We start from the raw sequence: 57,671 nt of genomic DNA on the forward strand, positions 1-57,671 counted from the left end.
TTGCAAGTATGGAACACGAGGGGCAAAGCCACTTGGAATCTCGATTCCTAATTCTTCGATCAATGAAAGCGGCAAGGATTTTCTTCCTTGTGTCTGTTGTTCGTGCCAATAGTGGATTAAATGTGTACTATCTAAATAAAAACAACGCTGTAAGGTAGAAAACCATAAAAGGACAAAACAGATTCCTCCTTGTTTTTGACAAGCTTCCATATGTGAGATTTGATGGGGATGAAAATTTTTAAATGGAAATGAAGTTTTGTTTTTTGTCTCTTTTGCTTCAAAATCCAAATAGAAACCTCGATAGACACCGTTATAATCAGTTGTGGAAGCTTGTGTAAAATAAGCTTCTTTAATGACAGCGGCACTACGTCGAGGGTAGTCAACTTTTACGATTTGAACCGGTGTTGGCTTTTTATGGATAACGGCCATTTGATGTGCCAGGTAATACTCGTTGCTTTCATTGATGGCTTCTTCAAATCGCATCCCGCGATTGCCAAACTCCGTATTTGGGTTCCTTTTTACTTGTTTTTTTTCTTTGGACGAGGCATCCTTGATATAAGGACGGCCATTTGGATAGCGTAAAACCATGATCGAATCACTCTCCTAGGCCACATTATAGCAAAAAAGCACAGAGAAAGAAAAGGAAACTGGAATGGATACAATAAAAGTAATGTATATCTCTGGTTATCGCAGTTTTGAATTAGGCATATTCAAAGATAATGACCCTAAAATGACAGTTATTAAAAAAGTTTTAAAAAATGAATTGACTCAATTAGTGGAAGAAGGATTGGAATGGGTGATCATCAGCGGTAACTTAGGTGTCGAATTATGGGCAGGTGAAGTCGTCGCTGAAATGAAGACGGATTATCCAGAATTGAAGCTTGGGATCATTTATCCGTTTGCAGAGTTTGGCAATGGTTGGAATGAGAACAATCAGGAAAAGAAAAGACTGGTAGAACAGCTTTCTGACTATCGTGAGTCGGTGAGTCATCAACCCTATCAATCACCAAGTCAACTAAGGAATCATACCCAATTTATTCTACAACACACAGACGGGACCCTATTGATTTATGATCCAGAATATCCTGGAAAAACAGACTATTTTTTTAAGGATGCACAAAAATATCAAGGGAGTCATCCTTATGAGATTCGAACCGTCAGCATGGATGATTTGCAAAATTTTAGTGAATAAAATAATATAGTGTTTGATTTATCAAGTCTTTTCCGATACAATAAAAAAGTAGAAACGTTAATACGTAAATGAGAACTAGAGGTGTAAATATGGCGAATTTGATTTATAGTCCTAAAGACATTTTACAACAAGAATTCAAAACAAAAATGCGCGGATATGATCCGATCGAAGTGGACGAATTCTTAGACAATATTATCAAAGATTATGAGAATTACAGCAAACAACTCCTTGCTTTACAAGAAGAAAACGATAAATTAAGTGCAAAAGTCGCTCAATTATCGAAAAACCAAGGAGCAGCTCCAAGTCGTGCACAACAAACAGAAACTCCGAAAAGTGCGGCAGTAACAAATTTTGATATTTTAAAACGTCTATCAAATCTTGAACGTGAAGTATTTGGTAAAAAATTAGATGCACAAGCAGGAAATGTTCCACCAGTAACACCTAATCCAAACAACTATACAACAACAAACGAAGATGACAACGAAGCAACACGTCAGTTTTAAGCAATGAATCGATTTGTGGTTTTCGGGTAATCGCGGTCTGGCTTTGACCAGACTGAGGAAAGTCCATGCTCGCACAGGCTGTGATGCCTGTAGTGTTCGTGCTTAGCGAAAAAATAAGCTAAGGTACTCTTTTTAGAGTAACGGCAGGAAAACAAGCTAAGGTTTCGGCTATGCTTCAGTATCCTTGAAAGTGCCACAGTGACGAAGCGAACGAGGAAACTTGTTCGGTGGAACGCGGTAAACCCCTCGAGCGAGCAACCCAAACAACGGTAGGGGCGCTTTTTGTCGGGGAATCAGAACGAGACAAAAGGGCAGTTGATCTGCAGATAGATGGTTACCGCTTTGTTTTTTCTCCCTGGAAAAACAAAGTACAGAACATGGCTTATAGAAAACCACATCTTCAGGGAATAAATCGTTAGGCGAATAACAGCCTACAAAATCAGTACTAACAATAGCTTTTTCCTACGTCAAGCCTTTTCACATAGAAAAGATCGGATGTAGGGGATTTAGAAGAGGGTGTGACGGAAGCGCACAGCTCCAAGAATTAAGCAGCAACATACGAAAATAGCTTATCGTATTTTTGGGTGTTGTTGCTTATTTTCTAAGGGCTGCTTCTGCCACACCATTTGTTTGATTATAGAGGACGAAGATCATCATGCCTCTTTTTTGATTGATAAGGAGAATACAATGGATAAAAATAGAGAATTCAATTTAATAGCGACAGCGGCAAGTGGGCTAGAAGCATTAGTAGGAAAAGAACTTAGAGATCTTGGCATCGAGTGCCAAGTCGATAATGGTCGTGCGCGTTTCAAAGGGACGATGGAAACGATTGCTACAACCAATCTATGGTTACGTACAGCAGATCGTATCAAGATCGTCGTGGGTGAATTTGATGCCCGTACGTTTGATGAATTGTTCGAGCAAGTCAAAGCGTTACCATGGGAAGATTACCTTCCATTAGACGCCTCTTTCCCGGTTGCAGGAAAATCGATCAAATCGACGCTTTATAGTACACCAGACTGTCAAGCCATCACTAAGAAAGCAATTGTTGAAAGACTACGTACGTATTATCATCGTCCGTCTACTGTGCCATTGACAGAAACCGGTGCACATTTCCAACTAGAAGTTGCTTTACTGAAAGATCATGTGTTAGTGACCCTTGATACAACTGGTCCAAGTTTGTTCAAACGCGGTTATCGCTTAGAAAAAGGTGGTGCCCCATTAAAAGAAAATATGGCAGCAGCTTTAGTGATGTTGACGAACTGGCGAAAAGATCGTCCGTTTTATGATCCCGTTTGTGGTTCAGGAACACTGTGTATCGAAGCTGCACTGATCGGTCATAATATCGCCCCTGGTTTCAATCGTGAATTTGTGTGTGAGACGTGGGATTGGTTCGATCCGGCTATCATGGAAAAAGTTCGTGCAGCAGCAGAAGAACAGGCAGATTATGATATCGAATTAGATATCACTGGGTCTGATATCAATGGTCAATTGATCGGTATCGCCAGAGCCAATGCGGAAGAGATCGGTTTAGGAGATTCCATCACTTTCCAACAACGGGCAGTGAAGGACTTCAAAACGGAAAAAGAATACGGCGTGATCGTTGCTAATCCCCCTTATGGTGAACGCTTAGGTGAAGAAGAGTCTGTTCGTCGTCTCTACAAAGAAATGGGTGAGGTCTTCCGACCATTGAAAACGTGGAGTAAGTACATCTTGACAAGTGATTTAGCATTTGAAGAATTTTACGGACAAAAAGCAACAAAAAAACGTAAATTATACAATGGTGCATTGCGCACAGATCTGTTCCAATATTGGGGAACTCGGCCACCAAGAAAAGAACGGACTGAAAACGAATAACTAGGATATAAGTATGGACACCTAAAAACCATGGTTGGGACTTTAAGACCTTTGACCCTATGATTTTTGGAGGAATTCAAAATGAATGAACAAGCAAAAAAGTATTGGAAAGAATTTTGGCAAGGTGAATTCCCTCCAACAAATGTTACGGCAGAGCAGTGGGGGTGGGAAGGGACACCGATGGCAGATGAATTGGCGGACTTGATTTTAAAGGGGATCAAAACGGCGTCATGTTCATCATACGATGAATGCCTGTATTACGATGAAGCCCCGTTGTCTAAAATCGGCAGTTATACCATTGTTTTAAATAGTAAAGACGAACCTGTAGGCATCATAAAATATACAGATATGACGGTAATGCCAATGAATGAAGTAACAGAAGAAATTGCCCGTGCTGAGGGTGAGGGTGATTTGAGCTATGATTACTGGTATAAAGTTCATAAAAAATTTTTTAGGGAGTTACTGCCCCAAATTGGAAAAGAATTTTATGAAGAGATCCCCCTTGCTGTTGAACGGTTTGAATTAATCAACGCAAAGGAAATGTCGTAAAAGTAAGTGAGCGATAACTATTGGATAAATGATAACTAGGATAAGTTGGAGGATTTTTGGATGAATGAAAAGGAATTTTTGAAAGAAGTCAAAGAAATCGATTTAATGAGTCAAGCGTTAACAGTATTGGACTGGGATATCCAAACAGGCATGCCAGAAAAATCAAGTGAAGAACGCAGTGAAGTCAACAGTTATTTATATGGGCTATATTTCTCAAAAAAAGTCGGACCGAAAATCGCAGAAGCAATCGAATACTTCTCTGCGCACCCTGACGAATTGTCTGAACTTGGAAAAACGGTTTTTGAGAAAGTCAAAGAAGACTATGAATTAGAGCATAAAGTACCGGAAGAATTGATGATTGCTTTAACTTCTGCGACTTCTAAAGCCCACACAAAATGGCAAGAATCGCGTGAATCAAAACAATTTGGTGATTTTGAATCCGCGTTATCTGAAAACATCAAGATCACAAAACAATTGATTCCATATTGGCGTAAAGAGGAGAAAACAGACTATGATGTGCTGTTGAATCAATATGAACCAGGCATGACCGTAGAGATCTTAGATCAAGTATTTGATCAAGTCAAAGAAGGTATTATGTCCATCCGTCAAGCCTTAGTCGAAAAAGGAACAGCACCGGAGACAGATTTTCTTTCACGTAAAATGACGAAGGAACAACAAAAACGTTTTGTAGTCGGTGTGATCAAACAGTTAGGATATGATTTTTCTAGAGGTCGCTTAGATGACACGATCCATCCATTTATGATCGGGATCAATCGTAATGATGTCCGCATCACGACACGTTGGAATGAAGAGGACTTCAAAATGGCAACGTTTGGAGTGATCCATGAAGCCGGACACGGGATGTATGAACAAAATATTGATGAAAAATATATGTATACACCAGTTGGTGAAGGTACTTCGATGGGCATCCATGAGTCGCAATCACTTTTCAATGAAATCATTGTCGGCAGCAACCGCAGTTTCTGGGAAAAGCAGTACCCATTCTTCCAAGAGTGTGCTGAAGGAACCTTTGATGATATTTCTTTTGATGATTTCTATCGTTCATTACAGTATACAAAAGCAAGCTTGATTCGGATCGAAGCAGACAGTTTGACGTATCCATTACACATCATTATACGTTATGAGATCGAAAAAATGATGTTCAATGAAGGGTTAGAAGTTGAGAAATTACCAGAAGTATGGAACCAAAAATATGAAGAGTATTTAGGTATCCGTCCAACAAACGATTTAGAAGGAATCTTACAAGATGTCCATTGGTCAGGTGCAAGTTTTGGTTACTTCCCATCTTATGCGTTAGGATTCATGTATGCTGCACAATTATTACATGCAATGAAAAAAGATATCGCTGTTGATGAGATTTTGGCTTCTGATGATTACTCACCGATCAAAGAGTGGATGACAGAAAAAATCCATCAGTACGGCGCATCAAGAAAACCAAATCAATTGATTCAAGAGGCGACAGGAGAAGCATTGAATCCGCAGTACTTGATCGATTTTATGCGAAAACTTTACTTTAGCGTTTATGGTGTTGAAGAAGTCTAAAAAATTCTCAAATAGAAGGTGAAAGCGGCAGTGGATAAATTAAATGAAATTGCTAACTACAGCATGGCACAATTGGCTTTGGATCGTTCAGGACATGGTGTGGACCATACGAATCGAGTAGTCGAACTTTCCCGACAAGTCCTTGAGACACTACCGCAAGCCAATCCTTTTATCACGCTGGCAGCGGCATATCTACACGATACGATTGATGATAAAGTGGTTGAAGATGAAGAGCAAGCGAAAGAAGGACTCAGAGTCTTTTTGGCAAACATCGGAGTTGCAGAATCAGAGATTCATCAAATCTTTCATATCATCGAAAATATGTCTTTTTCAAAAAGTTTGTCTGATAACGTCGAATTGTCCTTAGAAGGCAAGATCGTACAGGATGCAGATCGCTTAGAGGCGTTAGGTGCGATGGGTATCTTACGTACGGCATATTATGGAGGACATAAGGGGCATCCGATTTTTGACCCAGCCATCCAGACAATCAATTATACGAACAAACAAGATTATCGTAAAGGCTCGACAGTCATCAATCATTTTTATGAAAAATTGTTGTTATTGCCAGATCAAATGAATACGGGGTACGCGAAACAAGAAGCAAAACGACGTGAAGTGTTCATGCGTGAATTTCTAGAGGAGTTCTACAAAGAATGGTTTGTCGGCGATGATTCACTAGATGCACAAATCTGGCGTAACCGATAATTAAATAGATACGTCTGAGCCATTCGTCCTCTCGCGTCATCTAAAATCAAATAAACGGCGGGAACAGAAGGAAGTTCTTCGTAAAATAAGGCGTCATCCACAAAAAGTTGAAAAACAATTTTCGTGGATGACGCCTTATTTTTTGAGGTTAAACACTTCTGTTTCGATCTCGTCTTTCTATTTGTTTTTTCGAATTTGCTTGATCCTTAACAATGCTCGGAAGATATTCAACAAAAATAATAAAGTAGCAATTCCAATCGGTACCCAGATCAAATAGACAGAATAGCCAAGTTCTGCAGAAAGTTCTGCACTTGAAGAATGTGAAAGCTCAGAGACTGCTTGTTGCCATGTCTGTAAGTTGAAAACAAGCATAAAGCCTGCGATGATCAATAGAATAAAGCCTAAGTAATGGATCGATGTCCGCTTACGAATCAATGCAAAGACTAAATAGAGAATAAGTAAAAATGCTGGAACACCAAATACAAAATAAATATTAAGCAAAATGAATCGCCTCCTCATAATAATCATACTTCAATTGATAGGAATTTAAAAATAATTTAGTCATTACTTGCATTCTTTTCACCAATATTGCTAAGATAACTGTATTCAAAGGAGGTCTTTTTGTTTTATGGCAAGTTATATCGAGCCGATTCGTTTTGCGTTGATTGTCTTTCCTTTTCTTGCATTGGCGATTTCTGCTATCTTTTTTATTTATGAATACCGAAAGTATGGAACGTTTCTCCTAACTAGAGCGGTCATTTTATATTCATTTGTCTTTTATCTATTATGTGCTTACTTTTTAGTGATTTTACCTTTACCTACTAAGGAAGCTGTTGCGAAAATGACAGGTCCAAAAATGGAATTACACCTATTTGCGTCTTGGGAGAACTTCAGAGCGAATACAGTCCTCGTGTTGTCCGATCCGAGTACCTATTTATCTGCGATGCGACAAAGTGTTTTTTTAGAGCCATTATTCAATGTCTTTTTACTCTTACCTTTTGGCATCTATTTAAGGTATTATTTCCGACTATCCTTCGTCAAAACGGTCATTGCAAGTTTCTGTCTCTCCCTATTTTTTGAGTTGACACAATTAACCGGTCTTTACTTTATCTATCCACGTCCGTATCGATTATTCGATGTCAATGATTTACTGACCAATACATTTGGCGGAATGCTTGGCTATCTTGTGACGCCAATCTTTACGTTTATGTTGCCAACAAGAGCGAGAATGGATGAAGTATCTTATGAAAAAGGCAAGACAGTCTCTTTGACACGCCGTCTGGTTGCCTATTTGATCGATTGGTTTTTCTTATCTATTTGTACGTCGATCATCGGAGTGGTTGCCGGATTGTCGATTGGAAGTAGCGAGTTCACCTCCTATAGTTGGTGGTTGTTCGTGCAAGTCTTTCTCTATTTCATGCTTCTTCCTGTCTTTACAAATGGTCGAACACTTGGGAAAAAAATCGTCCGGATCAAGCTTGTTGAAGATGGGAGGGAACGAATCAGATTTCGTGCATTGTTCATTCGATATGCGTATCTCTATTTCTTATTTTATGGGCTAGGCTGGTTGAGCCAATTAGTTGGTCCAGTCATCAATCAAGCGACTGGTGTCACACAGATGAGTGCAGTATTCATTTTCTTATGTACCTTGGTTGCACAGTTCATCTTCGGCCTGAATCTATTCTTATATTTTATTCGCAAAAAGAGAGTTTTATTCTATGAGAAAGCGAGTCATACTTATACGATCAGTACGATCAAAGATAGAAAAGCCTGACCTTTTCAAGCAAAATAAGCAAATTTATGGTATAATTCCAAAGTCGTGAAAAATACAAAGAGAAGAGGTGTCGAAATGAGTCATTTTAAACAATTCAATTTTCATCCGTTTATCAACGAAGCGTTAGCAGAAAAAGGGTTCCAACAACCAACAGAAGTGCAAGAACGATTGATTCCTTTGATTTTAAAAGGGAAAAATATCATCGGACAATCACAAACTGGTTCAGGAAAAACGCATACGTTTCTTTTGCCTCTATTTCAAAAAATCAATGCCAATAAAGAAGAAGTCCAAGTGGTGATCACAGCACCAAGTCGTGAACTGGCGACGCAGATCTATGAAGCTGCTGTTCAAATCGCTAAGTTTTCCGATCCGGAGATTCGCGTATCGAATTTTGTCGGCGGAACAGACAAACAACGTCAATTAAATCGCTTGAATCACCAACAACCGCAAATCGTTGTCGGTACACCAGGGCGTATCCTTGACATGATGAATGAGCAAGCTTTAAAGATCCATACAGCCTTTGCGTTCATCGTGGATGAAGCAGATATGACCTTAGATATGGGATTCTTGAATGAAGTTGATCAAATCGCTAGCCGCTTGCCAGAAAAATTACAATTTTTAGTTTTCTCAGCAACGATTCCAGAAAAACTACGCCCATTCTTGCGTAAATATATGGAAAATCCAATCATCGAAGAAATCAAACCAAAAGCAGTGATCTCAGAAGATATCGAGAATTGGTTAGTTTCAACAAAAGGAAAGGATAAGAATCAAACGATCTATCAATTATTGACGATCGGGCATCCTTATTTAGCAATTGTCTTTGCAAATACGAAACAACATGTAGACGAAATCGCTGATTACTTGAAAAACCAAGGCTTGAAAGTAGCGAAGATCCATGGAGATATCACTCCTCGTGAGCGTAAGCGTGTGATGCGTCAAGTGCAAAACTTAGAGTATCAATATGTAGTTGCGACAGACTTAGCTGCTCGTGGTATCGATATCGAAGGCGTTTCTCATGTCATCAATGCGGAGGTTCCAGAAGATCTAGATTTCTTTATCCACCGTGTCGGTCGTACTGGTAGAAATGGCTTAAAAGGAACCGCGATCACTTTATATGCACCAAGTGATGAGCCATTGATCGAAGGCATCGAAAAAATCGGTGTTGTTTTTGAGCCAATGGAAATCAAAAATGGTGAAATCGTTAAAACCTATGACCGTAACCGTCGGACGAAACGTGAAAAATCAAAAGATAGTCTTGACCCAACGCTGATTGGTTTAGTCAAAAAGAAAAAGAAAAAAATCAAACCTGGTTACAAGAAAAAAATCGACTGGGCGATTGCGGAGAAAAATAAAAAAGACCGCAAGATCGAAAGACGTCAACAAACGCGTACAGCCAGAAAAAATAAAAAGAATTCCAACCAATAAGAGCAGTCATGAGCGAATCACGCTGCCCTTGACTTTTAGCCCCAAAAACCTAAATAGGAAATCTATTTTGGGTTTTGGGGCTGATTTTTTTGATTAAACAGTTGATATTAGGAGAGCTGTTTTCGCATCTGTTGACAAAGAATGCCGTCTTCGATCAGTGGGTCTGAAAAACTCTGATAGCCCTGCTTTTCGTAGAAAGGAACGGCGGGAATTTCTGCAATCAAATAAATTTCTTTGAATGCTTCATTTAGTGCTCGCTTTTCTGCCAATTGAAGCATTTCTCTGCCAATCCCACGTTTGCGCCAATCTTTTGCGACACAAAAACGATCAAATTGGATTTGTTCGTCACTTTGTTTTTGGTAACGTAAGGTAGCAATTGGCTGTTCGTTATGGATCATGACAAGGTTTGGGTAATAGGCATCCTTACCGTCAAATTCTAAATGAGCAGGTATTTCTTGCTCTAACACGAATACGTCATAACGTAAAACGTAACTGCTGGCTTTTATCCATTCTTCGGTTCCAAAATACGTTTCCATTGTTTTGCCTCCCTAGGGTTCTTTCCTGATTATAGCAAGGAAAACGTAGACCGCAAACAATGAAAAATCAAAAAGTAGGATTGACAGCATCGCTAAGAATACGTATACTGATAAAGTACAAAAAGGACATAGTTTGTTTTAGACTGACTCACAGAAAATTCTTTCTCGGCTGAAAAAAGAATAGTCACTGTTCAAACTGCTCCCTTTTTCAATTTGATAGAAATATCAACGCGACTCAGCGTTAACGAGTTTAAGAGGTAATGAGTAAACATCATTGCAATCAAGGTGGTACCGCGAGTTTTCGTCCTTGGCTGTAATGGTGTTTTTTGTCGTTTATTATGTAGAAAGAAGGTAAAACAATGAAAAAATTAAGCAGTGCAGAAGTACGTCAAATGTTTTTAGACTTTTTCCAAGAAAAAGGACATACGATCGAACCTAGTGCTTCACTAGTACCGGTCAATGATCCAACCTTATTATGGATCAACTCAGGAGTGGCGACACTAAAGAAATATTTTGATGGATCTGTTGTACCAGACAATCCAAGAATCACGAATGCTCAAAAATCGATTCGTACGAACGACATCGAAAATGTAGGGAAAACTGCACGTCATCATACGATGTTTGAAATGTTAGGGAACTTCTCGATCGGCGATTATTTCAAAGAAGAGGCAATCCACTGGGCATGGGAATTTTTAACAAGTCCAAAATGGATGGCGTTTGATCCTGAGAAATTATATGTCACTGTTTATCCAAAAGATACAGAAGCAAAACGTATCTGGCACGAAGAAGTAGGATTATCTCTTGACCATATCGTGGATGTAGAAGATAACTTTTGGGATATCGGTGCTGGACCATGTGGGCCAGATACAGAGATTTTTTATGATCGTGGCGAAGCCTATAATGACTTGGAAGAAGATGATCCTGAAAACTACCCTGGTGGCGAAAATGAACGTTATCTTGAAATCTGGAACTTAGTATTTTCAGAGTTCAACCACAAACCAGATAATACGTTTGAACCTCTTCCACATAAAAACATTGATACGGGCATGGGCTTGGAACGAATGGTTTCAATCGTTCAAGATGCACCAACCAACTTTGAAACAGATTTATTTATGCCGATCATCCATGCAGTTGAGCAATTGAGCAACAAAGTAAAATACGGTGAGGATGCCTTAACTGATATTTCATATAAAGTAATCGCTGACCATATCCGAGCATTATCCTTTGCAATCGGTGACGGGGCATTGCCTTCAAATGAAGGTCGTGGATATGTCTTGCGTCGTTTGTTACGTCGAGCAGTCATGCACGGGAAAAAATTAGGGATCGAGCAAGCTTTCTTATACCGTTTAGTGCCTGTTGTTGGCGAAATCATGGAGAGCTACTACCCTGAAGTTTTGGAACAAAAAGAATTCATCGAAAAAGTCGTTCGTATGGAAGAAGAACGTTTCAATGAAACGATCAACGAAGGGCTTGAGATCTTGAACCAAGTGATCAAAGAGGTAAAACAAGCAAACGGAACAACGCTTGCCGGAAAAGATATCTTTAAACTTTACGATACGTATGGATTCCCAGTTGAATTGACAGAAGAAGTGGCGGAAGATGAAGGATTGAATGTCGATCACGCAGGCTTTGAAACAGAAATGCAGGCGCAACGTGATCGCGCGCGTGCGGCTCGTAATACAGAAACATCTATGGGTGTTCAATCTGCTTTATTGACAGATATCAAAGTAGATAGCACATTCATCGGTTATGACCATATTGAATCTGACAGTGAATTACTAGTGATCGTCCAAGACGAAACAATCGTCAGTGAACTATCAGATGGGGAAGCGCAATTGATCTTTGATCAAACACCATTTTATGCTGAAATGGGTGGACAAGTAGCCGATCAAGGTTGGATCATTGATGCCTCTGGTGAAACAGTAGCAAATGTGACTGATGTTCGTAAAGCACCAAATGGACAATTCTTGCATAAAGTAGAAGTCCTTTCTGAGATCAAAGAAGGAAACACCTATCATTTATTGATTGATGAACCAAGACGTAACCGAATCATCAAAAACCATACGGCTACTCACTTATTGCACAAAGCATTAAAAGAAGTATTAGGCGATCATGCCAACCAAGCAGGTTCATTGGTTGCACCAGGTCATTTGCGTTTTGACTTCACACATTTTGGTCAAATCACAAGTGAAGAATTAGCGAAAATGGAACAAATCGTAAACGAAAAAATCTGGGAAGCCATTCCTGTTGAAACGATCGAAACAGACATCGATACAGCGAAAAATATGGGCGCAATGGCATTGTTTGGCGAAAAATATGGCAACGAAGTCCGCGTGGTCAATATCGGCGGTTGGTCGATCGAGTTATGTGGTGGTACGCATGTTGGTAATACCGAAAACATCGGAATCTTTAAAATCGTTTCTGAATCTGGGATCGGTGCAGGGGTTCGTCGGATCGAAGCGGTGACAAGTAAAGAAGCTTATGAATTGTTGGAAAGCGAAGAACAACAACTAAAAGAAGTTGCGGCAATCGTGAAATCACCACAATTGAAAGAAGTCGTAGCTAAAGCAGAACAATTGCAACAACAATTAAGAGAACTACAAAAAGAAAATGAACAATTGGCAAGTAAGTTAGCCAACCAACAAGCAGGAGATATTTTCAAAAATGCAGAGACGATCAATGGTAAAACGATCATCACTGCACAAGTTAAAGTAAAAGACATAAATCAATTACGTCAATTAGCCGATCAATGGAAACAAAAAGCAGTTTCAGATATTCTTGTCTTGGCAAACGAACAAGAAGGCAAAGTCAGCTTGTTAGCAGCAATGACGCCTGAAGCAAATGAAGCAGGTTTAAAAGCTGGCGATTTGATCAAAGCAATCGCACCGAAAGTTGGCGGTGGTGGCGGTGGTCGTCCAGATATGGCGCAAGCAGGTGGAAAAAACCCAGCTGGTATCTCAGACGCATTGACAGAAGCAAAAACATGGTTAGAAAATAAATAGAAGCAAGCGTAGTTTTTTACTACAAATAAATGGCAAGCGAGTTTGGGATGATTTCCCAAGCTCGTTGCTTTATTTTCATTGGCTCAACGGTTGTTGCTATGTACAAATTTATTGACAAATCAACAAAACGCTATAGGATTAGAGTAAAGCAAACAGGGGGAGATTCAATGAATAGCAAAAATAAAACATTTCGGTTAGTACTTCGTGCCATTTTGTTAGCCATCATTATCGTTCAATCAATGATTCCATGGTTAGGTTTTATCCCATTAGGTTTTATTAGCTTGACGATCATCCATATCACAGTAATCGTAGCGGCCGTAGTATTAGGACCGAAAGATGGCATGTTGATCGGCTTGTTCTGGGGAATTGCGACGATCATCCGAGCCTACGCGATGCCAACTACACCGTTCGATACATTGGTTTTTACCAATCCAATCATCTCAGTTGTACCCAGAGTTTTAGTGGGACTAGTGGCTGGCTTAGTATTCCATTGGTTGTATAAGCGTTCCTCTACGATCGTCGTACCGGCTGTTGTAGCTGGGATTCTAGGCTCTCTAGTCAATACGATCCTTGTTTTAGGATTTATGGGCTTATTTTATACGAATGCCACAGCTCAAGCTTATGGTGTCGATGCTTCGGTCTTGTTCAAGACACTTGCTGGGATTGCTGCAATCAATGGGATTCCAGAAGCTATCGGCGCGGGGCTCATCACACCATTACTCGCCAAAGCATTATTTGCAGCAACACCTTTAAAACCTGAATGATATAAGACCAGCAATCACAGATAAAAGGAGTCACAAATTTGGCAAAGAAACAAGAAACACTAACAGCAAAAGAACGAACAAAAAAAGCATTGATGGCAGGAGTATGGGGACTGTTAACTAATGTGATCCTATTCGTTGCGAAATTGATGATCGGACTACTCTCTGGAAGTGTGTCGATCATGGCGGATGCCATCAACAGTTTGTCGGATACCGCTTCTTCTGTTTTGACTTTGGTTGGCTTCAAAATCGCGGCAAAACCAGCAGATCCGGAACATCCTTATGGACACGAACGTTTTGAATATATTAGTGGACTATTCGTATCTCTCATCATCACGTATGTCGGATTCCAGTTCTTACACTCCTCAATTGAAAAAATCATCGATCCGGAAAATATTGCCTTATCACCGATCATCTTTTTAGTTTTAGTCTTTTCTATTGCTTTAAAAGTTATTCAGGGACGTATGTACAAGAAAACCGCAAAAATGATCGATTCGGAAACGTTACATGCCACTGCCAAAGACAGTTATAATGATGTATATACGACCTTTGCTGTTTTACTCTCAGCTTCTGTCGAATGGTTGACAGAGTGGCGCGTGGATGGCTATATTGGCTTCTTGTTAGCACTTTACATTTTGTACAGCGGCGTAATGATGTTAAGAGAATTCGTATATGAATTATTAGGGAGCCGTCCTACTGTTGAACAGATCCAGGCGATGGAGGAGCAGCTAAATGGCTATACAAAAATACTCGGTTATCATGACTTGTTAGTGCATAATTACGGACCAAATCAACGTTTTGCTTCAGTTCACGTGGAAGTCGATGATCGGCTAGATTTGAATGAAGCACACAAGATCATGGACATTATCGAAAAGGATTTTAAACGATCATTAGGTGTAGAATTAGTCTGTCATCTAGATCCTGTACCAGTCAACAATGAGAATTATCAAGAGATTCTTAATGAGTTGAAAAAAATCATCAATGAGACAGCAGAAGGTCTGAAAATCCATGATTTCCGCATGATCCATAAAGGACAGATCCTACAATTTGATGTCGTTGTCCCTGAAGGTACGCGTTTGTCTGACGAGGAATTAGAACGAATGATGCGTATCCAAATAGAAAAGAGAGTCGGGCAGTATCAATTAGATATCACCTTTGATCATAATTATTTACTTTTCTAAATTGTTGACAAAAAATAATACGCGATGTTTAAATATCTATACGACCTATCTGTCGCGATGAGATTTTGACTAAACTTAAAATAAGCAAAAAACCTGAAATCTTAAATAATCGGGTTTTTTGCTTATTTTAAAACAAATCTTTTAGCCTTTCATTTTGGTTATTAGAAATACTATAATGGATGACAGTAGACTTTTACGTTATATTGTTCTGAAAGACGTATGTGTTTTCTAGGACAAAATAGGATAACCAAAACAGACAATGGCTGCTTCTTCGTTGTACCTACAAATGTTTGACTGAACCTAGATGAAAGTTTTCGCGGATTTGTTCGTCACGCTAAATCGAATTTTGATGGTGAAAGAATCAGAAGAGGCAACTTCTCGTCGGATTTAGACATGGACAAATAGTACATCCGAGGGATAATAAAAGGAAGTGAAAAATTTGGCAGAAAACTAAAAACGAATCCTCTTTTGGAACAGACTTCAATGATAGCTTTTATATCTTATCATGACCCATAAAGACAGCGTTGATAAAATAAACAGAATGATCGATACATATATGGATAGTCAGACTTTTTCAGAAAATACCTTGGAGATTATGAGGTCATGTTAGCTGAATTCGGCGTATGTTAATAGTTGACCAAAATAAAGCATTCAAAAATTTTGTCGGAATCTAGCTATCAGGACTTATTTATTCTAATCGATAACTGGAAACAATAAACATTTATTTTGCCCTTACAATCTTTGAGTTAGTCCAAATAACAGCGACATAAAATGCTGAATATTTAGCAAATGTTTGAAAGAATCGTGTCTCAACATTTGTTGATCTATTATTATGAATATGTTCTTTTATAGACCGAGACAAAAGAAGAAGTTGACCGTATAAAGTGCTTGCAAATCAAGGTACGATTACTAATTGCTTTGTTCCAATATTTTATAAAAATTTTTGTAAAGCTTGTCTAGCTAGATTATCAGCGCCTTTATTTTTACTTTCAGGTACCCACTGAAGGATCAACATTGAAAAATCTTTTAATAGACTTTGTATTTTTTCTAAATAAGGTAAAAAATCTTTGTTGTTCGTATGATTTTTATCGATAGTTGATACAAGTACTTTACTATCGGAATAGCAGAGAATGATTTCTTCGGTCATCTGTCTATTCTTTAGAATTTCTAAAGTTTTTAAAAAGACTTCAAACTCGGCTTGATGGTTTGAACCAAAGGACAAAGGGATAGACAACTGTTCTTGTTGTTGATCAGCGATTATTAATATTCCTCCACCACTAGGTCCAGGGTTGCATTTTGTTGATGCGTCAATGTATACTTTTAACATAAGGAAAAACACGCCCTTCAAAAATTGTCGGTTTGACTTATTATACCACTACAGATAAAGACACGAGGTTGAAGAATGAAAAAAAATATTCGCTGGCAGCCCGAAACGGCACAGTCGATCATTTATTGGTCATCAACATTTATTCTATTATTTTTGAGTTTGATTTTATCGTTAGAAAATACAAGGCCTTATTGGAAAAGTAATATTTTAATGGGAATTTTCTTTATTTTTCTTTTGCTAGGATTTCGACGCTCACTAGTTTTAAAGAAAGAGGCAATAAAAATAAAATATGCTGCTTTTTGGAGAGATCGCGACATACCTATCAATGAAATCAAGGAAGTCCACGTACAAAAACGTAAAGTATCTTTATCTCTTGTAAAAGGCAAAGAGCCATTCGTGATTTTCGTCAATCAGAAGGCACAAGGAAAATTGCTTGATCACTTGAAACATCCACATAAACAAACGATCAACACTTCTTCACTGTTAAAGAATACGAATGATTTAGTTGAGTAAAAAATAACAATAGAGACTTTAGTTATTTTTAACTGCACAGAGAGTCGTCTATAATAATAAAAAAGCTATTCCGAAAAACACCGGAATAGCTTATTTTGTTTGATTGGACTAAGCTTGATCATTGATCTTTTTGACATGGGCCGCCTGAATGCCTCGATTACCTTCAATGACGGTAAATTCTACCACTTGGTTTTCTTCAAGTGTTTTGAATCCTTCTTCTTCGATTGCAGTAAAATGTACGAAGATCTCTTCTGTTTTATCATAACTAATAAAGCCATATCCTTTTTTGTTATCGAACCATTTCACCATTCCTGTGGTCAAAACACTCACGACCTTTCTATGTCTGATCATAGCCTATATTATAAAGAGAATTAATAGGTACGTCAAATAAATTAAAAGTCAGTTTTTTTTGTTTTTTTTTACAAGGAAAACAGGTATAATGGATTTAACTTAACAAAATATAAATATTTTTATATATAGTTCGTGAAAAGGGGCGTTTTAATGAAGAATGATTTAGAAATTTCACAAGAAACACAGCTAAAACCGATAGTTAGAGTTGCGGATAGCATTGGAATCAATGAAGATGATTTGGAATTATATGGAAAATACAAAGCAAAAATAAACTTTACCGCAATAAATGATTTTTCGGAAAAAGAGGATGGTCGCCTCATATTGGTAACTTCTATCAATCCAACACCAGCGGGAGAAGGAAAATCAACAGTTACAGTCGGATTAGGTGACGCGTTGAACCAAATAGACAAAAAAGCAGTGATTGCATTGCGTGAGCCCTCATTAGGTCCGGTTATGGGAATCAAGGGCGGAGCGACAGGAGGTGGCTACGCACAAGTATTACCAATGGAAGATATCAATTTGCATTTTACTGGCGATATGCATGCCATCACTTCTGCAAACAATGCATTGTCAGCTCTATTAGATAATCATATCCATCAAGGAAATGAGCTGGGGATCGATCCTCGACGTGTCATTTGGAAACGTGTGGTGGATTTAAACGACCGAGCATTGCGAAATGTGATCGTTGGGCTGGGCGGACCGATGCAAGGGGTACCAAGAGAAGATGGATTCGACATTACTGTGGCTAGTGAAATCATGGCAATTTTGTGTTTAGCTGCTGATTTAGATGATTTAAAAGCTCGGTTAGCACGAATCGTGATTGGCTACACCTATGATCGTCGCCCTGTAACAGCAGGGGATCTAAAAGCAGAGGGTTCCCTTGCTTTGTTATTAAAAGATGCAATTAAACCGAATCTCGTACAAACGATCTATGGTACACCAGCATTTATCCATGGTGGACCATTTGCAAATATTGCTCATGGCTGTAATAGTGTACTAGCAACTAAAACTGCTTTGAAAATTGCGGATTATGTAGTGACTGAAGCTGGTTTTGGTGCTGATTTAGGAGGAGAAAAATTCCTAGATATCAAAGTTCCTAATTTGCAGAAAGCACCAGATGCGATTGTGATCGTAGCAACTGTCCGTGCGTTAAAAATGCACGGGGGATTGGATAAGGCAGAATTACAAAATGAAAATCTCAAGGCGTTGCAAACTGGATATGCGAACTTAAAACGGCATATTCGTAATATGAAAAGTTACCAGATTCCAGTGATCGTCGCAATCAATGAGTTTGTGACTGATACAGACGCTGAATTAGAATTACTGAAAGAATTGTGTGAAAAAGAAGGAGTCGTAGCAAAACGCGCAAGTGTTTGGGAAAATGGTGCGGAAGGTGGCGTGGACTTAGCAAAGGCAGTCGTAGAATTGATCGATACAGAAAGCGCGGATTACGTTCCATTGTACCAATCCAGTGATCCGATCAAAACAAAAGTCCAAGCGGTTGTTCAAAAAATCTACGGTGGCAAAGAAGTCTCTTTTAGTAAAAAAGCAGAAAATCAAATCATTGAATTTGAGAAAAATGGTTGGTCTGACTTACCGGTTTGTATGGCAAAAACCCAGTACTCTTTTTCTGATGATCCAACATTATTAGGTGCACCAGAGGATTTCACAATCACGATCCGTGAATTTGTACCTAAGTTAGGTGCCGGATTTTTAGTCGCTTTGACAGGCGAAGTGATGACGATGCCTGGATTACCAAAAAAACCAGCCGCCTTGAATATGAACGTAACGAATCAAGGAGAAGTAATCGGTTTATTCTAATCGAAAAACGTAAGATTTTAAGTAGTCTTCACTGACTCTTTTTAATATTTAGGCGTATAAGTAAAAAATAGTTGATCTATTTTTACTTATACGTTTTTTTATATTGATTAATTTATACCTAAATGACAAAAAAAGTTCAAGTTTTTATTATTAAAAAAAAACTAGTCACGAGTTCAAATGGACGGATATATATAATTGGGGCATAAAATTGTACTGTTAAATTAGTATCTCATCAAAAAAACAAGGAGAGGAAGCTATGCCAATCGATAATCAAAGTAATCGAAAACGAAATGGACAATTCAACAATGAAAAGAATAATAAAGAAGATAAGCAGGCTTTTGAAGATGCAGTAAAAGCAATTTCTTCTGGCGTCGGCCATGCCCCAACGCCAGCGATTTTTCACTCGCCATTATTATTGTCACTATATGTCTCGAGCATCTTAGGAAATGTGGTCGTTAGAGGAGAGGGCCCCAAACAACAACGAGTTAAGCGGAATAGTGGCACTGTTTTTGAAGCAGATACTTTTGTTGAAGTCACACAACATGCAAATCAATCAGAAGTATTGAATTCGCTCACCTCTCATTCGACGGTGAACACGACGTTGCTCACACCAGCTTTGACAGAGAACTCGACGGCTATTGATACTGTGAATGCACCATTTTTTCGAACTTTTTATGATAATACTACTTACAATTTGACAGATTTTTCTCATCATTGGAGTTTAAATGTACATAAAATAGCACACGGCATTGCAGAAACATATGGATGCACAACAAATAAGACGAGCATAACGCGCCCAATTTTAGAGGAAGAATCTAATCCGTTCAATCACACCCAAGTCCACTTTAAAACCGTTTGTCAGAGTGCGATTGCTGAGTCTCAAAAGATAAATCAACAACCAACAGATCAACCCACAGAGCTACATCATTTTTCCTTCAAGAAAGGAGGCGATGGGAGTTCCAAACAACAATTTTTATTTGAAGATTCGGCGGAAAAACTAAAAAATATTTTTAAACAATCATTTAACAAAACCAGCCATCAGACGGATCAACAGACAACAGGAAATGCGACAAACGATACTTCTGGGACAGCTAATTTCTTTAAGGGACTAACTGAGGCTTTCGTCACATTTTTTAATGATTTTGATCAACCAATCTATACAGAAAAACATGAAAGTTTAAAAGGAGATTCGCTGATCACTCGCTTTTTATCAATGATGGCTCAAAGTATTTCATACCAAGATGAGATCCATCAGACAGCTACACCTTCAAAAGATAAAAATGTTCCTCATGCTTTTCGATCCTATGACTTCTCAAGTGGAATTCCAGCTTTGAAAAAAGAAGAGGAAGGATTTGCGACACAATTTTGGACATTGTTTAGTAAAATGGATGAAACACTGACCAACTTTATAAAAAAATGGGATTTATTCGTAGTTCGAGGAGCTGAAGCAAGGCCGATCAACCATCCTTTTTCTGACAATGAAGATAGTGTATCGGCAAGTGAAACGGGCGATGAAAAAACGGCGATAGAAAATCAGCAAAAAATAGCCACCACTGAATCGACGAATACTTCTGACTTAGTGGTAGTCGGTAAAATCATTGAAGATATTGAACAAAATCGAAAGCCTGCTGAGCGTTACGAGGAACCTATTCCGGCATTTTTTTATGATAAAAAGCTGTTTGAGCGAAAGGATGCGACGGATAAGGCAATCACACAGTTGAAAGAATTTTTAGTGAAACAAAAAATTGTAAGTAAAACTGCCCATGCAGGACTAGTGCTTAAAGAACTTGAGAAATGGGCAGAGATAAAATCGCTCCATGATCTTTCAGAAGAATCAGATAAAATACAATTTTTGAATTTTTTCATCCGGTACTCCTATGGGTTAGAAGATGCAAGAGCAGGGGACATATCATCGGCTAACCAATTGCAATCGACTTTTATGCAATTGAAAATAAATGTAGGTTTAATAGGGTACACCTTCCAGCAGAATACGTATCCTATTCAATTGTCGCCAAAGGAAACACCTGATGTTACGAATGTTCAAGCAGAAACAGAGGTGAGTAATCAAATTTTTTCAGACTTCATTCATGATCGACCTGCTTCTATTTCAATAAATCAGACAATCACTGCGGTAGTCTATCATCGCGATCTTTTCAACCAACGAGAGAAAACAAAAATAGTGAATCAAGGGCTTGTCTGCTTTGCCTATAAACAGGGAACTAGGCTAAAAAATCCCTCAGCGAGCCATTTAATTAGATGGATGCAAAAATGGATACTTAGAGGGAAGAATTATGCGGAAATTGTGAATAGAGAGGAACTTGCAGCGAAAGAGTTGCTAAAAGCATATGGTTCTAAAATGAAAATTAGTTCTCCGAACGACTCAAGGGCGGTTATCCAACAATGGGAAAATAATAATGCGCAGATGGGATATACTTATAAAAAAGATGAGATTAATGTAATCGGACAAGCGACGGATAAGGAAAAGAAGGCAGAACAATTAGAAAAACAAAGAGTACTATCGTTTCTTCGAGAAAATGGCATTATTCCTATGACCGGTTCCACTTATGTACTCGAAGAAGATCAAAAACCATTTCTTTTCAATGAACGAGAGGAAGTCATCGATCAACGGATTGTTGCTTTTTTGAAGAAAAAGGGTATCGTTTGTGATACGTCTAATTCTGAGCGGCTTGCTGAAACAGTATCAAATTGGGTATTGATTGAAGGGGCGAATCAAAAAATAATTGATCCCGTCAAACTCAAGCAATTCTCGCAAGCAATCTTGGGTCAAGAGGACAACGGTCTGATCTCCAATAAAGAAGCAGAACTAACGTTTACGAAATGGTTATGGGGAAAATTGGAGAAAGACGACTCTTCAACTGTATCTAATAGTCAAACAAAAACAAGCAAGTCTGTTTTGGAAAATAGTGAAACGCAATGGAGAAGTCAAGAAGTACTTGATAAAGTAGAGTTATTTTTACGCGAAAAGTACTTGATCAAAGGTGAGGTAACAAAAGAGGATATTTTGAGTGGAATAGGAGGATGGTTTAGGCAAGGCAGCGTAAATGGCGAGGTCAGTCCAGAGAAGATACAAGGTATTGCGACAGTTATATTGAAAGAACTAAAGTTATATGGTGGAGCAGAAGGTGAGTTAGTTTCTGACAAAAGCGCGATAAAAACAGTAATGAAATGGGTCATTGAGAATGTCTTAGAAAGCACTATTGAAGTATTTGCAACAAAAAAAATCCTTGATCATCCCAATCCAGATAACTTTACGATTGGCGAGCTTAGGAATTCTTTTAAACTAGATGAATTCGTAAAAAGCGGACAACTTAAGCTTGTGAAAGAAGACAATCCACAAAAACAAAATGAATTAGAGAATAATGTACGTTTGTTGTGGAGTATTTGTCTGAACTATATGCTTCCCAATTATTTTCTTAAATCGAGTGATTTGTCAGATAATTTGCTGATCTCGGATTATCGTTCATTGATGCAAATGACAGGATCAAGAATATTAGCCGCTTCAGGTTTACTTAATCAGTTTAATCAAGAGGAAATTCGTACACTTGGCGAACTTTTCTTCGAATCTGTTAGTAATCAAGGAATCCAAGATATGGAAGAATTGGATCACCTTCTGTTTCCTGCATTATTTACTACTGCACAATTGGATGCTTCCCTTTTGCGAAAATCTATGGAAGAAGGTAATTATAAAGAAGTCGCAATCAGTACATTTATTGGTTATTTCCAGAGAGGCTACTTTGCGATCATGGCACATCAAGAAGAAATCAATCGCCTCTATGGGAACTATCAGACAGCAGTGATTAACTTTCGAAGAAAACAAGCACTAGTGACTGAAGTGATCAATGAGTGTGAAAGACTCGGCATAAGAGTCACTAAATTAGCAAGTCAAGTGTATTTAGCTGGAGGAAATCCTTGCCCAGGGCCATGGATTCCTCGTGATCTCGAAAAATGGTACACAGAATTAACAACAGAAGTAGTAGAATCCTATCATTTATTGAATCGGAAACTGATTGGCTTATCCATTCATTCAAGTAATCAATCAGAATTAGATTTTATGTTTTCCCCTGAAACTCATATCTATGAAGGATCTGCTAAGTTTATAGATACAGATGGTCCTTCAAAAACAGTGGGACCTTCACCATCGATCGTTTTTTCCGGTAATCGACAAGAAAGAGACGACCTGATCTTGCCACTTAAGGAAACAGATATACTCATTGCGATTCGTGACAACGAAGAAAGACGGTATGCATTGAAAAGATTGGAGAAGGAAGGTGGATATGCCTTTTATCGTGTAGATAAAGATCCGTTTCTATTGTTAGAATATGATTTAGTTGATCTAAAATCCCTCTGGTGGAGGAAGCCAAAAAAAGTAGGGGATAAAATTCAAATTGGTCGATACTATTATTCGTTTTCAACGGAAATCCATTTAGATAAGTTGTTATCGCATGGTAATGAGAAGGAAACTTTATTTAATACAATCAGTCTCAAGCATAAAAATATCCTGTATCACCAATTATATGAATCAGGAAACGATAAGACAATAACTAGTCAAGTATGGGATGTGGTTAGCCATTTCATTCCATTTTATGATTGTGTCGTGGGGATTGTTAATAAGGATACAGCAAGCGCGGTGCCTAATTGTCTGATTGATACGCTTCTCTTGGTGCCTATATTAGGTCAGATTAGTTCTATCAATATCCGATTTGCTCTAGGCGCAGCACGAGTGATTGCACGTGGTGGAATAACAGGATTAGTGAAAAATACCTCAAAAATAGTACCAAAAATTTCCGAACTCAGAAGTCTCTTGGCTAGTGTGGTGCGGTATATTGATCCAGGGATTGAGGCAGCAATTAGTGGTGGACGCTTTGTAATCAAGAACCTATTAAAATTAAAAAACCAGCCAATTCTTACGAGAAATATCCACTTTAAACCAGTCTTAACAAAACTTGAAAAACATGAAAAAGATTTGCCTGCACCAGTGATATCAAAAATGACTGTTACCGCTCGTTTACCAAGAAATGGTCCGCAAGTTCTTGTGAAAAAAATGAAAAACAATCTATATGTCAAAGTTTCCGATTTTAAAAAAGGAGATGTCTATGGAAAAGTTTTTACTTTAAGAGGAGAAGAACTGAGAGAATTTGAAGGCCCCGTATTTTTTTCTCAAAAACAAAAGGAAATCATCCAATCTTTAAAAATCAATATCCAGCCAGATGAGATGTTTATCGAAAAGATAAATTATTATCCTAAAGGTTATGGTGAAGGAACGGTCATGGAAATCTATAAAAATGGTCAGAAAAAAATGGATGTGATCGAAATGGACGGTCAACTTGTTCCTGTTAGGATCCAAGCGATAAAGAAATACGGTGTGCGCTATGATGTAATGGATGGAGATAAAGTATTACCTGTGAACTTTAATGGTATTGAATGGTATTTCGAACAAGATACATCCCCGCTAATTTCGAGAGCAGTAAAAATCGAAGTGACGAATCGTATCAATCAGTTTGAAGCTGTATGGGACCCTAGTACTCTGTCAGCACCAGATGGAAATGGTTTGATGTGGAGTGCAGAAGGTAGAACCTATATTAAGATCCAAGAACGCTATATTCCTTTGGCCTTATTAGATAAGGAAAACAACCGATATCATTTAGTGAAAAAAGATATACTAGAACCTATGACTGTCTTACGATTGGATCCGGGAATCGATCAGTTCCGTTTTGAAACTCAGTTGGAGAAAAGCGTTGTTGAACGTCCGGATGATCTATTATTCGCTGGCGGCTTCGATGAGGGAGCAAGCACATCAAAAGGTCAACCAGCCTCTACACAAAATCAGCTGACCTCTGTAACTCTTAGCAACCCTAATTATCCACCCTATATGTGGGTGCCTAAAATACCACAGAAATGGCCAGAATGGAAAGCACGTATGAATGCAATCGAGATTGATCGCCCTAATAATGTCCCTGTACTGGAGAATAGTCAAGTGGTACTACCACGATTAACTAAGCTTATACCAGAACCACCAAAAGAGATAATAATCGATGAAGCGCTGACCATAAAAAAAATCAAGCTGGGTATTCAGCATTGTTTACCACCCGAATTGAAAAATAAATATCGTGTATTTGCTGGTTTAGATGCCGCAAAAATGCCGGAACATTTAAAAGAATTTCGGAAAGTAGTAGCAAAAGAATATAATGAAGCGGTGAATATTGTAGATCTTGTTATCGAAGAATGTAAATATCTGCTGAGGTTTGAGAAAATAAGTTCGACGACGAGAGGAACCTATTTAGCCAATATGTTTAATGTATATGGCAAACCAGAGGAACAGGCAGTCTTAAAAGAAGTGGTCAAAAGGCTTCAGACAATCGCAGAAAAAAGCAAAGCATTTCTTAAGCAATCAGCAGATTGGGGATTTAAGAATATTTGGATTGCTTCCACCGATTTCCAAAAAGATCCGATAACGAAGAAATTCTATTCCTTAAGTAAAGAACGTACTTCGCCATATGGATTTGTGATTCGGACGGATGCCGAAAATCGAATCATACTTATGGCTGATTCTTTTAATAAGAACCCTAATTATTGGCCAGAAGTTGAAATTGCACCTCCTGTCTCAGAAACTTTACTTCATGAAACGTCTCATTTAGTTTCAATGACTGATGATATCGTCGTTTATGATGAGGTGCACCGTGGTTTTTTAAGGCGCGGAAAAGATGCACAAATCGATTTCGTTTCTCGGTATCATAAGAATTTCAGAACCACTGGTTTTTCTAATTTTGTTCGAATGATAGCAAATTATTTCCGTATGGATAAGCTATCACGAATGGCTGTTTTTCGGAATTTCGGTACAGATTCTATGTTGTTGGCTAATTATATGTTGAATGATGCGGAAATGGTCGGTACGCTTCTTAGAGATGTTGCCAATGGGTACAGGTATGATCAACCGCTCCTGCGACCTAAACGTTCTGTGGATGAACCAACTCAAGAGCCAACTGCGGAAATTGGAAGTGGCAATATCCTTATCAATCTGTCATTGATGTCAATCGGTGAGTATGCGACAGAAGAAAGAAGTATTGGCTTAGAAGTGACGAAGGAACCCCCTTTAGGAAGCACACTTAGCGATGTAAGTCCTACAACAGAATTTTCTACCTCAATGGATTCAAAACAAGCTGGTTCTGCTTCGGTGATAGATGGAAAGATACCAAATAGTCAATCACAAAATGGAGAGATTCCTGCACAACGAATAAGAGTGAAGCGAAGTGATTTGAATGTTTCGGAAGAAAAAATCAATCAAAGAACTTCTCAATCTAGCTCCGTCGAACAAAATGGTACCTTATCTAAGGTTTCCCAGCCTGTAAGCGCCAACCCAACAATTTATAATAAATTCTCCGCTCTCATAAATAGAGGAGTTGGAAAGAGTGAGGCGCTAAATAGAACTTCAACAAGGAGACAAAATAAGAATAAATTGGTAGGAATGAATTTATAAAATTGAGATCCTGAAATGATCATGCAGGTCAACGATTGTAAAATACGTTGACACTGGGGATAAAGACAACAGTGGTTTAATGATTATCTGGCTGTCTTTAGGTATTAGTATTTTATTTTTTGACTACATTTCGATGCAATAAATTTTGTTTTACTTAGTCAAGTATTCATATTAATTAGACAAATTTTGGTTTAGTTGTTCACACGATCTATCTCTTATCAGATGCGTACAAATACCTAATAAACAAAGGAGTATGAAGATACCTATTGAACAACATCGAGAAAAAATCGGTCAATTCAACAACAAATCACAGAAATATATGACGGAAGATAACCTAAAAAGAAATCTAAGCTCACTTGCAGACAGCTTTGGGCATTATCCTGTCGGTAGAGGAGTCTGGTCGCCGACAGGAATATTGTACTTATTAAGTGTTGGTCAAAATCTTCGGATATCGGAAGCAAATCTACCGAATCGACAGCGTGCAGTACAAGAAACGACTGCTGCATTTGAAGTGGATACATTTGTAGAAGCACGACAACAAGGGAATGAGACCTCTTTACATTCTTTAGTGTCAAGTTCTACTGCGGCTCCCCAGCGATTTACTCCATTTACGCCGAATCATTCGTCTATACCTACCAATTCGACGATTGAGGTTGCACTGCCTTCGAATTCGCTCATTTATTTAGTAGAGAAGGCTCATCAGTGGAGCATAGGACTGCACAAAATGGCGCATCGAATTGCGCAAGTCGAAAATTGCACGACTACGAGCGAGATCTTTCACCAAAACCCTCTTGGACTTTGGAATGGCGCCAATCATACACAAGCTCATTTTAAAACTATTTGTCAGACAGCTATTACAAAATCACAAACAACCAATGAAGAACGAAAAAGTATGCCTGCGAGTATTCAAAAATTTTCTTTTAAAAAGCAAACAATAGAGAAGACAACACACAGATTCACTGCCGAAGAGGAAGCCAAAAAAATGAAAACGGTATTTGAATCAACGGTGGAAGAATTCTATCAAACAAAAAATAGAAGAACGACAGAAAAAACAAAAAAGCATGGAACTCCTATTCCTGAAGCGCCAATCGTTGATGCTTTTTGGGGAGAACTGACCGAGCTCTTTACGACATTTTTCGGTAAACCTGAAAATGCTACATATACCGAGCAACCAGCAGACACGAATGGATACTCAGTGATGGATCATTTGGTTGAGTGGCTGACCCAGACGTTCTCAGTCAATCATTCGTCCTATGATACGGTGGATAGCAAAATAAATCAGAATTCGAATATTCCTCTAGCGTCAGTTTTACCTGATCAATCCCAGACACAAGCTTCAATGGCCGAGCCAGCTGTAAAGGAAGTGGTGGCAGAAGCGATATCACCTTTATGGGAACTCACGAACAAATTGGCGGAAAAACTTGTCAAAGGTTGAAGCGATCCCAGAGGCATATGCGTTTATGATGAGTCATGATCCGGAGTGTCGAATCATATTTATTGCTGATATGAATCATATTGATCCAGATTATATGCCAAAACTACAGATATCTGTAGATCCAAAGGAAACTCTTATCCATGAAACAACACATATCGTGTCCATGACATACGACGTTATTTCTAGCTATCCGTATATGGTGTCAGGATATTCGAAATCTGGAGCAGATGTTCGCAACCAATATTTCAGAAGGTATCCAGGTTTTTTCAAAACGGAGGAGTTTACTCGCTTTGTTGATCAGTTAGCAGATTACCAGAACTCTCCGATGTTATCAGAAGAAGCGGTTATACTTGCAGAAAAAACTGACGCGATGATGAGTATGAATATTCAAAGTCTTGATGCAGAAACCCTAACGATAATTATTAGAGATATTGCATTAGGAAATCCTTTCAATAAACGTCCAATCAATCAACGACCAAAACTCTTTAAACGAGACCTCAGCAATCAACAGAACAAACCAAAAGTAAATGGTGAAATGCTAGTCTCTCTTGTATTAATGAATTCAGGACAGTTCAATATAGCTGAAAGAAATCTAGAATTGGGAGTTACAAAAAAACAATAGTCCAGACTACTGCAAGTCCCTTGCCAACCAGTACGTCTAATAAAGAGAATACCAATCAGCAAGGCTCTGGACAAGATAAGGCGAAACAAAGTAAAAAGAATCAAAAAAAGCCGCGAATAAATAAACTGGTTGGATTTAGCACGAAAATCAGTGGGTTTGTGAATGAAGGACAAGTAAACACCACAGCCAAAAAAAAGAGCGACTTAAATCTTCAAAAGTAATGAGACTAGTAAAAGTTATACACTTTTTGTTCAGCAATTTAATGTGGAGCAACGATCCAAGAATAAATGATCAATACCTACGGAGGTCGGGACAACAGCGTGTCATCTCGATAAATAAGGCGTCATCCACGAAAATGGTTCTTCAACTTTTTGTGGATGACGCCTTATTTATCGCAGAGTTTTTTTTCGCCGTTTATATGGGGTGGACGAATGGCCAGACCTTTTTTACTTTTCTCTCATTTAAGCAATATATATTTTACATTTAGTAAGATATAGTTTACAATCAGGATGACTGAGAAGAATGGAGGTTAACCATCAAGTTGAAAAACATCCGAATGAAACTCGCGCGTTTAGCAAATGATTTAAGCCAAGAAGAATTGGCCCAACGTGTAGGAGTGACAAGGCAAACGATTGGATTGATTGAAGCAGGGAAGTATAATCCCACACTCAAGTTGTGTCAGGCCATCTGCCATGAATTAAATCAAACATTAGATGATCTATTTTGGGAGGATAAAGATGAAAAAGAATAAACTTAAAGATGAACGTATCGTACAGGTCAATAATCAAATACAAAGTGAAGCCTTTTTGTTATTATTGGTATTATTAGGGACTTCGATCTTTGTAAAAAGTTATTTGTTGGAGCAACCAGTTTCTGAAGTGTTTACCGAATTATTGTTGCTAGGAGTAGCGTTCATCTATTTATTGATCCGTGGCTCACTGATTGGTCACGAGCTTATCGATCAATCCAAACATGCAAAGAAATTACGAGTGTTAGCAGTCATTGTTGGAAGTGTATTCGTTTCTGCAGTTACTGGGGTGAGAAATTATAGCTTATATCATGAGTTATACACTGGTTATTTCGATCCTCATTTTTTAGCGATTTTAGGGATTACATTTATATCTTCGGCTTTATTTATGTCTGCCTTAGTGTTTTTGGTTTCTTCTGTCAATCGATTTGGGCAGAAAAGACTGGAAAGTAAATTAGAGGATGAAAATGAGGAAAAATGATTGCTGAAAAAGATGATATAAGGATCGATCCATTAGGGATAACAGAGATTCCGCTTGTGTTTTGATAGAGACTAACGCATAATAGGAGGAGCGAAAATGGAAGTGAATGTTACTAGAGATACGGGATTTTACGGAATGGGTAGTCCAATCACATTACGGGTGGATGATCGGAAAATCAGTTTGGGGCAAAACCAATCTGTTACTCTAGATGTAGACACCCCGTTTCAGATGCAAGTCACCTTTTTTTGGCTCAAAAGTCCAGTCTATACGATAACAGAACCAACTAAAAACTATCGGATTACGATGAATTTATTGCTATTACAGTTATATCCCGTACTTTTCTTATTTACAGGGATCAGTGCTGTTGCTATTCAAAGTATCCTTTATAGTTTACTGATCGTCGTCGTAATGATTGGTTTCTTTCTATTTATAAAAAATAAAGCATATGTCATCAAGGAGGCTAGTGATGAAGAATTCTGATCTTTTTTTGAGTAGCTTTAATCGGATCGAAAAATGGATGCAAGAAGAGATGGGGAATCCACGAAATATGGGGTTCACTGAACTCGTTCGTCGTTTAGCACAAAAGCAACACCAAAGTATTAAAAAATATGAGGATGACTTACTACAGTTGGCTCAATTACGTAATGCGATCGTGCATGATCGGATCGCCGTCGATTTTATTATCGCTGAACCTAATGAATGGGCGACGAAGCGTATCCAAAGAATCGAGCAAGAACTGATTCGTCCAGAAACAGTGTTACCGCGTTTCGCAAAGCATGTAACTGGGTTTGAATGGGACATCCCATTACCTAGTTTGTTGGAGACTGTTGCTCAAAAGCGTTATTCTCAGTTCCCGCTTTATCATAAAGGAACATTCAAAGGATTAGTGACGTTGCGGATGTTAGGTTTTTGGTTAGCCAAAGAAAGTCATCATGGTGTGATCGATCTTCAAGGAAAAATAGCTGCCGATCTGATCACTCAAGATGGTAAGTACACCAATTATCATTTTGTATCCGCTCAGACAACGATTGCTGAAGTAGAAAAAATGTTTGGCGAGCAGGGTACGCTTGAGGCTGTGTTGATCACCAAAAACGGCGACCCTAACGGAAATTTATTAGGGATCATCAGACCAAGAGATATTTATCATGAAGTAGAAAAGGAATGATTGTTTGTTAGCGATATATTGGATTATAAGTGCGTTGATCATCGGCTTAGATCAATGGGTAAAATGGTTGATCGTCGATAACTTTGCTTTAGGAGAAACGAAATCAGTGATTCCAGGGATCTTGTCCTTGAATCATATCCGTAATTTCGGAGCAGCTTGGAGTTTACTAGAAGGAAAAATGTGGTTTTTTACTGTCGTGACGATCATTGCAGTTGTAGTGATCTTGACGTTGATGATCAAAAATCGTAGCAACGGAAATCGTTGGTTCATGATCGGTCTGACATTGATTCTAGCTGGAGCAATCGGTAACTTTATCGATCGTGTCCGTTTAGGGTATGTGATCGATATGTTCCAAACTGATTTCGTGAATTTCCCGATTTTTAATGTGGCAGACATTTCTCTAGTGATCGGTGTGATCTGCGTATTGATTTATATTATTTTAGATGAAAAGGAACAACGAAAAAAATGACACAATTAAAAGCAACTATCAAAGAAGAAAAAGGACGGATCGATAAAGTTCTGACAGCATTATTTGCGGATCATAGTCGTTCACAAGTTCAACAATGGTTGAAAGACGGTGCCGTTTCCGTAAATGGGGAACCAGTAAAAGCGAATTACAAAGTAAAATCGGCTGATGCAATCGTCGTGGAAGTACCAGAGCCTGAAGAACTTGAGATCGTAGCAGAAGACTTACCAATAGAAATCGTCTATGAAGATGACGACGTAGCTGTGGTCAATAAACCACAAGGCATGGTCGTTCATCCTTCTGCTGGTCATGCCCAAGGAACACTAGTCAATGCGTTGATGTACCATATGAAAAATCTATCATCGATCAATGGCGTGATCCGTCCAGGGATCGTCCATCGAATCGATAAAGACACGTCTGGATTATTGATGATCGCCAAAAATGATCAAGCCCATGAAGCGTTGGCGCAGCAATTGAAAGATAAAACTTCCCTAAGAAAATATATTGCTTTAGTCCATGGCGTTATTCCTCATGAAAAAGGGACGATCAATGCACCTATCGGGCGCTCAAAAGTCGATCGAAAAATGCAAGCGATCCGCGAAGATGGAAAACCAGCTGTGACGCATTTTACTGTACTAGAACGTTTTGAGAATTTCACTTTAGTAGAGTTACAATTAGAAACAGGGCGTACGCATCAGATCCGTGTGCATATGAAGTATATTGGTTATCCTTTAGCAGGTGATCCCGTATATGGACCAAAGAAAACCCTCAAAGGCAATGGCCAATTTTTACATGCTAAATTATTAGGTTTCACTCATCCTCAAACGAATGAACGAATGACCTTTGAGGCACCATTGCCAGAAGTTTTTGAAAAAACTTTAGAGAAGTTGAGAAAAGATATTGCTTTTTAAAGTACTTAACGGTATAGTAATAAACAATAAAAGAAAAACTTAATAGCAGTCCTTTAAGTTTAGTCCCGTGAGGCTAAGAAGGGTGTGAGTAAGAATTCCTGTGGTGCGCCATAGCGAGACTTGCTCAATGACGTCGCATACACAAAGCGACCGGTGTGGTAGTATACACTCAGTCTAAACATTCCTCCTGTCCTCTTAGGGCAGGAGTTTTTTTGTGTAAAAAATGGAGGGGGAAAAATGATGCAAGCAAAAGAAGTAGTGGATCAAGTAACGATGAAACGAGCGCTAACACGTATCACTTACGAAATCATCGAAAGAAATCAAAGTATCGAAGAGATCGTCTTAGTCGGAATCAAAACGAGAGGGATCTACATCGCTGCTCGAATTGCCGAACGTCTGAAACAACTCGAAAATATCGAAGTACCTGTAGGGGAACTTGATATCACATTGTACCGTGACGATAAAAAAGAGATCGCTCAAGAACCAGAATTGCATTCTTCAGATATTCCAGTCAGTTTAGAAGGAAAAGAAGTTATCTTGATCGATGATGTGTTATACACAGGACGGACGATCCGCGCTGCAATGGATGCAGTCATGGACTTTGGTCGTCCAAGAAAAATCTCACTAGCAGTTCTAGTTGATCGGGGACACCGAGAATTACCGATCCGCGCAGATTACGTAGGAAAAAATATCCCTACAGCAAAAAAAGAAGAAATCTTAGTAGAGATGCAAGAATTAGATGGACAAGATCGCATCATGATCTTAAACGAGGAAAAGTAGAGGAGTAAGGCAAGATGGCAGAAGAAAAAAAGTTCCACAACGATAGTGTGGTATTAGACATCCATGATCGACCAACCATTGGACACTGGGTGGGTTTAAGTTTACAGCATTTATTCACGATGTTCGGTGCAACTGTCTTAGTACCGATCTTAGTCGGAATCGACCCTGGTATTGCCTTGGTCAGTTCAGGATTAGGAACGATCGTTTACTTGATTACAACAAAAGGGAAGATTCCAGCATATCTAGGCAGTAGCTTTGCGTTCATCGCCGCTATGCAGATGTTGATGAAAACCGACGGCTTCCCGGCGATCGCACAAGGCGCGATGACAACAGCACTTGTCTATCTGATCGTTGCGTTGATCATCAAGAAAATCGGTTCGGCTTGGTTAGACAAAATCTTGCCACCGATCGTGGTTGGCCCAGTCATCATGGTCATCGGTTTAGGTTTAGCTGCCAACGCAGCAAACAACGCGATGTTCAATCAAGACCATTACGATTTCAAATATCTATCAGTTGCGTTGATCACTTTAGGATTGACGATTTTCTTCAATATGTTCTTACGCGGGTTTCTAGGATTATTACCGATCTTGCTTGGCATCATCTCTGGTTACATCGTGGCTTTGCTTTTCGGGATCGTTGACACCCAACCAATCATCGATGCGCCATGGTTCGCGCTGCCTAACTTTGAGATTCCATTTGTGCAATATCAACCGAAGTTATATATAGGGGCAATCACTACGATGGCACCGATCGCCTTTGTCACAATGACCGAACACATCGGCCATTTGATGGTCTTGAACAAATTGACCAAACGAAATTTCTTTGAAGATCCAGGCTTACACCGTACATTGACAGGAGATGGCTTGGCTCAATTAGTGGCAGCTTTTGTTGGTGGGCCGCCAGTGACAAGTTATGGTGAAAATATCGGCGTCTTGGCAATCACTCGCGTACACAGCGTGTTCGTGATCGGAGGCGCAGCGGTCTTCGCAGTGATCCTTGGCTTCATTGGCAAACTAAGTGCTTTGATATTAAGTATTCCTGGCCCAGTCATTTCAGGTATCAGTTTCATCCTATTCGGAGTGATTGCGGCAAGTGGGATGAAAATCTTAGTCGAAAACAAAATCGATTTTGATAAAAAGAAAAATCTATTGATTGCTTCAGTCATCTTAGTCGTAGGTATCGGGGGATTAGTCCTAGAAGTCGGGACATTCACTTTATCTGCCATGGCACTAGCAACAGTTTTAGGAATCATTTTAAATCTTATCTTACCAGAAACTTCACGCAGCGAAGAAAATTAAGGAGGACATCGCATGATCATCAAATCAGAACGCATCAGTTTAAAACACTTATTAACGGTAGAAGCATTAACAGACCAAGAAGTAATGGGGTTGATCCGACGAGGACAAGAGTTCAAACAGGGCGCAACTTGGTCACCACAAAAATCCCAATATTTTGCAACGAACTTGTTCTTTGAAAACAGTACACGAACGCATAAAAGTTTTGATGTAGCAGAAAAGAAACTTGGTCTTGAAGTGATCGAATTTGAAGCAAGTACAAGTTCAGTTACAAAAGGTGAAACATTATACGATACCGTTCTAACGATGTCTGCACTTGGGGTGGATGTAGCTGTTATCCGTCATGGAGATGAAAACTACTATGACGAATTGATCCAAAGTAAAACGATCCAATGCTCGATCATCAATGGCGGTGACGGTAGCGGGCAACATCCAACGCAGTGCTTACTTGATTTGATGACGATCTATGAAGAATTTGGCTATTTTGAAGGCTTGAAAGTGGCGATCGTCGGAGATATCACACATTCTCGTGTCGCAAAATCGAATATGCAGATGTTGAAACGTCTTGGCGCACAGGTTTTCTTCTCAGGTCCAAGAGAATGGTATGACGATGAATTTGAAGTTTACGGTCATTACTTACCACTAGATGACTTGCTGGATCAAGTCGATGTCATGATGATGTTACGTGTGCAACATGAACGCCACGATGGAAAAGAAAGTTTTTCAAAAGAAGGCTATCATCAAGAGTACGGCTTGACAGTCGAACGCGCTAAAAAAATGCAAAAACATGCAATCATCATGCACCCGGCACCAGTCAATCGAGATGTCGAATTGGCGGATTCACTGGTTGAAGGGTTACAGTCACGGATCATTCAGCAAATGAGCAATGGTGTATTTGTCAGAATGGCGATCTTAGAAGCTGTATTAAGTGGAAAAGCATAAACATAAGAGGAGGAAGAAACATGAAAACACTCATTAAAAACGGTCAAATCAATACAAAAAGAAATGAAACAACACCAGCAGAAATTTGGATCGAAGAAGGAAAGATCAAAGCAATCGGTACAGGCTTTCCTGAGGCTGAATTTGATGAAGTGTTTGATGCACAAGGGCAGTTGATCACACCTGGATTAGTGGATGTCCATGTCCATCTGAGAGAGCCTGGCTTTACTTACAAGGAAACGATCGAAGCTGGCACGAAAGCAGCTGCTCGAGGTGGGTTCACCACTGTTTGTGCGATGCCAAATCTTGACCCAGTACCTGATACAGCAGAAAAATTAAAACAAGTCTATGACATCATCAAACGTGATGCTGTCGTCAAAGTATTACAGTATGCACCGATCACTGAGAATCTTCGAAGTGAAGAACTGGTCGATCAAGAAGCATTGATCAATGAAGGCGCATTTGCTTTTACCAATGATGGTGTCGGCGTGCAAACAGCAGGCACGATGTACTTAGCGATGAAAGAAGCTGCGAAAAACAATAAAGCACTCGTTGCTCACACAGAAGATGAATCATTATTATTTGGCGGTGTGATGCACGCAGGAGAAAAAGCAGAAGAGCTAGGGTTGCCAGGTATTTTGAGTGTGACTGAGTCTTCTCAAATTGCTCGTGATCTCCTATTAGCGGAAGCAACAGGCGTTCACTATCATGTCTGCCATGTTTCAACAAAAGAAAGTGTGCGGGTGATCCGCGATGCGAAAAAAGCCGGGATTCACGTGACTGCAGAGGTTTCACCGCATCATCTGATCTTGATCGATGAAGATATCCCAGAAGATTTTGGTTTTTGGAAAATGAATCCACCGTTGAGAGGCAAAGCCGATCGCGAGGCATTGATCGAAGGCTTGCTTGATGGCACGATCGATTGTATTGCCACCGACCATGCCCCACACGGATTAGAAGAAAAAAGTCAAAGTTTCTTGCAATCACCTTTCGGGATCGTTGGAAGTGAAACAGCCTTCCAACTCGTGTATACACATTTTGTTGAAACAGGAAAATTCACACTAGAGCAAGTGATTGACTGGATGGCAGTCAAACCAGCAGCCATCTTTGGTTTGGAAGCTGGCACCTTGACGATCGGCGCATCAGCAGACTTGGCAGTTTACGATATTGCGCATTCTGCAGTAATCGATAAAAAAGATTTCTTATCAAAAGGCGAGAACACACCTTTCGTCGGTTGGGAAATCAAAGGAGAAACATTGATGACATTTGTCAACGGAAAACTTGTTTGGCATAAGGGGGAATAATTGGATGGAACGGTTGCTGATTTTAGAAGATGGCACAGTATTTAAAGGGAAATCATTTGGTGCGACAGCCAATGTGTTTGGAGAAATCGTCTTTACGACAAGTATGACAGGATATCAAGAAACGATCACAGACCAAAGTTTTAATGGACAGATCATTACATTTACGTACCCGATGGTAGGGAATTATGGCGTCAACCGTGATGATTATGAATCGATTGCACCAACGTGTAAAGGTGTAGTGGTCAAAGAGCATGCACGTGTTGCGTCAAATTGGCGTAACCAAATGACATTAGACGAGTTCTTGAAACAAAAAGGAATCCCTGGTATCTCTGGCATCGATACACGGGCGTTGACACGAAAAATCCGTGAAGTTGGGACGATGAAAGCCAGTATTGTGGATGCAGGCGACACATTTGAACATGCGTTTGACCAACTAAAAGCAACCGTCTTGGCAACGAACCAAGTCCAACAAGTTTCAACCAATAAACCTTATCCTAGCCCAGGAACAGGAAGAAATGTGGCAGTCATTGATTTTGGATTGAAACATAGCATCTTACGTGAATTGAGTAAGCGTGACTGTAATTTAACAGTCTTACCGTACAATACGGATGCGGAAACGATCCTTTCATTATCGCCAGACGGCGTGATGCTGACGAATGGACCAGGGGATCCGAAAGATGTACCAGAAGCGATCGAGATGATCAAACAAATCCAAGGAAAAATCCCGATTTTCGGCATCTGCTTGGGGCATCAACTTTTTGCACTAGCAAATGGTGCAGATACGTACAAGATGAAATTTGGTCATCGTGGACTGAATCATCCTGTGCGTGAAGTTGCAACAGGAAGAATCGATTTTACGTCACAAAACCATGGCTATGCGGTAAATGAACAAACGATCGATCCGGAAAAATTAATTGTCACTCATGTGGAAGTCAATGATGGCACAGTCGAAGGTGTCCGTCACCGTCGCTATCCTGCCTTCAGTGTGCAATTCCATCCAGATGCAGCACCTGGCCCACATGATGCACTACATTTATTTGATGAATTTATGGAAATGATGGACGCTGGAAAGGAGCAATTCTAATGCCAAAACGCACAGATATCAATAAAATCATGGTGATCGGTTCTGGTCCGATCACCATTGGTCAAGCCGCTGAGTTTGACTATGCAGGTACACAGGCTTGTCTTGCTTTAAAAGAAGAAGGCTACGAAGTCGTCTTAGTCAACTCCAATCCAGCAACGATCATGACTGATAAAGAAATTGCCGATCAAGTCTACCTAGAACCAATCACATTAGAATTTGTCTCACGAATTTTGCGAAAAGAACGTCCTGATGCGATCTTACCGACATTAGGTGGGCAAACAGGTTTGAATATGGCGATGGAATTAGCTGAATCAGGAATCTTGGACGAATTAGGCATCGAATTATTAGGGACGAAATTAAGTGCGATCGACCAAGCAGAAGATCGTGACTTGTTCAAAAAGTTGATGGAAGAATTAAATCAACCGATCCCAGAATCAGAAATCGTGACAACGGTGGAAGAAGCAGTCGCCTTTGCCAATAAAATCGGTTACCCGATCATCGTTCGACCAGCCTTCACATTAGGGGGGACTGGTGGTGGTATGTGTGAGAATGAAGCCGAACTACGACAAATCGCGGAAAATGGCTTGAGCTTGTCGCCCGTCACACAATGTTTGATTGAACGTAGTATTGCAGGCTTCAAGGAAATCGAATATGAAGTGATGCGCGACTCTGCCGATAATGCCATCGTTGTCTGCAACATGGAAAATTTCGATCCAGTCGGTATCCATACAGGGGATTCAATCGTCTTTGCACCGAGTCAAACATTAGCAGACCATGAATATCAAATGTTAAGAGATGCGTCACTATCGATCATCCGTGCATTGAAAATCGAAGGTGGCTGTAACGTTCAGTTAGCATTAGACCCTCATAGTTTCAACTACTATGTCATCGAAGTGAACCCTCGTGTTTCACGCTCCTCTGCTTTAGCAAGTAAAGCGACCGGCTATCCGATCGCAAAATTAGCAGCTAAAATCGCGTTAGGCTTGACCTTGGATGAAATGAAAAATCCAGTAACAGGAACGACTTATGCAGAATTTGAGCCCGCATTGGATTATGTAGTAGCAAAAATCCCACGTTGGCCTTTCGACAAATTCGAAAACGGTGAACGTGTCTTAGGCACGCAAATGAAAGCAACCGGCGAAGTGATGGCGATCGGTCGTAACATCGAAGAATCTTTATTAAAAGCCGTTCGTTCATTAGAAATCGGGGCGCACCACCTTGAATTGCCAGAACTAAAGACAGTCAGTGAAGAACGTTTGATGGAGAAAATCGTCCGAGCACAAGATGATCGTTTATTCTACTTAGCCGAAGCGATCCGTCGTGGCTATCCGATCCAAGAATTGGCAGACTTGACGAAAATCGATTTATTCTTCTTGGATAAATTGTTGCATATCATTGAATTAGAAGAGGAGCTTTCGGCACAACCGAATCAGCTGGATCTACTTCTTGCTGTGAAACAAAATGGCTTCACAGATCGCAAAATTGCGGAATTGTGGAAAACGACGACGGAAGCGATTCGCCAATTACGTACGGAAAAGAACATTCAACCTGTTTACAAAATGGTCGATACGTGTGCTGCCGAATTTGAATCCCACACACCTTACTTCTATAGTACGTATGAAATCGAAAATGAAAGCCATCGTTCAGAAAAACCTTCTGTTCTAGTACTTGGTTCTGGACCGATCCGTATCGGACAAGGGGTAGAATTTGATTATGCAACAGTTCATTCAGTCAAAGCCATTCAACAAGCAGGCTATGAAGCAATCATCATGAATAGTAATCCTGAAACCGTTTCGACAGATTTCTCGATTTCTGATAAACTTTACTTTGAGCCTTTGACTTTTGAAGATGTGATGAATGTCATCGAGTTGGAACAACCAATCGGTGTCATCGTCCAATTTGGAGGACAAACAGCGATCAATCTAGCTGAACCATTAGCAAAAGCAGGTGTAAAAATCCTAGGCACAACGATCGAAGACCTTGATCGTGCGGAGAACCGTGATCTATTCGAACAAGCGTTACAAGAATTAGGGGTGCCTCAGCCACTAGGAGATACTGCGACAAGTAAAGAAGAAGCAGTTGCAGTTGCCAATAAAATCGGCTATCCAGTACTTGTTCGTCCAAGCTATGTCTTGGGAGGTCGGGCAATGGAGATCGTTGAGAACCAACGCGATCTAGAAGATTATATGGAACATGCGGTCAAAGCTTCACCAGAACATCCAGTCTTAGTCGATCGTTACTTGATCGGTAGTGAGTGCGAAGTCGATGCGATCTGTGATGGCGAAACCGTCTTGATCCCAGGAATCATGGAACATATCGAACGTTCAGGGGTCCATTCAGGCGATTCTATGGCGGTTTATCCACCACAAGCGCTGTCAGAGGAAATCAAGCAAACAATCGAAGATTACACGATCCGTTTAGCACGAGGGTTGAATTGTATCGGGATGATGAACATCCAATTCGTGATCCATGACAACCAAGTATATGTCATCGAAGTGAACCCACGTGCGAGTCGAACGGTTCCTTTCTTGAGCAAAGTGACGAATATCCCGATGGCACAGATCGCGACAAAAGCCATCTTAGGAGAAAAATTGAAAGACTTAGGCTATGAAGATGGTTTGTACCCTGAAACTGCCAACGTCCATGTCAAAGCGCCAGTTTTCTCATTTACGAAGTTGCATAAAGTGGACACTTATTTAGGCCCAGAGATGAAGTCGACAGGTGAAGTCATGGGTTCGGATCAAAACTTAGACAAAGCGCTGTATAAAGCGTTCGAAGCATCTGGTTTACGCTTGCCTGATTATGGTGCTGTCTTGTTTACGATCGCCGATGAAACGAAAGAAGAAGCCTTAGGTCTAGCAAAACGCTTTGCAGAAATCGGCTATAGCTTATTGGCAACGAAAAATACCGCAGCTTTCTTTGAACAACACGGACTTGTGGTGACACCAGTAGCTAAAATCTCTGAGGAAACAAAAGAGAAAAATGTCGTTGACCTGATTCGTGCGGGCAAAGCACAAGTGGTTGTCAATACCATTGATAAAGATCGTGGGAATGCGTCAAAAGATGGTTTTATCATTCGACGTGAAGCAGTAGAGCATGGCACGCCATTGTTTACTTCCCTTGATACTGCGGATGCGATCGTCCGCGTGATGGAATCCCGAGCATTTTCAACACAAGCAATCTAATCGTGGAGGGCAATTGCCCTCCTATTTAAAAAATGAAAAAAGCAAAGCAGTCTAGCGAAAAGTCCCAAAACATAGGAGTGTTAAGATGAAACAAGAAGTAATGAAAATCGTTCACCAACGGCAACTAGCACCACGAATCTATGAAATGACACTGACTGGGGAATTAGTCCAAGAAATGACACGCCCTGGACAATTCCTTCATATTCGCGTACCCCGAGCAGATTTGTTGTTGCGCCGACCAATCAGTATCAACCAGATCGATCAATCACAAAAAACTTGTCGTATCATCTACCGTGTAGAAGGAGACGGAACAAAGCATTTCGCAGAATTGACTGCTGGTGATTCTTTAGACGTCTTAGGGCCTTTAGGGAATGGCTTCGATCTTTCAGGATTAACGAACAAAGATGAGGTCTTCATTGTCGGTGGAGGGATCGGTGTTCCTCCTTTATACGAACTATCGAAACAGCTGAAGGAACGAGGCGTCAAAGCGATTCACTTTCTAGGCTTTGCTTCACAAGAAGTAATGTATTATGAAGAAGAATTTCTAAAGCTAGGTGATACAAGGATCGCAACGGATGACGGCACCTATGGACTCCATGGGAATGTCGGTAATCTATTACTTGCGGCAAAAAATAAGCCTGCTGCTATTTTTGCATGCGGTTCAAATGGATTACTAAAGACAGTGGAACAGCTTTTCGCCGGTCATCCTAACGTCCAATTGTCATTAGAGTCTCGTATGGCCTGTGGTGTCGGTGCATGTTACGCATGTGTCTGTCATGTCCCAGGCGATGAAACAGGAACGAAAAGCTTGAAAGTCTGTGATGAAGGACCGATTTTCCAAGCAGGAGAGGTGATTTTATGAGTAACCCTTTAGCAGTTAAACTTCCAGGACTAAACTTGAAGAATCCAATCATGCCAGCAAGTGGCTGCTTTGGATTTGGCAAAGAATATGGCAAATACTACGATTTGAACCAACTTGGCGCAATCATGGTCAAGGCGACGACACCTAAAGCGCGCTTTGGTAATCCCACGCCGCGAGTAGCAGAAACACCTTCTGGTATGCTCAATGCGATCGGGTTGCAAAATCCTGGAATGGAAGTGGTCATGGAAAAATCGCTACCTGAATTAGCCACCTATAAAGATTTGCCGATCATAGCAAATGTCGCTGGTGCCTGTGAAGAAGACTATGTTGAAGTTTGTGGCAAGATCGGTGATGCACCGAATGTCCATGCCATCGAACTTAATATCTCGTGTCCAAATGTCAAACATGGCGGAATTGCTTTTGGTACTGACCCAGATGTGGCGTTCCAACTGACACAAGCGGTGAAAAAAGTGGCGAATGTCCCTGTCTATGTCAAATTATCTCCTAATGTTACGGATATCGTACCAGTGGCACAGGCTATTGAAGCTGGCGGGGCCGATGGGTTTACGATGATCAATACCTTGCTGGGGATGCGTATCGATCTGAAAACTAGAAAACCGATTCTTGCCAATCAAACAGGCGGTCTCTCAGGACCAGCAATCAAACCGGTGGCTATTCGTTTGATCCATCAGGTGGCAAGTGTCTCAAACTTGCCGATCATTGGGATGGGCGGTGTGCAAACCGTTGATGATGTACTGGAGATGTATATGGCAGGTGCAAGTGCAGTTGCTGTTGGGACAGCCAACTTTACCGACCCTTATATCTGTCCAAAACTGATTGCAGACCTACCAGCGAGAATGAGCGAGTTAGGCATTGAGTCTTTAGAGCAATTGATCAAAGAAGTGAAAGAAGGTAGAAATCAATGAATCAACGACCAATTATTGCTTTAGATTTTTCATCTTGGCAAGAAGTAGAAACCTTTATGCAACGTTTCCCAGAAGACGAAAAGTTATTCGTTAAAATCGGTATGGAGCTCTTTTATCAAGAAGGACCAATCATCGTTCGTTGGTTAAAAGACGCTGGACATGACGTTTTCTTAGATTTGAAATTACATGATATCCCAAATACCGTGGAAAAAGCGATGCAAGGCCTAGCAAAATTAGGCGTAGACATTACTTGTGTCCATGCTGCCGGCGGTATCCGTATGATGGAAGCGGCGATGCGTGGCTTGACAGATGGAACACCCGAAGGTAAGAAACGACCTTTACTTTTAGCAATCACGCAACTGACTTCCACAAGTGAAGAAGAGATGCACCATGATCAACTGATCGAAGTACCCTTAGAAGAAAGTGTGATCCACTACGCAGCTTGTGCAAAAGAAGCAGGTTTAGATGGGGTCGTATCTTCAGCACTTGAAGTGGCATCGATCAAAGCAAAAGCAGGTGACACATTTACGTGTCTAACCCCTGGCATCCGACCGGAAGGAACAGTTGCTGGTGACCAAACCAGAATCGTGACACCAGCCCGTGCAAAAGAAATTGGCTCAACCTTTATCGTTGTCGGTCGACCTATCACACAAGCAGAAGATCCTTACCAAGCCTATCAAACAATCAAAGAAGAATGGAGTCGTTGATCTATGAATATCGAACAAACTATTGCCAAAGACCTTTTAGAAATCGAAGCTGTTTTCTTAAGCCCAAACCAACCATTTACTTGGGCAAGTGGCATCAAAAGCCCCATCTATTGTGACAATCGCATCACGATGAGTTATCCAAAAGTAAGAAAAGAAATCGCTCAAGGATTAGCTGAAAAAATCAAGCAAGAATTTCCAGAAGTCGAAGTGATTGCTGGAACGGCAACTGCAGGAATCCCTCATGCAGCATGGGTAGCTGAGATCTTAGACTTACCAATGGTCTATATTCGCAGCAAAGCGAAAGCTCATGGCAAAGGGAACCAAATCGAAGGACGGATCTTCGAAGGACAAAAAATGGTGGTCATTGAAGATTTGATCTCAACAGGTGGAAGTGTACTAGAAGCCGCTGAAGCAGCGAAACGAGAAGGTGCGGATGTTTTAGGTGTCGCAGCTATCTTTACTTACGAGTTGCCAAAAGGAAAAGCTAACTTTGAAGCAGCGGGTCTACCATTGGTTACTTTGACGAATTATTCTGTGCTGATCGAATTTGCTTTAGAAAATAAAACCATCGACGAAACAGAATTAGCTTTACTAAAAGAATGGAAAAAAGATCCTGAGAACTGGGTGACGGATTAAGTTGAAAAAAGGGCGGAAAACATTTGTTGTTTCAGCCCTTTTTCTATTTGTGGAATAGCTAAATCCTGATGATACATAGTAAAAACTATTCTTTTATAAATGAAAACCTCTAAAGATAATAAGCTGAAAATTTGCGAATTCAAGTTATTTAATGATAAGATTATCGGAAAAGTCATCTCAAGGAGGAGGAATCTTTATGGGATTGAATGAATTTATTTTAGGACTAAATAACTTAGAAAGAATCACACGGGCGCCAGGTTTCTTCAAACACACTGAACATACTGTTGCGGCTCATTCCTATCGTGTGGCTTCAATTGCGCAAGTCTTAGGTGATATTGAAGAACTCCATGGGCAATCAATCGATTGGAAACTCTTGTATGAAAAAGCTTTGAACCATGATTACACTGAACGTTTTATCGGCGACATCAAAACTCCAGTAAAATATGCAAGTAAAGAGTTGCGGGGGATGCTACAGACTGTCGAAGAAAAAATGACGGATGAGTTCATCAATCAAGAAATTCCCGAAGCGTTACAAGACGTCTATCGTCGCCGCTTGTTCGAAGGAAAAGACGATACGGTCGAAGGCGAATTATTAGCAGTTTCAGATAAAATCGATTTGTTGTACGAATCATTTGATGAGATCAGTAAAAATAATCCGGAGAAAGTCTATAAAGAGATGTTTATTGAGGCAGTCACAACGATCAAAGGCTTCGACCATCGACCTTCCGTCCAATATTTTTTCAAGGAGATCTTTCCGGAGTTGCTCAATCAAGAATTCTATGGAAAAGAGGATTTCTTAGCAGCTGTTTCAAACATTGTCAAAAAAGAAAAAGAATAGTCGAAGTGCCTTGTAGGTAACTGATTCAGGAGGAATTTTAGTTGAAGAAGAATATGGATGTTGAGTGGGGTTATTCTGGTGAAAGAGGACCGGAACATTGGGCAGGATTGTGCGATTGGTTTGCAAAAGGAGCCGAATTTGAGTGGCAATCGCCCATTTCTCTAGTTACATGTGAAGAAAGCAGTGACACGAAAGAAACACTGTCTTTTCATTATCAGAAGCAACGCTTCACGGATAAGGAGTTCAAGAACACGATCCATCTTGTGCCATACGATCAAATCAGTTACGTTCTTTTCAATGAAGACAAATACTATTTGACCGACATCCATTTTCATATGCCGTCAGAACACGTCATCAATGGGAAACAAGAAGATATCGAGTTTCACTTTGTCCATACGAACGAACGACAAGAAAACTTAGTGGTTGGTGCGATGTACCATCTATCAAATGATGAGGGTTGGTTGTACGATCGCCAAAATGGCGACAAATGGGATCTCGATGCCCATGAGCATTGGACCGATGCCTCTGTCTTTTTCCCTGAGCAGAAAAGTCATTATCATTACGTTGGTTCATTGACCACTCCGCCAACGAGTGGGCCGATCCAATGGTTCGTCATGGATCAAGTCGGTCAATTGAATCGTGATTTTTTGATCCCATTCAAAGGACAATATGCGCAACCAAATAATCGTCCATTACAACCACTAAAGGAACGAAAAATTTATTATTACAAGGGGACGAAATGAACATCCAACAATTGAAATATGTCACTGCGGTAGCGAATAATGGAAGTTTTCGAGAAGCAGCAAAAAAATTGTTTGTTTCTCAACCAAGCCTTTCTGCAGCGATCAAAGAATTGGAAAATGAATTAAGTATCACTTTATTTACCCGCACGAATCGAGGTGCCTATCTAACAGAAGATGGTCAAGCCTTTTTAAAACGGGCGGAACGGATTTTAGTACAATTAGATTCTTTGGAAAACTATTACCAAAAAAGTGAAAAGCGAGAAAGCTTTTCGATTGCTTCACAACACTATGATTTTCTAGGACCATTGACTGCGCAACTGATCGAGACGTTTAAAGCAGAAGTGAAGCAGTTTCGGATCATGGAAACGACAACAGCAAACGTGATCGAAGAAGTCCAACAGCAGCAAAGCGAGTTAGGTATCCTTTATATGAATGACCATAATCGCACAGGGATCAAGCGTTACTTAGAACAAGGGGAATTAGTCGCGCAGTCTTTAGGAACATTTAAGACCCATATCTTTCTTAGACAGCGCCATCCACTTGCCCAGCAAGAAGAAATAAAGGTAGAAGAGTTAGCAGCATTTCCACAAGTTCGGTTTACACAAGATGGCAATAATTTTCCTTACTTTTATGAAGATCTAATTGAGATCCCTGAACAAGAATCGGTGATCTATACGAGTGACCGTGGCACGTTGATGAACATTGTGTTAGAAACAGATGCCTATGCTTCAGGCTCTGGCATCGTGATCGGGGAGATCAAAGAATATTTACGCTTGATTCCTTTAGCGGATAGTCCGATGAATGAGTTATATGTCATTTATTCTGGAAAGCAGCCATTAAGTGATATCGCCAAGAAGTTTATCACAAGTATCCAACAGGTGATGAAACAGGTGAAGTGAACGTTTAAAATCGAATCAATCCTTTCATTGGAAAAGAAGGTAAAGCAAAAGATAAGTCGTGAAATCAGTGAATGTTGATTTCAGGCTTATTTTTTTGTTCTTTCAAGTCTGACTGTATTGTTGCAGTAAAGTACATAATATCATTAATAAAACGATCGGTAACGATTTCATCATCGGTTTATCAATAATGATAAAGGGGATCAGCAAAATGAAAAAAGTAATTAAATTAATGTTAGGAGTAGTGGGAGCGACGAGTGTAGGACTATTTAAAGGGGAGTCTGTTGCTTGTGCGGATGATTCGCTTCCACAAATCGGAGAAGGGTATTTGAAATCGGTCAATCAAAGCACGATCGATCGCATGAGTACGATGGCCTTTGCTTTATCCTACCAAATGTATCAATGGGGAGATATTGGTGTGAATGAAAGACTCACTGGCAATGAATACAATCCAAAAAATGTGTCCAGTCAATCCTATTCAGTAGGAGTCAATAGTGATATGGGAACGAAACAAACGTCAAAAACTGTGAATACAAGTGTTTTTCATAATCAAACAAATCAAGATCAAACGTTTACCACACCTTCTTATACCGAAACTTATATAGATTCGATTACGACATCAACCACACATTCTGCAGGTATTTTTACATCAGCGAGTACTGAAATCAGTGTACCAATGTTTGGTTCGGCAAGTATGGGTCTTGAATTAAGTTACAATTTTAGTACAACCACTTCGCATACACGGGAGACACAAAAAGGCTGGACTGTTCCTGGTCAAGCCATCAATGTTCGACCGGGACATACAGTCGAAGTCAATTGGGTATTTTATACGGGTGAAGCAACAGGAACGGTTGATTTGCAAGAACGCATCCGAGCAGATATCCCATACAAAAAAGATGCTGCTGGGCGCATCCATACATATGGACTTGGAACGGTAGTTGGCGACCGCCAAGTGCTGTCATATAGTTATTGGGATCGCTATATCACAGAAACTCGTAATAACTGGAAGAAAGTCGATGCAAATGTGGCAGGACATAAAATTGGTGCTGGTACCTATCGTGTCGATTATGGTTCAGGATTTGTCTTAGAAGCCTTTGACCGTACAACTGGCACAAAAGAAATCATTGCGACAGGCTACCAATTTTAATTGAAGATAGTTTTAAACACACAAAAAAACCGATCGTCAGAAGTCATGACTTCTTGACGTCGGTTTTTTTAGCAAAATCAATCTTTCGTCATTGCTTGGATTTTTTCTTCTTCTGGCGTCACAATGATCGTTTTTTGGTTTTCGTAAATCACATATCCTGGTTTAGCGCCATTCGGTTTGCGAATATGTTTGACTTGCACTAGATCCACAGGCACTTGTGCAGAGTGGCGATATTTGGAGTAATACGCAGCTAGTTCAGCAGCTTCCGTAATGGTTTCATCAGAAGGCTGATCACTCTTGATGATCACGTGAGACCCTGGAATGTTTTGCGCGTGCAACCAGTGATCCGTTTTTCTTGCAGTTTTCATGGTTAATTGATCATTTTGCAGATTGTTTTTACCAACTAAAATCTCAGTGCCGTCAGAAGAGAAGTAGCGATCAGGTTGAGAAGGTTTTGCTTTCTTTTGTTTTTTGTTTGTTTTCTTTTTCAAGTAGCCCTCTGATAATAGCTCTTCTTTGATCACTTCGATATCCATCGGTCCAGCAATCTCCAATTGCGAAAGGACAGATTCAAGGTACTGGATCTCGCTTTTCGCTTCTTCGATTTGTTTCCCGATCAATTTGACCGCATTTTTAAGTTTTTGGTAGCGATGAAAGTACTTTTGCGCATTCTGATTAGGTGTTAAGGCGGGATCAAGAGCAATCCGGATTGGTTGATTCTCTTCATAATAATTCGCCAAGGTCACTTCAGTCGCGCCACGAGGAACTTGAGTCATGAAAGTCGTCAATAGTTCGCCATCACGACGAAACTCTTCCGCATTTTCTGAATCAAGCAAGGTCTGCTCGCGCTTTTTCAATTTATTGCGATTACGTTTCAGTTCATTTTCGATTTTACGGATCAGTTCGCCGCCTTGTTGTTTTGCTCGATCTTTTTCCGCTTTTTCCTGATAAAACGCATCTAACAACGCGCTTAATGTGGCGTATTCTTGTGCTGAATCGGCTTGTTTTGCCAATTCTTGATAAGCAATCGGCGTAAAGTATTCTTTTGTGCCGACTTCATAGTGTGTGGGTGTAGGTTGATTGATCGCAGTAAAGAATTCTTCCCAGACAGCCATTTTTTCATTCGGTCGCTGATTGATCCGTTCGACTAATTCTAATGCAGTGTCGTGACCTAATCCTTGAAATGCTTGTTGTAGTGCTTTTGCATTTGGCTCGATTTTTGATAGGCGTTCAAATACTTGTTCTTTTGTTGCTTCAAAAGGATCAAGTACCGCTTGTTCAGGTGGTGCGACATATTCGACACCAGGGAGTAACGAACGATACGTGTTTTGTGAGCTGCCGATATGTTTGATCGCTTCTAGGATCTTTTGTGTTTGTTGATTCACTAAAACGATGGTACTGTGTCGTCCCATCAATTCAACGATCAAAACAATATTTTGTAAGTCGCCTAGTTCATCCCGCTTTGAAAAATGGAAGTGGATCACTCGGTCATTTTTGATTTGCTTGATATTTTCTAAAATCGCACCATCTAAATGTTTACGCAACATCATCACGAAGTTCGGTGGATTTTCTGGATTTTGATAATCGATCTCTGTGATCTGGACACGGGCATAGCTTGGATGAGCAGATAACAACAATCGGTGGTTCTTTCCACGAGAACGAATCACCAAAATGATTTCATTTTCATACGGTTGGTGGATCTTTGAGACCCGACCAGATAATAGTGTTTCGCGCAATTCATGGATCATTGCATGGGTAAATACACCATCAAAGGACATGATTCATTCCTCATTTCTATTCATAAGTACACTTATTATAACGAAAAAAGAAAGGAAAGACCAATGGACCGGATGATTTCTTCTGTAAAAGAGAGAATAAAGAAAGAAATTACATGAAAAACTAGTGTTTTATTTCGTTCTTTCGCTTGATTTTAGGTATAATTAGAGAAAGAACAGGTGGGGGAAAAGAAGATGCAGCGATTAATGGTAGATATAAAGGATAAAATCATAATGAGCTACACGAATTTATCAGAGGATTTTGAGCAACATCCTCAAAAATATTTCAGACGGATCGGTCTTCTTTTGAGCTGTTCATTTTTGTTGACGGTCGCGATGTTTTTCTTGCCGAGTAAAATCAAAGAAGCACAGGTGGATTCATTGATCTATTCCTCGATACACTCCGAAAAGTTACAGCCTTTGCCATTTTCTTCCGCGCATCAAGAGATCACTGATAGTCGAGCCATCTCTGTCATGTTTAGTCTGCCGAAGGGTGAACTTTACAAGCAAGTGGTGGATATATTTGAAGATCCGCAACAAAGTAGTGAATTGAATCGAACGATTTTCTTCTATCCACTCGTTTATGATACCCAAGAATTAGAACAACGTTATGGGATCGAAAAAGATAAAATCACTATTATTTTCTTTGATGGCGGAAAAGAGAGAAATCGCTTAGTCCTTTCTGACCAAAGTAAAGAGGAACTTGAGAAAACCTTGGTTCCTGCATTGAATCGATTGCCACTGATCAACATCAAACAACTTGAAAAAGAATTAGCAAACGGCGAACAAGCGGAAGAAACAACAGAGAGTACCTTGGAGTAATTGTAGCGAAATACTTAGTGATAAATAACAAAAAGTCAAAAAAATAAAAAATTAGTTGACGGATAAATAAAATTCGATTAGACTTAGGATAACACTTAAAGGAAAGGATGGTCCAAGATGAACTTATCAATTCAATTTTTATCAGAACATAAAAATAATTGGCGTAACTGGCGTAGATAAGTTGTATCAAGGGCGAACTTTTTCGTAGATACAACTTTTTAGAGTACAACAATGTACGATTCTAAAGTTTGTATCTATGCTGGACAAGAATTTGACGACCGCATAGATGGCTCTATGCGGTTTTTTGTTGGTAAAAGACAATGACCGTACCAGCGGTGATTGTCTTTTTTTGTTCATTCGCTCGAAGTTACAAACGTAGCCGATTTATTTAAAAAAATACATAACAAAAAGGGGAAATAAAAATGAAAAATAAACGATTGATCGCAGTAATCGCACTGATACTTATCTATTTGACCGGTACATTTATCTACGAAACGATCAAGGATCAGCCACCTGTTGAAGGAAATCGAACAGGTGATAAGAAAGTTGTTGGGGTCTTACAGTTCGTTAGTCACCCTGCGTTAGATGAAATCTATCGAGGGATCAAAGATGGATTAAAAGAGTCAGGTTTGGAAGAAGGACGAAACCTAGAAATCAATTTCCAAAATGGTCAAGCCGACCAAAGTAAGTTAGCAACCATGAGTCAACAATTGGTTCAAAATAATCCAGACGTTCTCGTAGGCATTGCGACACCAGCAGCACAAGCCATCGCAAACACCACAAAAGATATCCCACTTGTCTTGGGCGCAGTGACTGATCCTGTAGGGGCAGGGCTAGTAAAAAGTTTAGAAGCACCAGGGGGCAACATCACAGGAGTTTCTGACCAACCGCCTGTGGAAGCGCAGATCCAGTTAGCGACAGAACTATTACCAAAAGCAAAAACGGTCGGGATTCTTTATGCATCATCAGAAGACAATTCACGTTATCAAGTCAGTCAAGCAGAAGAAGCGGTAAAAGCCAAAGGACTAACACCAGTGAAGTATGCCGTCCCTTCAACGAATGAAATTGCACAAACCGTCCAAGTCATGAGCCAATCAGTTGATTTTATCTATGTTCCTTTAGATAACACGATTGCTAACGCGATGCAAACGGTCATCAAAGAAGCAAATAAAGCAGATATCCCAGTAATTCCTTCTGTCGATACGATGGTCGAACAAGGCGGATTAGCGACAATCGGGATCAATCAATACGAATTAGGTGTACAAACAGGTAAAATGGCAGCCGCTTTAGCAAATGGGAAAGAACCAGCCACCACCCCTGTCTATGTGTTTGATAAAGGCGATATCATCGTCAATGAAAAACAAGCAGAACTGTTAGGAATCACGATTCCTGAATCCATCAAACAAGATGCAAAAGTACTGACAGAGATCAAGGAGGAAGAACAATGATCGTATCCGCAATTTCACAAGGTATGTTATGGGCCATATTAGGTTTAGGGATTTTTATGACTTACCGCATTTTAGATTTCCCTGATATGACAACAGAAGGTTCATTCCCGCTTGGTGGGGCTGTCTGTGTAACAGCGATCACGCATGGCGTTAGTCCATTATTGGCAACGATTCTAGGGGTTTTGGCCGGAATGGCAGCTGGACTTGTTACAGGCTTACTTTATACAAAAGGAAAGATTCCAGTCATCTTAGCCGGTATCTTAGTAATGTCAGGTTTAAACTCAGTTATCTTGTTCGTGATGCGCACACCCAACCTTTCATTGTTGAATCATCCAGTCTTACAAGATGTGTTCCACGCACTACATTTACCGAATTATTTTGACACTGTCTTATTAGGATTATTATCGCTGGGCTTATTGATCAGCGTATTGATCTTCTTCTTCAATACAGATCTAGGGCAAGGCTATATTGCCACTGGGGATAATGAGACAATGGCACGTTCATTAGGAATCAAAACCGACCGCATGAAAATCTTAGGTTTGACTTTATCTAACGGAGTAATTGCTTTATCAGGCGCATTGATCGCTCAAAACGATGGCTATGCGGATGTCAATAAAGGAATCGGCGTGATCGTGATCGGACTAGCTTCAATCATCATCGGGGAAGTCATTTTCCAAGAGTTGACATTGATCGAGCGTTTACTAGCAATCGTTGTCGGAAGCATCATCTATCAACTATTGATTTTAGCTGTTATCAAATTAGGTTTTGATACGACTTATCTGAAATTATTCTCAGCGATCATCTTAGCGGCTTGCCTGATGATCCCACAAGTAAAACAAGCATTGAAATTAAAAACTGGCTTTGAAAAGGAGGTCTAACGATGACAGCTATCTTAACGATCAAAAATGGTAGAAAAGTAGTCAACAATGGGATGCACGAAGAAAAAGTATTATTGGATGATATCCAATTGACCATCAATGAAGGAGATTTTATCACTGTTCTTGGCGGTAATGGGGCGGGCAAAAGTACTTTGTTCAATACGATTGCCGGAACATTACAATTAAGTCAAGGTGGGGTTTATTTCAAAGACCAGCCAATCACTAAGTTATCAGAAGAAGCACGAGCTTTATTTCTATCACGCGTATTCCAAGACCCAAAAATGGGGACTGCACCACGGATGACCGTGGCAGAAAATCTATTGTTAGCCCAAAAACGAGGTGAGAAACGGCCGCTTCGTTTGCGTCAATTGAAAAACCAAAAAGAAGCGTTCTATAAAATATGCCAAGAAGTAGGCAATGGATTAGAGCAACATTTAGATACACCTGCTGGCGAATTGTCAGGGGGGCAACGACAAGCCTTAAGTTTATTGATGGCAACGATCAAAGCGCCAGAATTACTTTTATTGGATGAACATACCGCAGCACTAGATCCTAAGACAGCCAAGCTGCTGATGGAATTGACCAACCAACGCATCACAGAGCAAAAGTTAACATGCTTGATGATCACGCACCGTATGGAAGATGCTTTGAACTATGGGAATCGCTTGATCGTCTTACAAAAAGGCCGGATCGTCAAAGACTTAGCGAAAGAAGAAAAACAAGCATTATCCATGAACGATCTCTTACACTTCTTCGAAGAAGTCATCGATTAGTCATTCGAGAACGCTATCTCCGTTTGACAAGTTTGTTTCCTTCAATTTATACTTGTGATAGCAGGTATAATAACAATCAAAATCAATACGATTCATATCAGAAAAATGATTGATGCCGCTTGTTCCTTCGTAGGTTCTACGAATGGACGCGGCATTTTTAGCGTATTATAGGAGGCGTTCCATGATTTCAGGAAAAACAAGATTAGCAGGGATTTTTGCATCTCCCGTTACCCATAGTTTATCTCCATTGATGCATAATACAGCCTTTCAAGCTCGTTCGATCGATGCTGTTTACTTGGCATTCACAGTCGATCAGTCGAATCTTATGCAGGCGGTTGAAAGCATTCGTACATTCAATATGTTAGGTGTCAATCTTTCCATGCCTAACAAAACAGCAGTTATTCCTTATTTAGATGAATTAAGTCAAGAAGCGCAGTTGATAGGTGCTGTTAATACAATCGTTCATCGAGACAACCGCTTGATCGGCTATAATACGGATGGCATGGGCTTCATGCGTTCAGTACACGAAGCGGGTGTCGCAATCAAAAACAAAAAAATAATCATGCTAGGTGCAGGTGGCGCAGCGAAAGCAATCGTTGTTCAAGTGGCGTTAGATCAAGCAAAAGAAATCGTCATCTATAAACGGAAGAATGCTACTTTTGCGAGTGTCGTTGCGGATTTTGAGAGAGTTGCGGAACAAACCAACTGTTCCATCATCGTCAAAGATTATGCAGATACTGAGCAGTTGAAAAAAGATCTAGAAGATACGGACCTTTTGATCAATGGTACCGATATGGGCATGGGCGCAAAAAAAGAGTCGATGCCAATTGATCCTCAGTTTCTCCATAAGAAACTCGCAGTTTTTGATTTGATTTATTCCCCTAAAGAAACACGCTTTCTAAAAGAAGCCAAAGCAATCGGTTGTCTCATACGAAATGGGCTAGGGATGCTGATGTACCAAGGAGCAATTGCCTTTGAGCTTTGGACAGGCGAGACCATGCCGATTGAAGAGATCCAACCTTTACTCGTTTCAAAGAGATGAAACGAGTGATATCAAAGGATTCGTTAGCTTTTAGTTAAATTTACAGCGATCTTACTGTTTTTCATTAAGAAGTATCGTATGATTTTACTGAGTTGAACAAAGGGAGGAAATCAAATGAGTCGGATGGATCGCTATCAGAACATCCATAAAAAAGCAAAACCAATCAAAGAAAAGTCATCGCCGCTATCTTGGCGACGCGCAAGTAAGAAACAGGCAGAGCCTGAAGAGGAAGCAATCCCTTCTTACGAACAAACTTATGAAGAACGTCCAAGTGATTCTCGATACTCAACGCCTTACGAAGAACACGTTCATTCAGAACAACCACCCCAGAAAAAAGGACTCTTTAAAAAGAAACAGCCCAAAGGTCCACGTAAGAAGCGGTCTTGGTGGAAAATCATTTTAGGAATTTTACTAGTCTTGTTTGTCTTTTCACTGATTTCATTTTTCGTCGGCAAGTTCGTGGCTGAAAATGATCAGTCACTGGAACCAGCGACTTCAGAAACATTCAATGGCACCCAATCAACAAGCGGCGCACACAATATTTTGATTTTAGGAAGCGATACAAGGGGTGAAGATGCGGGACGAGCAGATACGATCATGGTTCTGCAATTAGATGGACCAGCTCGTAAACCCAAATTGATCTCATTCATGCGGGATAGCTTCGTGACGATCCCTGGGGTCGGAGACAATAAAATCAATGCAGCTTATGCTTATGGTGGCGCTGAGTTAGTCCGACAAACCTTGTTAGAAAACTTTGGGCTGAACTGTCAATACTACATGAAAGTCGATTTCAAATCATTCGAAAAAGTGATTGATGCCATGTTCATGAATGGCGTGTCGATCGATGCTGAAAAAGACTTGAATCTAGACGGTGTTGATATCGCTAAAGGCAAACAACGGATGGACGGTCATGTGCTGTTGCAATATGCGCGTTTCCGGATGGATGAAGAAGGCGACTTCGGTCGCGTCCGCAGACAGCAACAAGTAATGGATGCGATTTTTGGACAACTAAAAAATCCATTGAACTTGATCCGCGCGCCATATGCTGCCGGAAAAGCAATCGGTTATACATCCACCGATGTACCGATGACTTTTTTAGTCAGAAATAGTTTCTCTATCTTACGTGGTGCTGGCGGAATCGACCGTTTAAGTGTCCCAGCTGATAATACTTGGAGCTATGGTCAAAGTGATTATGCGGGTAGTATCCTCGTATTAGATAAACAAATGAACCGTGAAAAGATTGAACAATTTTTGAGTAAATGATCGTTGATGTTTTGTTAAAAAGGCTTTTCTAGAAGTATTTAGTTCTAGAAGAGTCTTTTTGTGATGTTAATTTATTTTGCTTGCTATAAGAATAGTTTTATAATTGATTTACTTATTTGAGTACGTCAAAATATAGGTAATAAATGCAAAAAGGAGAAGGAAAATGTCTAATACTACTTTAAATCCGAGTACTGCACGAAAAAAATTTTATCAATTGTTAAAAGAAGTGAATGAAAATCATACAGAAATCGAGATTATTAGTGAGCGTAATGAGAATAACGCGGTCTTGATTGGTTTAGAAGATTGGCGAGCAATCAAAGAAACGCTATTTTTGGAACAAATTGGTACACTTGACATCGTAAAGAAAAGAGAACAAGACGATACGGGATTTATAAATGTAGACGATATTGATTGGGATGACCTTTGATGGGGAGTTATAAGGTAGTAGTTAAAAACTCAGCTGAAACAGATTTTAAAAAAGCTAAAGAGCTCTAATTTAAAAAATCAATTTCTTACTATTATCGAAACATTAAAAACTGATCCTTATTGCCCTAAACAAGCATTTGAAAAGCTAAAGCCAACTCATGAAGGAAGGTATTCAAGAAGATTGAATCGCCAACATCGAGTGGTGTATAAAATAAATGACAAAGAAAAAATTGTTGAGATTTACTCTGCATGGACTCACTATGAATAATCGATCAAACTATACAATAATATGCCACTGAAAGTCTTCATATGACATTCAGTGGCATATATAAATAAATGAAGAAAAAACATTTTTCGAATTCAGGTTCATTACTAAGGATTCAAAAATACACTGATCACTGTAAATCGTTTTCTTTTTTCATCGTAAATACTCCATAAATAGGCACCGTAACAATCACGCGCACGATTAAAGCGATTGGAGAAGGATGTATCCCACTCGTAGATTTTTAAATGCTCTCTTTCAGGAAAGAATCGTTGATTAAGCACTAAAAATTGTTCTTTACTCACTGTTGTTGTTTGAGTTTCATGGAAAAAGGTTTTTTCATAGGCTCCTCTATTTTTAAATAGACTATCGGGTTTGATTTCTTCTGCCTTCATCATTTTTTTATTTACATAAATTGGGTATGTTTCCCAACCTAAGTAATCAGGATCTCGCTTGATATAGATGAGTGGGTTAGCTTTAATTGAACAAAAATATTCGTTAAATTGTTCTATGCTTGTAGGCTTCCCAGTTTTTTCTCTTTGGTCGAATGCCCAATGATTACATTGTACAATTCGATTCGAAAATTCTAGATATCCTAGTATAGCTTGCTGGTGACTGTGAATTCCTTGATAATTAGGTTCAATGAAGAAGGTATAATTAACATAAAGTGGTATATTTTATCCACTCCACTCCCAACATGCTAGTGTTTCTTTTTCTAATAGCCCCATTTTATCCTCCTCGCAAAAATCCACTTATTATTCAGATTGAATTTCTTAACAATTTTACATTTTTTATGAGCTTATTTTTTTACTTTTATTTCTTAAAAAATAAATCTTTGTTTCGCAGGTATGACTTGATAAAAAAACAAGATAAATAAATCAGTGAAACTTGTCGATTTCTTTATCATGCGATAATATAATCTTAAAAAGATATTTATTCTGCTTAAATACATATAAAATAACAATGAAAATAATTAGGTTTTCTGTTTGATTTTTTAGAGGTTCGGAGGATGATTATGAAATTTAAGTATACGTTTGGTGACCCAAAGATAAATAGGTCTTTTTGTAAAGTATACGAATTATACTTATTGAGTACATACAACATTTCTAAAGGAGGTAAGGATGAAATTTTTAGAAAAGGAGACTAACCGATTTGTACTGACCATGGTTGAAAAAAACATCTGGATGAAAGATTTAGCAATCAACTATGCGTTTTTTCAAGAAAAGAATAATCAAGGATACGAAAGTCACAAAAAAG

At 39.6% G+C, this 57,671-nt stretch carries 51 protein-coding genes, 1 other RNA gene and 1 pseudogene (2 of these 53 only partly in view); 46 read left to right on the plus strand and 7 right to left on the minus strand.

From position 1 onward, the window contains the following. Positions 1 to 588: the 5' portion of a Holliday junction resolvase RecU gene (gene recU / locus HZ311_RS14540; RefSeq protein WP_010735547.1), read on the minus strand. 54 nt of this gene lie to the left of the window's left edge; 588 of the gene's 642 nt are visible here — the first part of the coding sequence; its start codon is at positions 586 to 588; its stop codon lies off the left edge, out of view. Positions 589 to 652: 64 nt separating this feature from the next. Here recU and HZ311_RS14545 point away from each other — a divergent pair, with 64 nt between their 5' ends. The 7 genes from HZ311_RS14545 to HZ311_RS14575 all read left to right on the plus strand — a co-directional run bounded on the left by HZ311_RS14545 (position 653) and on the right by HZ311_RS14575 (position 6,369). Then, the gene (locus HZ311_RS14545; RefSeq protein WP_010735546.1) at positions 653 to 1,192 is read left to right on the plus strand and encodes an SLOG family protein; all 540 of its coding nucleotides are present in this window, start codon (positions 653 to 655) and stop codon (positions 1,190 to 1,192) included. An 89-nt stretch (positions 1,193 to 1,281) separates the two neighbouring features. Next, the gene (gpsB, locus tag HZ311_RS14550) at positions 1,282 to 1,695 is read left to right on the plus strand and encodes a cell division regulator GpsB (RefSeq protein WP_023519604.1); all 414 of its coding nucleotides are present in this window, start codon (positions 1,282 to 1,284) and stop codon (positions 1,693 to 1,695) included. Positions 1,696 to 1,713: 18 nt separating this feature from the next. Then, an RNA gene (gene rnpB, locus HZ311_RS14555) (RNase P RNA component class B) lies at positions 1,714 to 2,085 on the plus strand. Positions 2,086 to 2,382: 297 nt separating this feature from the next. Next, entirely contained in the window at positions 2,383 to 3,552 is a 1,170-nt protein-coding gene (locus HZ311_RS14560) for a THUMP domain-containing class I SAM-dependent RNA methyltransferase (protein ID WP_023519605.1), read from the plus strand. A gap of 81 nt (positions 3,553 to 3,633) precedes the next feature. Further along, a complete protein-coding gene (locus HZ311_RS14565) occupies positions 3,634 to 4,101 on the plus strand; it encodes an ASCH domain-containing protein (RefSeq protein ID WP_023519606.1) in 468 nt (155 codons plus the stop codon). Positions 4,102 to 4,161: 60 nt separating this feature from the next. Next, positions 4,162 to 5,664: a carboxypeptidase M32 gene (locus HZ311_RS14570; RefSeq protein WP_023519607.1), complete on the plus strand. Its 1,503-nt coding sequence runs from the start codon at positions 4,162 to 4,164 to the stop codon at positions 5,662 to 5,664. A gap of 30 nt (positions 5,665 to 5,694) precedes the next feature. Next, entirely contained in the window at positions 5,695 to 6,369 is a 675-nt protein-coding gene (locus HZ311_RS14575) for an HD domain-containing protein (RefSeq protein WP_023519608.1), read from the plus strand. 177 nt (positions 6,370 to 6,546) lie between these two features. On the opposite strand, the gene HZ311_RS14580 is transcribed toward HZ311_RS14575, so the two are convergent. Continuing rightward, entirely contained in the window at positions 6,547 to 6,870 is a 324-nt protein-coding gene (locus HZ311_RS14580) for a hypothetical protein (RefSeq protein WP_010735540.1), read from the minus strand. Between the two features lie 127 nt (positions 6,871 to 6,997). Between HZ311_RS14580 and HZ311_RS14585 the strand changes: the two genes are divergently transcribed. Together HZ311_RS14585 and HZ311_RS14590 are read left to right on the plus strand one after the other, a co-directional pair. Next, a complete protein-coding gene (locus HZ311_RS14585) occupies positions 6,998 to 8,143 on the plus strand; it encodes a VanZ family protein (protein WP_178946789.1) in 1,146 nt (381 codons plus the stop codon). Between the two features lie 75 nt (positions 8,144 to 8,218). Beyond that, positions 8,219 to 9,568, plus strand: coding sequence for a DEAD/DEAH box helicase (locus HZ311_RS14590; RefSeq protein ID WP_010735538.1), 1,350 nt, complete (start codon positions 8,219 to 8,221; stop codon positions 9,566 to 9,568). A 107-nt stretch (positions 9,569 to 9,675) separates the two neighbouring features. Here HZ311_RS14590 and HZ311_RS14595 read toward each other — a convergent pair whose 3' ends face one another. Then, a complete protein-coding gene (locus HZ311_RS14595; protein WP_010735537.1) occupies positions 9,676 to 10,104 on the minus strand; it encodes a GNAT family N-acetyltransferase in 429 nt (142 codons plus the stop codon). Between the two features lie 359 nt (positions 10,105 to 10,463). On the opposite strand from HZ311_RS14595, the gene alaS reads away from it, so the two are divergent. From alaS to HZ311_RS14610, 3 genes are all read left to right on the plus strand, one after another. Beyond that, complete coding sequence (alaS, locus tag HZ311_RS14600) at positions 10,464 to 13,106, plus strand: alanine--tRNA ligase (RefSeq protein WP_023519610.1); 2,643 nt, start codon at positions 10,464 to 10,466, stop codon at positions 13,104 to 13,106. Positions 13,107 to 13,273: 167 nt separating this feature from the next. Continuing rightward, positions 13,274 to 13,870: an ECF transporter S component gene (locus tag HZ311_RS14605; protein ID WP_023519611.1), complete on the plus strand. Its 597-nt coding sequence runs from the start codon at positions 13,274 to 13,276 to the stop codon at positions 13,868 to 13,870. 38 nt (positions 13,871 to 13,908) lie between these two features. Then, positions 13,909 to 15,048 carry a cation diffusion facilitator family transporter gene (locus tag HZ311_RS14610; protein ID WP_010735534.1) on the plus strand — a complete coding sequence of 380 codons (1,140 nt, stop codon included), beginning with the start codon at positions 13,909 to 13,911 and terminating at the stop codon, positions 15,046 to 15,048. 931 nt (positions 15,049 to 15,979) lie between these two features. On the opposite strand, the gene HZ311_RS14615 is transcribed toward HZ311_RS14610, so the two are convergent. Next, a complete protein-coding gene (locus HZ311_RS14615) occupies positions 15,980 to 16,375 on the minus strand; it encodes a ribonuclease HI family protein (protein ID WP_178946790.1) in 396 nt (131 codons plus the stop codon). A 75-nt stretch (positions 16,376 to 16,450) separates the two neighbouring features. On the opposite strand from HZ311_RS14615, the gene HZ311_RS14620 reads away from it, so the two are divergent. Beyond that, positions 16,451 to 16,888 (plus strand): EbsA family protein, encoded by a 438-nt coding sequence (locus HZ311_RS14620; RefSeq protein WP_010735532.1) that lies wholly within the window; start codon positions 16,451 to 16,453, stop codon positions 16,886 to 16,888. 108 nt (positions 16,889 to 16,996) lie between these two features. On the opposite strand, the gene HZ311_RS14625 is transcribed toward HZ311_RS14620, so the two are convergent. After that, on the minus strand, positions 16,997 to 17,209 hold the full coding sequence (locus HZ311_RS14625; protein ID WP_023519613.1) for a cold-shock protein: 213 nt from the start codon (positions 17,207 to 17,209) through the stop codon (positions 16,997 to 16,999). A gap of 180 nt (positions 17,210 to 17,389) precedes the next feature. Here HZ311_RS14625 and HZ311_RS14630 point away from each other — a divergent pair, with 180 nt between their 5' ends. The 24 genes from HZ311_RS14630 (at position 17,390) to HZ311_RS14745 (ending at position 47,725) form a co-directional block, all read left to right on the plus strand. Then, on the plus strand, positions 17,390 to 19,060 hold the full coding sequence (locus tag HZ311_RS14630; RefSeq protein ID WP_010735530.1) for a formate--tetrahydrofolate ligase: 1,671 nt from the start codon (positions 17,390 to 17,392) through the stop codon (positions 19,058 to 19,060). Positions 19,061 to 19,316: 256 nt separating this feature from the next. After that, a complete protein-coding gene (locus HZ311_RS14635) occupies positions 19,317 to 26,555 on the plus strand; it encodes a QWxxN domain (protein ID WP_178946791.1) in 7,239 nt (2,412 codons plus the stop codon). Between the two features lie 253 nt (positions 26,556 to 26,808). Then, positions 26,809 to 27,990: a hypothetical protein gene (locus HZ311_RS14640; RefSeq protein ID WP_023519616.1), complete on the plus strand. Its 1,182-nt coding sequence runs from the start codon at positions 26,809 to 26,811 to the stop codon at positions 27,988 to 27,990. Next, positions 27,977 to 28,612, plus strand: coding sequence for a hypothetical protein (locus HZ311_RS14645; protein WP_023519617.1), 636 nt, complete (start codon positions 27,977 to 27,979; stop codon positions 28,610 to 28,612). Before HZ311_RS14640 ends, HZ311_RS14645 begins: the two co-directional genes overlap by 14 nt. 556 nt (positions 28,613 to 29,168) lie before the next feature. Beyond that, positions 29,169 to 29,363, plus strand: a complete 195-nt coding sequence (locus HZ311_RS14650; protein WP_196768995.1) for a helix-turn-helix transcriptional regulator — start codon at positions 29,169 to 29,171, stop codon at positions 29,361 to 29,363. Next, positions 29,350 to 29,841 (plus strand): DUF6773 family protein, encoded by a 492-nt coding sequence (locus HZ311_RS14655; protein WP_010735523.1) that lies wholly within the window; start codon positions 29,350 to 29,352, stop codon positions 29,839 to 29,841. The genes HZ311_RS14650 and HZ311_RS14655 overlap by 14 nt, the downstream gene beginning before the upstream one ends. Before the next feature lie 96 nt (positions 29,842 to 29,937). Continuing rightward, a complete protein-coding gene (locus HZ311_RS14660) occupies positions 29,938 to 30,321 on the plus strand; it encodes a hypothetical protein (protein ID WP_023519619.1) in 384 nt (127 codons plus the stop codon). Then, positions 30,308 to 31,006 carry a CBS domain-containing protein gene (locus HZ311_RS14665; RefSeq protein WP_023519620.1) on the plus strand — a complete coding sequence of 233 codons (699 nt, stop codon included), beginning with the start codon at positions 30,308 to 30,310 and terminating at the stop codon, positions 31,004 to 31,006. Before HZ311_RS14660 ends, HZ311_RS14665 begins: the two co-directional genes overlap by 14 nt. Positions 31,007 to 31,010: 4 nt before the next feature. Next, positions 31,011 to 31,475, plus strand: a complete 465-nt coding sequence (lspA, locus tag HZ311_RS14670; protein ID WP_010735520.1) for a signal peptidase II — start codon at positions 31,011 to 31,013, stop codon at positions 31,473 to 31,475. Continuing rightward, positions 31,472 to 32,383: an RluA family pseudouridine synthase gene (locus HZ311_RS14675; RefSeq protein WP_077151345.1), complete on the plus strand. Its 912-nt coding sequence runs from the start codon at positions 31,472 to 31,474 to the stop codon at positions 32,381 to 32,383. The genes lspA and HZ311_RS14675 overlap by 4 nt, the downstream gene beginning before the upstream one ends. Positions 32,384 to 32,623: 240 nt before the next feature. After that, on the plus strand, positions 32,624 to 33,163 hold the full coding sequence (gene pyrR, locus HZ311_RS14680; RefSeq protein WP_029594119.1) for a bifunctional pyr operon transcriptional regulator/uracil phosphoribosyltransferase PyrR: 540 nt from the start codon (positions 32,624 to 32,626) through the stop codon (positions 33,161 to 33,163). Between the two features lie 14 nt (positions 33,164 to 33,177). Beyond that, complete coding sequence (locus tag HZ311_RS14685) at positions 33,178 to 34,461, plus strand: solute carrier family 23 protein (RefSeq protein ID WP_010735517.1); 1,284 nt, start codon at positions 33,178 to 33,180, stop codon at positions 34,459 to 34,461. A gap of 12 nt (positions 34,462 to 34,473) precedes the next feature. Further along, positions 34,474 to 35,400 (plus strand): aspartate carbamoyltransferase catalytic subunit, encoded by a 927-nt coding sequence (locus HZ311_RS14690; RefSeq protein ID WP_023519624.1) that lies wholly within the window; start codon positions 34,474 to 34,476, stop codon positions 35,398 to 35,400. A gap of 20 nt (positions 35,401 to 35,420) precedes the next feature. Beyond that, positions 35,421 to 36,701 (plus strand): dihydroorotase, encoded by a 1,281-nt coding sequence (locus HZ311_RS14695; protein WP_010735515.1) that lies wholly within the window; start codon positions 35,421 to 35,423, stop codon positions 36,699 to 36,701. A 4-nt stretch (positions 36,702 to 36,705) separates the two neighbouring features. After that, positions 36,706 to 37,785 carry a carbamoyl phosphate synthase small subunit gene (locus HZ311_RS14700; RefSeq protein ID WP_010735514.1) on the plus strand — a complete coding sequence of 360 codons (1,080 nt, stop codon included), beginning with the start codon at positions 36,706 to 36,708 and terminating at the stop codon, positions 37,783 to 37,785. Further along, entirely contained in the window at positions 37,785 to 40,970 is a 3,186-nt protein-coding gene (carB, locus tag HZ311_RS14705; protein ID WP_178946792.1) for a carbamoyl-phosphate synthase large subunit, read from the plus strand. Before HZ311_RS14700 ends, carB begins: the two co-directional genes overlap by 1 nt. A gap of 85 nt (positions 40,971 to 41,055) precedes the next feature. After that, positions 41,056 to 41,832 carry a dihydroorotate dehydrogenase electron transfer subunit gene (locus HZ311_RS14710; protein ID WP_023519627.1) on the plus strand — a complete coding sequence of 259 codons (777 nt, stop codon included), beginning with the start codon at positions 41,056 to 41,058 and terminating at the stop codon, positions 41,830 to 41,832. Continuing rightward, positions 41,829 to 42,758 (plus strand): dihydroorotate dehydrogenase, encoded by a 930-nt coding sequence (locus HZ311_RS14715; protein WP_019723950.1) that lies wholly within the window; start codon positions 41,829 to 41,831, stop codon positions 42,756 to 42,758. The genes HZ311_RS14710 and HZ311_RS14715 overlap by 4 nt, the downstream gene beginning before the upstream one ends. Then, positions 42,755 to 43,465 carry an orotidine-5'-phosphate decarboxylase gene (pyrF, locus tag HZ311_RS14720; protein WP_010735510.1) on the plus strand — a complete coding sequence of 237 codons (711 nt, stop codon included), beginning with the start codon at positions 42,755 to 42,757 and terminating at the stop codon, positions 43,463 to 43,465. Before HZ311_RS14715 ends, pyrF begins: the two co-directional genes overlap by 4 nt. A gap of 3 nt (positions 43,466 to 43,468) precedes the next feature. Next, complete coding sequence (gene pyrE, locus HZ311_RS14725; protein WP_010735509.1) at positions 43,469 to 44,101, plus strand: orotate phosphoribosyltransferase; 633 nt, start codon at positions 43,469 to 43,471, stop codon at positions 44,099 to 44,101. A gap of 196 nt (positions 44,102 to 44,297) precedes the next feature. Continuing rightward, complete coding sequence (locus HZ311_RS14730) at positions 44,298 to 44,939, plus strand: YfbR-like 5'-deoxynucleotidase (RefSeq protein WP_010735508.1); 642 nt, start codon at positions 44,298 to 44,300, stop codon at positions 44,937 to 44,939. A 41-nt stretch (positions 44,940 to 44,980) separates the two neighbouring features. After that, the gene (locus HZ311_RS14735; RefSeq protein WP_010735507.1) at positions 44,981 to 45,682 is read left to right on the plus strand and encodes a carbonic anhydrase family protein; all 702 of its coding nucleotides are present in this window, start codon (positions 44,981 to 44,983) and stop codon (positions 45,680 to 45,682) included. After that, entirely contained in the window at positions 45,679 to 46,581 is a 903-nt protein-coding gene (locus tag HZ311_RS14740) for a LysR family transcriptional regulator (RefSeq protein ID WP_010735506.1), read from the plus strand. Before HZ311_RS14735 ends, HZ311_RS14740 begins: the two co-directional genes overlap by 4 nt. A 208-nt stretch (positions 46,582 to 46,789) precedes the next feature. After that, positions 46,790 to 47,725, plus strand: a complete 936-nt coding sequence (locus HZ311_RS14745; RefSeq protein WP_178946793.1) for an ETX/MTX2 family pore-forming toxin — start codon at positions 46,790 to 46,792, stop codon at positions 47,723 to 47,725. A gap of 77 nt (positions 47,726 to 47,802) precedes the next feature. Here HZ311_RS14745 and efbA read toward each other — a convergent pair whose 3' ends face one another. Continuing rightward, the gene (gene efbA, locus HZ311_RS14750; protein ID WP_010735504.1) at positions 47,803 to 49,503 is read right to left on the minus strand and encodes a fibronectin-binding protein EfbA; all 1,701 of its coding nucleotides are present in this window, start codon (positions 49,501 to 49,503) and stop codon (positions 47,803 to 47,805) included. Positions 49,504 to 49,695: 192 nt separating this feature from the next. Here efbA and HZ311_RS14755 point away from each other — a divergent pair, with 192 nt between their 5' ends. The 8 genes and pseudogenes from HZ311_RS14755 (at position 49,696) to HZ311_RS14790 (ending at position 56,420) form a co-directional block, all read left to right on the plus strand. After that, positions 49,696 to 50,322, plus strand: a complete 627-nt coding sequence (locus tag HZ311_RS14755; protein WP_010735503.1) for a hypothetical protein — start codon at positions 49,696 to 49,698, stop codon at positions 50,320 to 50,322. 422 nt (positions 50,323 to 50,744) lie between these two features. Further along, the gene (trpX, locus tag HZ311_RS14760) at positions 50,745 to 51,770 is read left to right on the plus strand and encodes a tryptophan ABC transporter substrate-binding protein (RefSeq protein ID WP_178946794.1); all 1,026 of its coding nucleotides are present in this window, start codon (positions 50,745 to 50,747) and stop codon (positions 51,768 to 51,770) included. Beyond that, positions 51,767 to 52,648 (plus strand): ABC transporter permease, encoded by an 882-nt coding sequence (locus HZ311_RS14765; RefSeq protein WP_019722826.1) that lies wholly within the window; start codon positions 51,767 to 51,769, stop codon positions 52,646 to 52,648. The genes trpX and HZ311_RS14765 overlap by 4 nt, the downstream gene beginning before the upstream one ends. Before the next feature lie 2 nt (positions 52,649 to 52,650). Then, positions 52,651 to 53,421, plus strand: coding sequence for an ABC transporter ATP-binding protein (locus tag HZ311_RS14770; protein WP_023519632.1), 771 nt, complete (start codon positions 52,651 to 52,653; stop codon positions 53,419 to 53,421). 181 nt (positions 53,422 to 53,602) lie between these two features. After that, positions 53,603 to 54,463 (plus strand): shikimate dehydrogenase, encoded by an 861-nt coding sequence (locus tag HZ311_RS14775; RefSeq protein WP_178946795.1) that lies wholly within the window; start codon positions 53,603 to 53,605, stop codon positions 54,461 to 54,463. Positions 54,464 to 54,577: 114 nt separating this feature from the next. Then, a complete protein-coding gene (locus HZ311_RS14780) occupies positions 54,578 to 55,726 on the plus strand; it encodes an LCP family protein (RefSeq protein WP_023519634.1) in 1,149 nt (382 codons plus the stop codon). Between the two features lie 163 nt (positions 55,727 to 55,889). Further along, positions 55,890 to 56,153 (plus strand): type II toxin-antitoxin system Phd/YefM family antitoxin, encoded by a 264-nt coding sequence (locus HZ311_RS14785; protein ID WP_010735497.1) that lies wholly within the window; start codon positions 55,890 to 55,892, stop codon positions 56,151 to 56,153. Next, positions 56,153 to 56,420 (plus strand): annotated as a pseudogene (locus HZ311_RS14790) (Txe/YoeB family addiction module toxin). The gene HZ311_RS14785 and the pseudogene HZ311_RS14790 overlap by 1 nt, the downstream one beginning before the upstream one ends. A 104-nt stretch (positions 56,421 to 56,524) precedes the next feature. On the opposite strand, the gene HZ311_RS15855 reads toward HZ311_RS14790, so the two are convergent. Then, positions 56,525 to 56,812: a hypothetical protein gene (locus tag HZ311_RS15855; RefSeq protein ID WP_232092496.1), complete on the minus strand. Its 288-nt coding sequence runs from the start codon at positions 56,810 to 56,812 to the stop codon at positions 56,525 to 56,527. Positions 56,813 to 57,535: 723 nt separating this feature from the next. Between HZ311_RS15855 and HZ311_RS14800 the strand changes: the two genes are divergently transcribed. Next, positions 57,536 to 57,671 carry the 5' portion of a hypothetical protein gene (locus HZ311_RS14800; RefSeq protein ID WP_226076544.1) on the plus strand. The gene runs 218 nt beyond the window's last position, so 136 of the gene's 354 nt are visible here — the first part of the coding sequence; the start codon lies at positions 57,536 to 57,538; its stop codon lies off the right edge, out of view.

Origin of the sequence: Enterococcus mundtii (genome assembly GCF_013394305.1) — a bacterium.
Classification (GTDB): Bacteria; Bacillota; Bacilli; order Lactobacillales; family Enterococcaceae; genus Enterococcus_B; species Enterococcus_B pernyi.

What these genes read in the sequence shown, in the direction of transcription:
- HZ311_RS14585 (WP_178946789.1), top strand. Translation starts at nt 6,998, where the DNA reads ATGGCAAGTTATATCGAGCCGATTCGTTTTGCGTTGATTGTCTTTCCT.
- HZ311_RS14730 (WP_010735508.1), top strand. Translation starts at nt 44,298, where the DNA reads ATGGGATTGAATGAATTTATTTTAGGACTAAATAACTTAGAAAGAATC.
- HZ311_RS14650 (WP_196768995.1), top strand. Translation starts at nt 29,169, where the DNA reads ATGAAACTCGCGCGTTTAGCAAATGATTTAAGCCAAGAAGAATTGGCC.
- HZ311_RS14710 (WP_023519627.1), top strand. Translation starts at nt 41,056, where the DNA reads ATGAAACAAGAAGTAATGAAAATCGTTCACCAACGGCAACTAGCACCA.
- HZ311_RS14765 (WP_019722826.1), top strand. Translation starts at nt 51,767, where the DNA reads ATGATCGTATCCGCAATTTCACAAGGTATGTTATGGGCCATATTAGGT.
- alaS (WP_023519610.1), top strand. Translation starts at nt 10,464, where the DNA reads ATGAAAAAATTAAGCAGTGCAGAAGTACGTCAAATGTTTTTAGACTTT.
- HZ311_RS14545 (WP_010735546.1), top strand. Translation starts at nt 653, where the DNA reads ATGGATACAATAAAAGTAATGTATATCTCTGGTTATCGCAGTTTTGAA.
- HZ311_RS14570 (WP_023519607.1), top strand. Translation starts at nt 4,162, where the DNA reads ATGAATGAAAAGGAATTTTTGAAAGAAGTCAAAGAAATCGATTTAATG.
- HZ311_RS14660 (WP_023519619.1), top strand. Translation starts at nt 29,938, where the DNA reads ATGGAAGTGAATGTTACTAGAGATACGGGATTTTACGGAATGGGTAGT.
- HZ311_RS14695 (WP_010735515.1), top strand. Translation starts at nt 35,421, where the DNA reads ATGAAAACACTCATTAAAAACGGTCAAATCAATACAAAAAGAAATGAA.
- pyrE (WP_010735509.1), top strand. Translation starts at nt 43,469, where the DNA reads ATGAATATCGAACAAACTATTGCCAAAGACCTTTTAGAAATCGAAGCT.
- HZ311_RS14755 (WP_010735503.1), top strand. Translation starts at nt 49,696, where the DNA reads ATGCAGCGATTAATGGTAGATATAAAGGATAAAATCATAATGAGCTAC.
- trpX (WP_178946794.1), top strand. Translation starts at nt 50,745, where the DNA reads ATGAAAAATAAACGATTGATCGCAGTAATCGCACTGATACTTATCTAT.
- HZ311_RS14620 (WP_010735532.1), top strand. Translation starts at nt 16,451, where the DNA reads ATGAAAAAAAATATTCGCTGGCAGCCCGAAACGGCACAGTCGATCATT.
- HZ311_RS14615 (WP_178946790.1), bottom strand. Translation starts at nt 16,375, where the DNA reads ATGTTAAAAGTATACATTGACGCATCAACAAAATGCAACCCTGGACCT.
- pyrR (WP_029594119.1), top strand. Translation starts at nt 32,624, where the DNA reads ATGCAAGCAAAAGAAGTAGTGGATCAAGTAACGATGAAACGAGCGCTA.
- HZ311_RS14785 (WP_010735497.1), top strand. Translation starts at nt 55,890, where the DNA reads ATGTCTAATACTACTTTAAATCCGAGTACTGCACGAAAAAAATTTTAT.
- HZ311_RS14630 (WP_010735530.1), top strand. Translation starts at nt 17,390, where the DNA reads ATGAAGAATGATTTAGAAATTTCACAAGAAACACAGCTAAAACCGATA.
- HZ311_RS14655 (WP_010735523.1), top strand. Translation starts at nt 29,350, where the DNA reads ATGAAAAAGAATAAACTTAAAGATGAACGTATCGTACAGGTCAATAAT.
- HZ311_RS14635 (WP_178946791.1), top strand. Translation starts at nt 19,317, where the DNA reads ATGCCAATCGATAATCAAAGTAATCGAAAACGAAATGGACAATTCAAC.
- HZ311_RS14640 (WP_023519616.1), top strand. Translation starts at nt 26,809, where the DNA reads ATGAAGATACCTATTGAACAACATCGAGAAAAAATCGGTCAATTCAAC.
- gpsB (WP_023519604.1), top strand. Translation starts at nt 1,282, where the DNA reads ATGGCGAATTTGATTTATAGTCCTAAAGACATTTTACAACAAGAATTC.
- HZ311_RS14690 (WP_023519624.1), top strand. Translation starts at nt 34,474, where the DNA reads ATGATCATCAAATCAGAACGCATCAGTTTAAAACACTTATTAACGGTA.
- carB (WP_178946792.1), top strand. Translation starts at nt 37,785, where the DNA reads ATGCCAAAACGCACAGATATCAATAAAATCATGGTGATCGGTTCTGGT.
- efbA (WP_010735504.1), bottom strand. Translation starts at nt 49,503, where the DNA reads ATGTCCTTTGATGGTGTATTTACCCATGCAATGATCCATGAATTGCGC.
- HZ311_RS14780 (WP_023519634.1), top strand. Translation starts at nt 54,578, where the DNA reads ATGAGTCGGATGGATCGCTATCAGAACATCCATAAAAAAGCAAAACCA.
- HZ311_RS14590 (WP_010735538.1), top strand. Translation starts at nt 8,219, where the DNA reads ATGAGTCATTTTAAACAATTCAATTTTCATCCGTTTATCAACGAAGCG.
- HZ311_RS14745 (WP_178946793.1), top strand. Translation starts at nt 46,790, where the DNA reads ATGAAAAAAGTAATTAAATTAATGTTAGGAGTAGTGGGAGCGACGAGT.
- pyrF (WP_010735510.1), top strand. Translation starts at nt 42,755, where the DNA reads ATGAATCAACGACCAATTATTGCTTTAGATTTTTCATCTTGGCAAGAA.
- HZ311_RS14700 (WP_010735514.1), top strand. Translation starts at nt 36,706, where the DNA reads ATGGAACGGTTGCTGATTTTAGAAGATGGCACAGTATTTAAAGGGAAA.
- HZ311_RS14770 (WP_023519632.1), top strand. Translation starts at nt 52,651, where the DNA reads ATGACAGCTATCTTAACGATCAAAAATGGTAGAAAAGTAGTCAACAAT.
- HZ311_RS14560 (WP_023519605.1), top strand. Translation starts at nt 2,383, where the DNA reads ATGGATAAAAATAGAGAATTCAATTTAATAGCGACAGCGGCAAGTGGG.
- HZ311_RS14665 (WP_023519620.1), top strand. Translation starts at nt 30,308, where the DNA reads ATGAAGAATTCTGATCTTTTTTTGAGTAGCTTTAATCGGATCGAAAAA.
- HZ311_RS14775 (WP_178946795.1), top strand. Translation starts at nt 53,603, where the DNA reads ATGATTTCAGGAAAAACAAGATTAGCAGGGATTTTTGCATCTCCCGTT.
- HZ311_RS15855 (WP_232092496.1), bottom strand. Translation starts at nt 56,812, where the DNA reads ATGATGAAGGCAGAAGAAATCAAACCCGATAGTCTATTTAAAAATAGA.
- HZ311_RS14565 (WP_023519606.1), top strand. Translation starts at nt 3,634, where the DNA reads ATGAATGAACAAGCAAAAAAGTATTGGAAAGAATTTTGGCAAGGTGAA.
- HZ311_RS14740 (WP_010735506.1), top strand. Translation starts at nt 45,679, where the DNA reads ATGAACATCCAACAATTGAAATATGTCACTGCGGTAGCGAATAATGGA.
- HZ311_RS14685 (WP_010735517.1), top strand. Translation starts at nt 33,178, where the DNA reads ATGGCAGAAGAAAAAAAGTTCCACAACGATAGTGTGGTATTAGACATC.
- HZ311_RS14605 (WP_023519611.1), top strand. Translation starts at nt 13,274, where the DNA reads ATGAATAGCAAAAATAAAACATTTCGGTTAGTACTTCGTGCCATTTTG.
- HZ311_RS14675 (WP_077151345.1), top strand. Translation starts at nt 31,472, where the DNA reads ATGACACAATTAAAAGCAACTATCAAAGAAGAAAAAGGACGGATCGAT.
- HZ311_RS14595 (WP_010735537.1), bottom strand. Translation starts at nt 10,104, where the DNA reads ATGGAAACGTATTTTGGAACCGAAGAATGGATAAAAGCCAGCAGTTAC.
- HZ311_RS14715 (WP_019723950.1), top strand. Translation starts at nt 41,829, where the DNA reads ATGAGTAACCCTTTAGCAGTTAAACTTCCAGGACTAAACTTGAAGAAT.